General features: G+C 52.8%; 47 protein-coding genes and 1 tRNA gene (2 of these 48 only partly in view). 34 read left to right on the top strand and 14 right to left on the bottom strand.

Annotated elements, in window-relative coordinates; translation table 11 throughout:
* The 3 genes from BQ5383_RS14400 to BQ5383_RS14410 form a co-directional block, all read left to right on the top strand.
* Window positions 1-3,680, top strand: the 3' portion of a protein-coding gene (locus BQ5383_RS14400; protein WP_071433077.1) for a suppressor of fused domain protein. Its footprint begins 751 nt before the window's first position; only the last 3,680 of its 4,431 coding nucleotides appear in the window; its start codon lies beyond the left edge, outside the window; it ends in the stop codon at window positions 3,678-3,680.
* A gap of 882 nt (window positions 3,681-4,562) precedes the next feature.
* A complete protein-coding gene (locus BQ5383_RS14405) occupies window positions 4,563-4,868 on the top strand; it encodes a hypothetical protein (protein WP_071433079.1) in 306 nt (101 codons plus the stop codon).
* A 47-nt stretch (window positions 4,869-4,915) separates the two neighbouring features.
* Window positions 4,916-6,067 (top strand): tyrosine-type recombinase/integrase, encoded by a 1,152-nt coding sequence (locus BQ5383_RS14410; protein WP_071433081.1) that lies wholly within the window; start codon window positions 4,916-4,918, stop codon window positions 6,065-6,067.
* Window positions 6,068-6,177: 110 nt separating this feature from the next.
* On the opposite strand, the gene BQ5383_RS14415 is transcribed toward BQ5383_RS14410, so the two are convergent.
* Window positions 6,178-8,046: a DUF6788 family protein gene (locus BQ5383_RS14415; RefSeq protein ID WP_476726765.1), complete on the bottom strand. Its 1,869-nt coding sequence runs from the start codon at window positions 8,044-8,046 to the stop codon at window positions 6,178-6,180.
* A gap of 339 nt (window positions 8,047-8,385) precedes the next feature.
* Here BQ5383_RS14415 and BQ5383_RS14420 point away from each other — a divergent pair, with 339 nt between their 5' ends.
* Complete coding sequence (locus BQ5383_RS14420) at window positions 8,386-9,138, top strand: IS110 family transposase (RefSeq protein ID WP_235821993.1); 753 nt, start codon at window positions 8,386-8,388, stop codon at window positions 9,136-9,138.
* Window positions 9,139-9,706: 568 nt separating this feature from the next.
* Here the strand turns inward: BQ5383_RS14420 and BQ5383_RS14425 are convergent.
* Entirely contained in the window at window positions 9,707-11,074 is a 1,368-nt protein-coding gene (locus tag BQ5383_RS14425) for a hypothetical protein (RefSeq protein WP_071433082.1), read from the bottom strand.
* Window positions 11,075-11,230: 156 nt separating this feature from the next.
* On the opposite strand from BQ5383_RS14425, the gene BQ5383_RS20220 reads away from it, so the two are divergent.
* The 3 genes from BQ5383_RS20220 (at window position 11,231) to BQ5383_RS14440 (ending at window position 13,582) form a co-directional block, all read left to right on the top strand.
* Entirely contained in the window at window positions 11,231-11,473 is a 243-nt protein-coding gene (locus BQ5383_RS20220; protein ID WP_476726766.1) for a hypothetical protein, read from the top strand.
* 601 nt (window positions 11,474-12,074) lie between these two features.
* Window positions 12,075-12,380, top strand: a complete 306-nt coding sequence (locus tag BQ5383_RS14435) for a hypothetical protein (protein WP_071433086.1) — start codon at window positions 12,075-12,077, stop codon at window positions 12,378-12,380.
* A 47-nt stretch (window positions 12,381-12,427) separates the two neighbouring features.
* On the top strand, window positions 12,428-13,582 hold the full coding sequence (locus tag BQ5383_RS14440; RefSeq protein ID WP_071433089.1) for a tyrosine-type recombinase/integrase: 1,155 nt from the start codon (window positions 12,428-12,430) through the stop codon (window positions 13,580-13,582).
* A gap of 49 nt (window positions 13,583-13,631) precedes the next feature.
* On the opposite strand, the gene BQ5383_RS14445 is transcribed toward BQ5383_RS14440, so the two are convergent.
* Entirely contained in the window at window positions 13,632-13,874 is a 243-nt protein-coding gene (locus BQ5383_RS14445; protein ID WP_071433091.1) for a helix-turn-helix domain-containing protein, read from the bottom strand.
* 93 nt (window positions 13,875-13,967) lie between these two features.
* Here BQ5383_RS14445 and BQ5383_RS14450 point away from each other — a divergent pair, with 93 nt between their 5' ends.
* Complete coding sequence (locus tag BQ5383_RS14450) at window positions 13,968-14,303, top strand: SLOG family protein (protein ID WP_071433093.1); 336 nt, start codon at window positions 13,968-13,970, stop codon at window positions 14,301-14,303.
* Window positions 14,304-14,507: 204 nt separating this feature from the next.
* Here the strand turns inward: BQ5383_RS14450 and BQ5383_RS14455 are convergent.
* A tRNA-Thr gene (locus tag BQ5383_RS14455) sits at window positions 14,508-14,583 on the bottom strand.
* A 504-nt stretch (window positions 14,584-15,087) separates the two neighbouring features.
* On the opposite strand from BQ5383_RS14455, the gene BQ5383_RS14460 reads away from it, so the two are divergent.
* The 10 genes from BQ5383_RS14460 to add all read left to right on the top strand — a co-directional run bounded on the left by BQ5383_RS14460 (window position 15,088) and on the right by add (window position 24,592).
* Window positions 15,088-15,822 (top strand): GntR family transcriptional regulator, encoded by a 735-nt coding sequence (locus BQ5383_RS14460; protein ID WP_071433095.1) that lies wholly within the window; start codon window positions 15,088-15,090, stop codon window positions 15,820-15,822.
* A 24-nt stretch (window positions 15,823-15,846) separates the two neighbouring features.
* Window positions 15,847-16,860, top strand: coding sequence for an ADP-ribosylglycohydrolase family protein (locus tag BQ5383_RS14465; protein WP_139193441.1), 1,014 nt, complete (start codon window positions 15,847-15,849; stop codon window positions 16,858-16,860).
* A gap of 18 nt (window positions 16,861-16,878) precedes the next feature.
* Window positions 16,879-17,742 (top strand): carbohydrate ABC transporter permease, encoded by an 864-nt coding sequence (locus BQ5383_RS14470; protein WP_071433097.1) that lies wholly within the window; start codon window positions 16,879-16,881, stop codon window positions 17,740-17,742.
* Entirely contained in the window at window positions 17,739-18,575 is an 837-nt protein-coding gene (locus BQ5383_RS14475) for a carbohydrate ABC transporter permease (protein ID WP_071433099.1), read from the top strand. Before BQ5383_RS14470 ends, BQ5383_RS14475 begins: the two co-directional genes overlap by 4 nt.
* 62 nt (window positions 18,576-18,637) lie before the next feature.
* Window positions 18,638-20,041 (top strand): extracellular solute-binding protein, encoded by a 1,404-nt coding sequence (locus BQ5383_RS14480; RefSeq protein WP_071433101.1) that lies wholly within the window; start codon window positions 18,638-18,640, stop codon window positions 20,039-20,041.
* Between the two features lie 87 nt (window positions 20,042-20,128).
* Window positions 20,129-20,941: an HAD family hydrolase gene (locus BQ5383_RS14485; protein ID WP_071433103.1), complete on the top strand. Its 813-nt coding sequence runs from the start codon at window positions 20,129-20,131 to the stop codon at window positions 20,939-20,941.
* On the top strand, window positions 20,941-22,056 hold the full coding sequence (locus BQ5383_RS14490) for an SIS domain-containing protein (RefSeq protein ID WP_071433105.1): 1,116 nt from the start codon (window positions 20,941-20,943) through the stop codon (window positions 22,054-22,056). Before BQ5383_RS14485 ends, BQ5383_RS14490 begins: the two co-directional genes overlap by 1 nt.
* Window positions 22,057-22,068: 12 nt before the next feature.
* Complete coding sequence (locus tag BQ5383_RS14495) at window positions 22,069-22,971, top strand: sugar phosphate isomerase/epimerase family protein (protein WP_071433107.1); 903 nt, start codon at window positions 22,069-22,071, stop codon at window positions 22,969-22,971.
* A complete protein-coding gene (locus tag BQ5383_RS14500) occupies window positions 22,961-23,530 on the top strand; it encodes a DUF6198 family protein (RefSeq protein WP_071433109.1) in 570 nt (189 codons plus the stop codon). Before BQ5383_RS14495 ends, BQ5383_RS14500 begins: the two co-directional genes overlap by 11 nt.
* Before the next feature lie 75 nt (window positions 23,531-23,605).
* A complete protein-coding gene (gene add / locus BQ5383_RS14505) occupies window positions 23,606-24,592 on the top strand; it encodes an adenosine deaminase (RefSeq protein WP_083389995.1) in 987 nt (328 codons plus the stop codon).
* 281 nt (window positions 24,593-24,873) lie between these two features.
* Here add and BQ5383_RS14510 read toward each other — a convergent pair whose 3' ends face one another.
* From BQ5383_RS14510 to BQ5383_RS14525, 4 genes are all read right to left on the bottom strand, one after another.
* Window positions 24,874-26,304 carry a Na+/H+ antiporter NhaC family protein gene (locus tag BQ5383_RS14510; RefSeq protein ID WP_071433113.1) on the bottom strand — a complete coding sequence of 477 codons (1,431 nt, stop codon included), beginning with the start codon at window positions 26,302-26,304 and terminating at the stop codon, window positions 24,874-24,876.
* A 28-nt stretch (window positions 26,305-26,332) separates the two neighbouring features.
* On the bottom strand, window positions 26,333-27,316 hold the full coding sequence (locus BQ5383_RS14515) for a 1-aminocyclopropane-1-carboxylate deaminase/D-cysteine desulfhydrase (RefSeq protein WP_071433115.1): 984 nt from the start codon (window positions 27,314-27,316) through the stop codon (window positions 26,333-26,335).
* A 476-nt stretch (window positions 27,317-27,792) separates the two neighbouring features.
* On the bottom strand, window positions 27,793-28,755 hold the full coding sequence (locus BQ5383_RS14520; protein WP_071433116.1) for an AEC family transporter: 963 nt from the start codon (window positions 28,753-28,755) through the stop codon (window positions 27,793-27,795).
* Between the two features lie 568 nt (window positions 28,756-29,323).
* Window positions 29,324-29,533 (bottom strand): helix-turn-helix domain-containing protein, encoded by a 210-nt coding sequence (locus tag BQ5383_RS14525; RefSeq protein ID WP_071431836.1) that lies wholly within the window; start codon window positions 29,531-29,533, stop codon window positions 29,324-29,326.
* Window positions 29,534-29,702: 169 nt separating this feature from the next.
* Here BQ5383_RS14525 and BQ5383_RS14530 point away from each other — a divergent pair, with 169 nt between their 5' ends.
* Window positions 29,703-29,888, top strand: coding sequence for a hypothetical protein (locus BQ5383_RS14530; protein WP_071433118.1), 186 nt, complete (start codon window positions 29,703-29,705; stop codon window positions 29,886-29,888).
* 160 nt (window positions 29,889-30,048) lie between these two features.
* The gene (locus BQ5383_RS14535; RefSeq protein ID WP_235821994.1) at window positions 30,049-31,659 is read left to right on the top strand and encodes a peptide chain release factor 3; all 1,611 of its coding nucleotides are present in this window, start codon (window positions 30,049-30,051) and stop codon (window positions 31,657-31,659) included.
* A gap of 481 nt (window positions 31,660-32,140) precedes the next feature.
* Here the strand turns inward: BQ5383_RS14535 and BQ5383_RS14540 are convergent, their stop codons facing one another.
* A complete protein-coding gene (locus BQ5383_RS14540) occupies window positions 32,141-34,753 on the bottom strand; it encodes a calcium-translocating P-type ATPase, PMCA-type (RefSeq protein ID WP_071433120.1) in 2,613 nt (870 codons plus the stop codon).
* Window positions 34,754-35,419: 666 nt separating this feature from the next.
* Between BQ5383_RS14540 and BQ5383_RS14545 the strand changes: the two genes are divergently transcribed.
* From BQ5383_RS14545 to pepT, 3 genes are all read left to right on the top strand, one after another.
* The gene (locus BQ5383_RS14545; protein WP_071433122.1) at window positions 35,420-36,088 is read left to right on the top strand and encodes a rhomboid family protein; all 669 of its coding nucleotides are present in this window, start codon (window positions 35,420-35,422) and stop codon (window positions 36,086-36,088) included.
* Window positions 36,089-36,100: 12 nt separating this feature from the next.
* Window positions 36,101-37,192: a DUF362 domain-containing protein gene (locus BQ5383_RS14550; RefSeq protein ID WP_071433124.1), complete on the top strand. Its 1,092-nt coding sequence runs from the start codon at window positions 36,101-36,103 to the stop codon at window positions 37,190-37,192.
* A gap of 952 nt (window positions 37,193-38,144) precedes the next feature.
* Window positions 38,145-39,368, top strand: coding sequence for a peptidase T (pepT, locus tag BQ5383_RS14555; protein ID WP_071433126.1), 1,224 nt, complete (start codon window positions 38,145-38,147; stop codon window positions 39,366-39,368).
* Window positions 39,369-39,725: 357 nt separating this feature from the next.
* Here pepT and BQ5383_RS14565 read toward each other — a convergent pair whose 3' ends face one another.
* Complete coding sequence (locus BQ5383_RS14565) at window positions 39,726-40,442, bottom strand: TVP38/TMEM64 family protein (RefSeq protein ID WP_071433130.1); 717 nt, start codon at window positions 40,440-40,442, stop codon at window positions 39,726-39,728.
* 370 nt (window positions 40,443-40,812) lie between these two features.
* Here BQ5383_RS14565 and BQ5383_RS14570 point away from each other — a divergent pair, with 370 nt between their 5' ends.
* From BQ5383_RS14570 to BQ5383_RS14580, 3 genes are read left to right on the top strand one after another with little or no spacing between them, the layout of a single operon-like run.
* On the top strand, window positions 40,813-41,388 hold the full coding sequence (locus tag BQ5383_RS14570) for a DUF4364 family protein (protein WP_071433132.1): 576 nt from the start codon (window positions 40,813-40,815) through the stop codon (window positions 41,386-41,388).
* Window positions 41,389-41,403: 15 nt separating this feature from the next.
* Entirely contained in the window at window positions 41,404-41,853 is a 450-nt protein-coding gene (locus BQ5383_RS14575) for a hypothetical protein (protein ID WP_071433134.1), read from the top strand.
* Between the two features lie 26 nt (window positions 41,854-41,879).
* Window positions 41,880-42,350, top strand: a complete 471-nt coding sequence (locus BQ5383_RS14580; RefSeq protein WP_071433136.1) for an S-ribosylhomocysteine lyase — start codon at window positions 41,880-41,882, stop codon at window positions 42,348-42,350.
* 134 nt (window positions 42,351-42,484) lie between these two features.
* On the opposite strand, the gene BQ5383_RS14585 is transcribed toward BQ5383_RS14580, so the two are convergent.
* Window positions 42,485-43,879, bottom strand: a complete 1,395-nt coding sequence (locus BQ5383_RS14585) for an NAD(P)/FAD-dependent oxidoreductase (protein WP_071433138.1) — start codon at window positions 43,877-43,879, stop codon at window positions 42,485-42,487.
* Window positions 43,880-44,088: 209 nt separating this feature from the next.
* Window positions 44,089-45,309: a glycosyltransferase gene (locus tag BQ5383_RS14590; RefSeq protein WP_071433140.1), complete on the bottom strand. Its 1,221-nt coding sequence runs from the start codon at window positions 45,307-45,309 to the stop codon at window positions 44,089-44,091.
* A gap of 454 nt (window positions 45,310-45,763) precedes the next feature.
* Between BQ5383_RS14590 and hprK the strand changes: the two genes are divergently transcribed.
* From hprK to pfkA, 7 genes are all read left to right on the top strand, one after another.
* The gene (gene hprK / locus BQ5383_RS14595) at window positions 45,764-46,735 is read left to right on the top strand and encodes an HPr(Ser) kinase/phosphatase (RefSeq protein ID WP_420835668.1); all 972 of its coding nucleotides are present in this window, start codon (window positions 45,764-45,766) and stop codon (window positions 46,733-46,735) included.
* 146 nt (window positions 46,736-46,881) lie between these two features.
* Window positions 46,882-47,610, top strand: a complete 729-nt coding sequence (locus BQ5383_RS14600) for a phosphatase (RefSeq protein ID WP_071433144.1) — start codon at window positions 46,882-46,884, stop codon at window positions 47,608-47,610.
* A 60-nt stretch (window positions 47,611-47,670) separates the two neighbouring features.
* A complete protein-coding gene (locus BQ5383_RS14605) occupies window positions 47,671-48,606 on the top strand; it encodes a hydroxymethylglutaryl-CoA lyase (protein ID WP_071433145.1) in 936 nt (311 codons plus the stop codon).
* Window positions 48,607-48,624: 18 nt separating this feature from the next.
* Window positions 48,625-49,539 carry a UDP-N-acetylmuramate dehydrogenase gene (murB, locus tag BQ5383_RS14610; protein WP_076944490.1) on the top strand — a complete coding sequence of 305 codons (915 nt, stop codon included), beginning with the start codon at window positions 48,625-48,627 and terminating at the stop codon, window positions 49,537-49,539.
* 29 nt (window positions 49,540-49,568) lie between these two features.
* A complete protein-coding gene (gene whiA, locus BQ5383_RS14615) occupies window positions 49,569-50,468 on the top strand; it encodes a DNA-binding protein WhiA (RefSeq protein WP_071433147.1) in 900 nt (299 codons plus the stop codon).
* A 36-nt stretch (window positions 50,469-50,504) separates the two neighbouring features.
* On the top strand, window positions 50,505-53,978 hold the full coding sequence (locus BQ5383_RS14620) for a DNA polymerase III subunit alpha (RefSeq protein WP_071433149.1): 3,474 nt from the start codon (window positions 50,505-50,507) through the stop codon (window positions 53,976-53,978).
* A 132-nt stretch (window positions 53,979-54,110) separates the two neighbouring features.
* A complete protein-coding gene (pfkA, locus tag BQ5383_RS14625; RefSeq protein WP_071433151.1) occupies window positions 54,111-55,085 on the top strand; it encodes a 6-phosphofructokinase in 975 nt (324 codons plus the stop codon).
* Between the two features lie 368 nt (window positions 55,086-55,453).
* Here pfkA and BQ5383_RS14635 read toward each other — a convergent pair whose 3' ends face one another.
* Together BQ5383_RS14635 and BQ5383_RS21195 are read right to left on the bottom strand one after the other, a co-directional pair.
* Window positions 55,454-55,654, bottom strand: coding sequence for a hypothetical protein (locus BQ5383_RS14635; RefSeq protein ID WP_071433155.1), 201 nt, complete (start codon window positions 55,652-55,654; stop codon window positions 55,454-55,456).
* Between the two features lie 67 nt (window positions 55,655-55,721).
* A complete protein-coding gene (locus BQ5383_RS21195) occupies window positions 55,722-55,883 on the bottom strand; it encodes a hypothetical protein (protein ID WP_172724641.1) in 162 nt (53 codons plus the stop codon).
* A 496-nt stretch (window positions 55,884-56,379) separates the two neighbouring features.
* On the opposite strand from BQ5383_RS21195, the gene BQ5383_RS14640 reads away from it, so the two are divergent.
* Window positions 56,380-57,671, top strand: the 5' portion of a protein-coding gene (locus BQ5383_RS14640) for an ATP-dependent Clp protease ATP-binding subunit (protein ID WP_071433157.1). It continues 1,015 nt past the right edge of the window; only the first 1,292 of its 2,307 coding nucleotides appear in the window; the start codon lies at window positions 56,380-56,382; its stop codon lies beyond the right edge, outside the window.

Below are 57,671 nucleotides of genomic sequence, written 5' to 3' on the forward strand. Positions count from 1 at the left end.
AGGAAACAGAGGATCAGCGGGTAAACCTGGTTCTCTGTTGTGAAAAGCTGACGCCGATCTTGAAAGAGAACACAGATAAGGTCTGGTGGACCCTCTCTATGCTGGTGGATCAAACCATCGGAGAAGTTTCCTCTATCGTCTATATTGCTGGGTTTGATGTTTATGCCCAGCCGAAAGACGAACCGGCCAAGCCACTTTCCGAACTGCCGGAGCTGCTGCAAAGCATGGGGCTCTCCCTCTGGCGGGATGGCAGCGACTATCTGGAAAAGAGTTTCCTTGCCTATGAGCTGGAACCTGTGGAAGATCCGGAGGCTGACTGGCGGCTGGATGTCTATACCGGCACCTGCCGCCTGCCGGCGCTCATCAACGACTATCTGTCCGCCCGCAGCGACACGGTGGATGAGTACCACAAGGACGGCATCGCGGCGGGGTTCCTCTGCTATCCCCTGGAGAGCTTTACCGGCGAGGAACGGAGCAAAGCGATTCTGGACTTCCGGGATGACCTGCGGGATGCCATCCTGCGGGAGACGGGAGCACAAGCCGTGACCTTCCTAGGTGGAGCTACCGGGCTGTATTGCGGGTATCTGGATTTCCTTGCCTGGGACCTGCCCGCTGTGCTGACAGCGGCGCAGGCGTTCTTTGAAGAAAGCGGCCTGCCTTGGGCGCACTTCCACGCATTCCGGCGGGATGTGGGCGGCGTGCCGCTGCTGGATGAGGAGGAACCGGAGCCTGATATTCATGAGGACACTGGCTCTCTGCTCTCAGCGGAGGACATCGAAACGCTGGAATCCTTTGACGATGGGGTTTCCGGCTACTTCTGGAGAATGCTTCAATGGCTGGAGGATTTTATCAAAAGCGGCGTAGAAGAAGGAAGATTCACCGAAATGCAGGCTCATCAGGATCTGCAGATCGCCCTCTGGTACGCCTTTGCCTGCCTGAATCTGGACGATTACATCCATTACTATCAGGCGGCAGAGTGGATGAAGGATTCCGAAAAGAGTGCCGCAGGCTGCGCTACCTGGTACTACCGCTATTCCCTGGCGCTGATGTACTGCGGCAGGCTGGAAGAAGCGCACAGCTATGCGGAAAAGGGCGCTCAGGAGGAGCCCGACTACCCCTGGATCTGGCTGCAGGTGGGCAAGCTGCGGGCGCACTTTGGCGACAAGGCAGGCGCGCTGGATGCCGTCAGGCAGGGGCTAAAACTGGAACCGGGGGATTATGAGTTCCTGACCCTGGAAAAAGAGATCAAAGCCGGAGCCACTCTGGAACAGATGGAGTACCATTGGATCAACCCCGATGCCGATCAACAGCTCCAGCAGGGGCAGGGCCAAGATGTGGATGATAAACAGCGGGCTCTGGCCTGCATTCGAGTAGATGAAGCGGGACTTGCCGAATTTTATCAACTGTTCCACCCGGAGCGGTATGGCTATGAAAAAAATGCCCCCTGCTGTGAATTCCGATACCCGGTGAAGGAACATCTTGTGGAACTCTCGTTCCGTATGAACGAAGCCGGACTTTCCAAGATGGGAACAGACTGGCTGCGGCAGCTCAAGGAACGGCTGGACAGCGGGGAATGGCTGCTCTACACCCCCGAAGGAGAACCAGAGGGCATTCTAGCAGGTGTGTTTGTGGACCAGACCCGCCATATTGGTCTTGTCTATCAGCAACCGGGAGACGATCGGTACTTCCAGATCTTCCTCAATCCAGACGGCACAAAGGTGGATGCCATCTGGTCCTCGGCGGAAAACAGTGAACCGGAGGTTTATACAGAGGATGAGATGTCCGCAATCGAGCAGCACATCAAAAACACCTTTGGCGAGTTTGAGAATGTGTTCCATGAGCTGGTTTCCCCTGACATCCATGTGGACATCTGCGTTGTTCCTCCCTCTGAAGAGCGGGACTATTACACGTTGGTGACCATGGGTATGGGTGCTCACCGGATGAATGTGCCGGAGGAGCTGGCGGAATACAAGCTGGAGCGGGCGGAGCTGGCCATCGCCCTGCCGAAGGACTGGAAACTGGATGAGCAGTCCCTGAAGGATGAGCGGTGGTACTGGCCTATTGGCCTCTTGAAGGTGCTGGCCCGCCTGCCTATTTCCGGCGATACCTGGCTGGGTTTTGGTCACACGATGGACAAGCAGTCGCCCTTTGCGGAGAACACGACACTCTGCGGTGCCATTTTGACTGGTCCCCAGGACGTGGAGGAAGACGGCGAGGTCTGCACTTTGCCCAGCGGTGAGGAGGTCAACTTCTATCAGGTGATTCCTCTCTATCGGAACGAGTTGAATTATAAACTGGAGCATGACGCGGACGCTCTGCTTGAAAAGATGGCAGGCATCAGTTTTGTGGTCAATCCCACCCGCCAGAATGCCATCACCAGAGGAACGCTTGCAGAGGAGGAGTTCACCGGCGATATGGACGATGCCGCCTGGCACCTGGAATCCATTCAGGAAAAAGGCCTGCCGGTGGATGAGCTGAGTGCCTACAACCACATGGCCATCTACCTGCGCTGGTGCATGGAGCACGACCTGATGAGCGCGGAATTCATGGAGCGGTACTGGGAGCAGGTGCAGCCGTTTATGGCGGATCTGAGCCGCGCCGATCTGCGTGGCTTTATTCGGGACCAGCTGAAAGGACAGCTCTTTGGGGCGCTGTTCAACAAGGAGGGCGCAGCCTTTGCCGGATACTACTATGGTGAGGCGGATAGTCCTTATTTCCCCAGCGATATTGACAACTATGCCTTGGAATATTTCGGTTCAGAGCAATATTATTCCGATAAGTTCCAGGATGAAGCCTACCTGTTTATTCCCTTTGACGAGAACTATTATCAGACTATGGCAAAAGTCATTGAAAAACGATTCGTCAACTGGCGGGGGCAGGATTTCGATGAGGCCACTCTGGAGCCTTCGGAGCTTGCGAAGGCCATGATGGAATATCTGAACTGTGAATGTACCTATTTCCCCGCGATGGCGGACGATGATCCCATCATGTCGGCATATAACTATGCCAAACGGGAAGGTACCAAAGAGAGATTTGTGCCGGTGCTGATAAAAGCGGATGACGATACCCTGTGGGAGTGCCTGATTATGAATTCCGACCCGGACAGCGATGGCGAGGACGATTACGCCTTTGATCCGGACAAGGTAGCGGAATACCGCAAAAAGATGCTTGCCGCTCCTATCAAGGACGGAAAAACAGTTCTGGAGGAACTGATCAGGCAGCGCAAAGAAGAAGCCGAGGATGACGATATGGACTGGGATGAGGAGATCCTGGGCGAGATGGTGGGCGGATACGAGAACCGCCGTTTTGCAAGCTACTGGAATTCCGACAGCAAGATGACCTATCCTCTCATCCTGGCCAAAATCCCGGTGAAGAATCCCTGGGAAATTTTTGCCTGGCTGCCCTTTGGAGGCTGGAATGAATGTCCTGACACGCAGTCGCTAATGGCAGTGGCGAAATACTGGGCCCAGCAGCATGGGGCGGTGCCCGCTGCCATGACACATGATGAGTTAGAGTTCCTGCTCCCGGCCCCTGTTTCCGAGAAAGAGGCCATAGATATGGCGGTGGAGCAGTACGGCTTCTGCCCCGATGTGATTGACCAGGGGCCGGAGGACGCCACTGTGGGCGCTCTGGCAGATGTGCTGCGGCAGTCCACCGTTTGGTACTTCTGGTGGGATTGACAGCTTTACCACAAACTACTACCAAGAGGAGGGATCAGTAAAAGCTGATCCCTCTTCCTTTTGGAGCTAAATCTTTTGAGAATATCTTGGCCTTTTTGATAATTCCAAAATCTCCATGCTGCCATACGGACCAAAATGATTGTTTTTCGTATGGTTGGCCTATTGGACATATATGTCAAACGGAATTGCACACACGCATAGAGTAAGGTGTTGTTGTTGTGTTGGTCAGGGCATGCATGTCTTTTTCCTTTGCAGTCAGAGAGGAGAAATACCCTCTATGACCGGCTGTGTGGGCTTGTGTGAGGCTTTCGCCGCCGGAGTAAGGAAACAACCCCCTGCTCCCATACCAGCCCCTGTTTGGCCGTTTTTGAAGGGCGTTTGAGAAGGTAGGATTTTTTCAGGTCAGTGTGGGTCATCCAGGCAAGCAAGACTAAAATCCCATACACAAATTCGCTGTATTTGATGAGTTCCACAGCCCATCCCAAAGAGTGGCTTTCCCCAGAAAATGGTGGGTGACATATGGGGTCGAAAATGAAGCAGGATAAAGCGGTGACATCACCGCAGCCCACACCGGCCCGCAACGCGGACCGGAAATGGCGGTTTGATGCGGTTTTTGAGACCTAAACTTTGGAAAATGGCGGGGGTCAGATATGGCATCATGGAGTCCATGCGGACATCAGATCTGACATCACAGTCAGCAGTAATGCCGGTTTGAAGCCACTTTTGCGGGGGTCAAGAGTGGCGTCCACAGGTGTTTTGCCGATTTCGGGTAGGTTTCGAAGATGGATACACAAATGATAACAATCTGATAACTCTTCCCCTGTGGTCTGGATATTCAGCGGGAGTGCTGGTATGTTGTGTGGTTGACAGGAGGTGACAATCATGCACGACTATATGCAGGCACTGAAGCAGAGATTTTTCCGGGTACCCCGATGCGAGGATCTCCGTGGGACAGTAGAGGATACCTGTGGAGAGTTTCTCAAAAGAATGAGCGATGAGGACAAACACAAACTTCTCCTGATAGTAGATTCCATGGATGCCATCCGGGACGAAGTTTCTCTGGCAAGTTTTATAGCAGGTTTCAAGTTAGCCTGGGGAATCAGCCGGGAGTTAGAAGCAGACGGCCTCTACTCCTACGATGAAGAAGAGATGACACAGCCCTGGCGGAGATCTCAGGAGGAAAACTAAGCCCTTCAAAACCTGCGCCGCATAAACAAAGAAAGGAGGAAACAAAGATGGCAAAGAAGCGAGCCAACGGAGAAGGCAGTATCCGCAAGCGTTCAGACGGTCGCTGGGAAGGCCGGTACACAGCCGGTTACGATTCGGAGACCGGAAAGCGGATCACTAAAAATGTATTGGGCAAGACCCAGGCAGAGGTGAAGGAGAAGCTGGCCAAGGCCATTGAGGAGAGCAAGAAACTGGACGTTGTCCGGTCAGACGAATATACGGTGGCGGAATGGCTGCGGCTGTGGTATGAACTTTATGCCAAGCCCAATATCCGACCCACAACCGCAGACAGTTATCACCGCGGTATTGAATCACATGTCATTCCTCGGATCGGAGAAATTAAGCTGAAGAAGCTCACCAGCCGGGATATCCAAAAGATGTATAGAGATCTTCAGGAGAATGGGCGTCTGCGCAAATCCAAGAAGCAGCAAAATGGGCTCAGTAATGCCACGGTTCGGGGCATCCATATGATGCTGCACAATGCCCTGGACCGGGCGGTTAAGGAACGGCTGATCCTGCGCAACCCCACCGAGGACTGCATCATTCCCAAGATCCAGAAGCAGGAGATGAAGATCCTCCATCCCGAGGATATGAAAGCCTATCTGGAGGCAGCAGACAAAAGAGGAGTCCTGGCCATGTTCTATCTGGAACTGGTGACGGGGATCCGTAAGGGAGAACTGACAGCCCTGCTCTGGTCCGATCTGGACGAGGAACGGCGCACCATCTCGGTGAGTAAGCAGGCGGTGGGAGACAGGCATCGGAATGTCGCCATCAGCCGACCCAAGACGGAGAACTCGGTGCGGAAGATTTCGATCCCTGAGTCAGCAGTGGAACTGCTTCGGCAGGAGCATGAAAAGCACCCGGACAATCCTTGGATGTTCCCTTCACCCAAGACGGGAGAGATGTACCATCCGGACTCCATTGCCAAACTCCATGAGAAGATCCTGAAGGACACAGGGCTGGAACACATCCGGTTCCACGATCTCCGGCACACCTTCGCTACCATGGCGCTGCAGAATGGTGTGGATGTGAAAACAGTCTCCTCGATGCTGGGGCACTACGACGCAGGGTTCACCCTTCGTACCTACACCCACGCCACCCGGCAGATGCAGGAGCAGGCGGCGGAGAAGATGGGGAACTTCATGGAACGAGTGATGTAAAATCCGAAAAGAATAGCCGTGAAAATCCCCGGAGAGCATTTTCTCCGGGGGTTTTTTCTAAAGGATAGTTGAAATTGATGTTTATGATTTTATGATCAGCGCTTTTTCTCTCATAGTACGGGGCCAAGTGTCTGAGGAGTGAGGTCAGCTGACTGCTGCATTTCAAAGTCCGGAAGTTCTTTCAGGTAGGACTCCACATTACGATACTGCACTCCGTTTTCCATCTGAATATCTTCACCACGATAAAGGACATATCGTCCTCGGATTGTGCCAAACCGCTTTTCTGTTCTTCGGCATTTGTCCTCATCCATGAGATGCCGGTACTGGAGAGGAACCTGTGTGCTGCTGTGTTTGATCTCAAAAATATCACAACAGTTTTCTTTCTGGTCATAGATGACCATATCAAACTCACCGACCTCAAACTGCAGTTTGAAAATACGATGATCTCTGTCAGCTGCCTTCATGGTTTCCAGAAGCACAATATCTTCCATCATGCGGCCGCGGACTTCTTCAAGAATACGATCTGAAACCCGTGTTTTTTCATATTCACTGAGTTCCGAGAACTGTGGATCTTTCAGCAGCACATGTACAAGGGCTTGTGCCTGACAGTATCGCATCCCAGGCTGCGTGAAGAGGATGTGTTCCAGTGGTTTTGTTTCAGGCTCAGTGGTTTCAATGGGACAGTCTACGATCAGCTCCAATGCGGAAAGATACTGTTTGATTTCTGCAATGTGAGCGGGTGTGATACCAATGGACTGCTCTTCTTTGTTGCGGATATCCAGCAGCTCCATCAAGCGCCGCGTGACCGCTTCGGTATCGACGCGATCCAGCACATCTATGCGCTTTTCCGGGTCTCGCTCTTTCCGAAGATTCGCGGCAGTGAGCCGCAGATCATGGGAGCGAAAATCATCTGTGAGAACTGAGATCAGAAACCGATGGTTCATGTCTTCAATGATCCGATTGATGGCGCTGGTCAGTTCTCCGGCTTCATACAGAGAATACAGGTGCCGGAAGTGTCCGCCTGCTTCATAGCAGGCAAGGGAATGCTGAATGTTGCGGCAGATCGCTGTGTCGATGTATCTTCGGGTGGACTCATCATCCCGGAAGGACGCATCCTGTGCATTCACATCCTCATCATCGAAGTCCAGTTCACCTGCACGCAGCGTACCGCCGTAGCGGATATACTCATCAATGCTGTCAATTCCAAGCAGGCGGCTGTACTCCCGGTATGGGATAAAGGTTGTGTGGATAGGTTTTGCCCGATCATACAGTTCCTGGTCCATTGCCAGCCAGAATCCCAGAGAATCGGTTCCTGACAGGACAATCTTCATTCCCATGGCGGCAAATACATCGGAAAAGAGTGCAGCTGAGTCGATAAAATCCTCCATCAGAGTGACCTCATCTATAAACACATACCGGAATCCAGCATCGAACAGTTTCTTGAGATCCCGGTTCATCATTGCCATGTTGTCGTTCCTTCGGGCTTTGATGTAGGCGGTACGGCTCAGATTCTCTTTTGTCATTCTGCCAATGGCCTGGCGGAGCATGGTTGTCTTTCCGGTTCGCCGCAGACCAAAGACCAGGCAGACACGGTCATACTCCTTTCCGTAGAGATATCCTTCCAGTTGGTCAAAGCAGTCACGGAGTTCCCAGTTTTTCACCCCTTGAGACATGGCCTCCAAACCCTTGCCGATGATCACGCTGGTTTCAAAATCCAGCTTGGGCTGACGCACTTTTGGCATTCCGGACCGTAACTCCTTCAGCTGCGCCTGCAGGGATTTGCGCTGTTCGATCTGCTCCCGCAGTGGTTCCATTTCTCCGTCCCGGAGATACTGGCTACGCTTTTTCCCGCCCTCCGTCCACTGGTGATAATATTGAATCTTGCCATTGATTGTCTTCTTTGAGATATACCCAACTGGCAATTCCGCAATCTTTTTCTCCAGTTCCTGAATCATTTTCTGTCTTTGTAGCTCGTCCATACCGCACCTCCTCGTATAATAAGTTTGAAAGTTAATAATTCAGATATCAGCAGGCTTAGAGATGCCCGTGATACAATAGCTGTAGGACAGCAGGGTCAAGTTCTCTACCTCCTGGTTGAGCCGTAGGGCTGCTTCAAAATAAGTCAGTTTCCCTGAGCCGGAAGTTAGCTGCAAACTCATTGGCTGTTTGCCAGAGTGTGGGTCGCCCTTTCAGCAGTGAGGGATATCGCATTGGTCTGCTCTGGAATGATTCTGATACGCGAGGTTGCGGATGCTCCGGTTATCATGGGTATCTCCAAGCCTGCTGGCCTGAAATCTCCATGCGGGGAGGTGAAAATCGTGAACCCATTATTCGTTGGCATTGATGTGAGCAGCAGGAGCAATGTCGCCTACCTGATGAAGCCGGATGGAAGCAAGCACAGTAGCGTTTCTGTGCAGAACAATCTTGGTGGTGCTAAAATGTTGTCAGAGAGAATTGTGTCGGCACTCAGCTCCATGCGGCTCAGTGATGTGGTGATTGGCCTGGAAGCCACCTCTATCTACGGGAACAACCTTGTGTATGCCCTCCGGGAGGATGGCAGCCTGAGCCGGTTCCAGCGGAAGATCCATGTCCTCAATCCCAAGCAAGTCAAAAAATTCAAGGAAGCCTATCCAGATCTGCCCAAAAATGACTTTGTGGATGCCTTTGTGATTGCCGACCATCTCCGTTTTGGCAGAATCGCCAAGGAGGTCTATATGGACGACTATCGCTACCAGGCTCTCAGAACCCTCACCAGAGCCAGATTTGATGTCATTCAGAATCTGACACGGGAGAAGCAGAGGTTTGCCAACTACTTATTCCTAAAATGCTCTGGTATTGCTCAGGAGAAAGACATTCAAAACACCAGCGCCACTACCATTGCTCTCATGGAGCATTTTGAAACTGTGGATGATCTGGCAAATACTGATCTGGATGAACTGACCGACTTTATTGCTCAAGCAGGCCGGGGCAGATTTGTCGATCCAGATGCCACTTATTTTTATTATACCCTCTCGCCTTTGAATATGCAAGGGGTTATAAGGGGTTATGATAGCGAAACAAGAAAACTATGAAGGAAGAAGTAACGGCTTATCGCAAGCAGCAAAAGGAATGGGGATTTCTGATCGTTTCGGGCTATTTCCGCTTGTGGGTCAGGGTGTGAGTCTGAACCCGGAACCGCTTACATTTGGATACAAAGAATCCCCATAAACAAGCCGTTTACGGGGATTTTCTGGAGCTAGTGACGCGACTTGAACGCGCGACCTGCTGATTACGAAAGGTAGTCAGGCCCTTCAAGCACCGCTGAATGGGCGTTTTTAACCCTTTCCCATCTCCTTTCACATACTCTTTGACACCCCTTGCCCCACTGGTTCCACAGGTACATTTCCCCGTATGGGTCAGGATGTGGGTCGGGAAAGGCCTTGATAGACAGGTGCTTTTACACAATATGTTATTGGTTCAAAGAGTAAATGTCAAAGTTTAGATGCGCAAAACTTGAGTCGCATAAAACAAAGAAAAACACAATGAAATCATAGATTATGAAAACAAAAACTGATGGGATTGAAAATGGATGTTAAACAGTTTAAGTCTACAATCCCATCAAACAGAAAGAGAAAGCTTTAATTAGATTGAGCTTCTTGGTTAGAATTCCCAGACGCTGATCCGCAGCCGGGGCTCGGGAGAAGACGAGTCCCATTCAGTCCAGTGGCTTCCGTCTGGATTGAACTGTACCGCGGATAGATCGCCGTCAAAACCGGTGAGTGAAGTGGTGGTGTCTGTCGCTGTGTCATAGACCCAGTTGGTGCGCTCTCCGTCTTTGAATTGGGAGTAGTAGTGCCGCAGGGAACCGTCCCGCTCCAGCGTGAACAGGTCATCCACCTGGACATCTTCGCCAAGATCCCGGGAGGAGAGGGTATCGGAAGCCGGGTCATAGCTGTAGAGGACGGTACTTCCTTCGGATCTTCTCCAGCTGATAAAGGTGATCCGTCCCGTATCGGTAAAGGGAAGGGAAAGGTTGCCGGTCCAGATTTCCCGGAGCTGGGGGCTGCCTGTGCCGAGATACCAGACCTGGCTGTCTGATTCCGGATCGGCGGGATCGACATCGCTTGCCAGCACCAGACCATTCCGACTCTGGAACAGGTGCCAGAACCCCTGCCCATCATACAGCTCCCGGGTGCCGTCGGCATCTGCGGCCCAGAGGGTGTATCCACTGGTGACATCCTCCTGCCGGCGGGTGAGGTAATAGTAGGTGCCGTCCAGGACACCGCCCATCTGGCTTCCGTAGTAGACAGCGTATTTACCTTGCTGCCGGAGCAACTCGCTCATATCATCCAGAATCTGGCCGGAATCTGCCTCAAAGTCATAAAGGACGATCCAGCCCTGGCAGTCCAGGATGGCGGTATGTCCGTCCAGCCAGTGGAAGGTACTAGTCGACAGCTCATAGGTATCGGCGACTGTTTCCCCTTCAGGACAAGGCAGCAGATAGACCATTTGATCGTATTCATCATAGGTATAGACCTCGCTGCGGGGATATTCACGGATCAGATTCCCCTGTCGGTCAAAAAGGGTGAGGTTGGCAAGACAGACCCTGCCGCTGTCGGTGAAATAGAGGGCGGCGTAGGAAGTGTCCGGGCTGGAAGGATTGGCAAGGGCCAGAAAATACGTGTCGCTCCGACTCAGAAAATAGCCGCTGTCCGGGAGAGCGTCCTCCAACAGGGTGACAGTGTCCAGAACCTGGTTGTCCTGACTCAGAGTGGTGAGGGTGTTTTTGTTCTGGAAGGTGAAGGTCCCATCCGGGTTCCAGGCCGACCACCCCCGGACCAAGGAACCATCATAACCAAGATAGGAGGCTTCTGCAGGATAGAAGGCATCGGACCGGGATGCGGTTCCGGCGCTGCTCTCTGACGGGAACGTGGAACTCCCGGACTCCCCGACAGAACGGTCAGAACAGCCCGTAATGATCACTGTCAGCAGAACAGCTATCAGAAGGGAAAAGAATCGCTGCTTCATAGAAATGCTCCTTTCTCTGGATGACTTCATTATAGGGTCCGGTTTAAGCTTCTGTCAAGGAAGGTGTCGGGGATTCTTTTTTCTGTACTGGTCTGCGAGGACAGAAGTACTTATCAGTGCTGGCCAAGTTTCAGAACCATCGGGAAAACGACAAGAATGAGCACCAACACAGTAAGAAAGTATGTGCGGATGCTGGAAGAGCGAGGGCTGATCACTACAGAGCCAACCAGCATCATCATGAAGGACGGTCAAAAGAGAAATGGAAATCTACTCTTCACCATCCGTCCGATTCAGGAAGCAGTGGAGCAATTCTACCGGCAGCAGTTGGAGAAAATACCCCTGGATGTGCAGAGGGAGAAAGCGTCGGGTGCGAGAGCTAAGCAGGAACGCCCTGCGTGACCGGCTGTGTGGGCTTGTGTGAGGCTTTCGCCGCCGGAGTAAGGAAACAACCCCCTGCTCCCATACCAGCCCCTGTTTGGCCGTTTTTGAAGGGCGTTTGAGAAGGTAGGATTTTTTCAGGTCAGTGTGGGTCATCCAGGCAAGCAAGACTAAAATCCCATACACAAATTCGCTGTATTTGATGAGTTCCACAGCCCATCCCAAAGAGTGGCTTTCCCCAGAAAATGGTGGGTGACATATGGGGTCGAAAATGAAGCAGGATAAAGCGGTGACATCACCGCAGCCCACACCGGCCCGCAACGCGGACCGGAAATGGCGGTTTGATGCGGTTTTTGAGACCTAAACTTTGGAAAATGGCGGGGGTCAGATATGGCATCATGGAGTCCATGCGGACATCAGATCTGACATCACAGTCAGCAGTAATGCCGGTTTGAAGCCACTTTTGCGGGGGTCAAGAGTGGCGTCCACAGGTGTTTTGCCGATTTCGGGTAGGTTTCGAAGATGGATACACAAATGATAACAATCTGATAACTCTTCCCCTGTGGTCTGGATATTCAGCGGGAGTGCTGGTATGTTGTGTGGTTGACAGGAGGTGACAATCATGCACGACTATATGCAGGCACTGAAGCAGAGATTTTTCCGGGTACCCCGATGCGAGGATCTCCGTGGGACAGTAGAGGATACCTGTGGAGAGTTCCTCAAAAGAATGAGTAATGAGGATAAACGCAAACTGCTCCTGATCGTAGATTCCATGGATGCCATCCGGGACGAAGTTTCTCTGGCGAGCTTCATGGCAGGCTTCAAGCTGGCCTGGGGAATCAGCCGGGAGTTGGAAACAGATGGCCTCTACTCCTACGATGAAGAAGAGATGACACAGCCCTGGCGGAGATCTCAGGAGGAAAACTAAGCCCTTCAAAACCTGCGCCGCATAAACAAAGAAAGGAGGAAACAAAGATGGCAAAGAAGCGAGCCAACGGAGAAGGCAGTATCCGCAAGCGTTCAGACGGTCGCTGGGAAGGCCGGTACACAGCCGGTTACGATTCGGAGACCGGAAAGCGGATCACTAAAAATGTATTGGGCAAGACCCAGGCAGAGGTGAAGGAGAAGCTGGCCAAGGCCATTGAGGAGAGCAAGAAACTGGACGTTGTCCGGTCAGACGAATATACGGTGGCGGAATGGCTGCGGCTGTGGTATGAACTTTATGCCAAGCCCAATATCCGACCCACAACCGCAGACAGTTATCACCGCGGTATAGAATCACATGTCATTCCCCGGATCGGAGAAATCAAACTAAAGGAACTCACCAGCCGGGACATACAGAAACTCTACAAGGATCTTCAGGAGAATGGCAGGCTACGGAAATCTCAAAAGAGCAAGAAGCCAGGACTGAGCAACAGTACAGTGCGGGGCATCCACATGATGCTTCACAATGCCCTGGACCGGGCGGTCAGGGAGCGGCTGATCCTGCGCAACCCCACTGAGGACTGCATCATTCCCAAGATTCAGAAGCAGGAGATGAAGATTCTGCACCCAGAGGATATGAAAGCCTACCTGGAAGCAGCAGACAAAAGAGGAGTCCTGCCCATGTTCTATCTGGAACTGGTAACCGGCATCCGTAAGGGAGAGCTCACCGCCCTGCTCTGGTCCGACCTGGACGAAGAACGGCGCACCATCTCAGTGAGTAAACAGGCAGTGGGGGACAGGAACCGGAATGTCACCATCAGCCGTCCCAAGACAGAGAACTCGGTGCGGAAAATCTCAATTCCCCAGTCGGCGGTGGAGCTGCTCCGGCAGGAGCATGAAAAGCACCCGGACAATCCCTGGATGTTCCCTTCACCCAGGACGGGAGAGATGTATCACCCGGATTCCATCGCCAAACTCCATGAGAAGATCCTGAAGGACACCAGATTGGAGCACATCCGGTTCCATGATCTCCGGCACACCTTCGCTACCATGGCTCTGCAAAATGGGGTAGATGTGAAGACAGTGTCCAGTATGCTGGGGCACTATGACGCAGGATTCACTCTTCGCACCTACACCCACGCCACTCGGCAGATGCAGGAACAGGCAGCGGAGAAGATGGGAAACTTTATGGCAGAAGTGATGTAAAGAAAAACACTGGAGTACAATGGTTTCGTGCTCCAGTGTTTTTTACAACTCATTCCCGCCCAAACAAAAAGTCCAGGGACACATTCAGAATTTTTGAAATGGCATCGATTTCAATATCGGTTACCGCCCGCTTCCCGTTTTCAATACGGGAAATTGAGCCACGGCAAGTATACACTGCCATCAGCTCCAGTTTTTCAGACAGTTCCTTTTGGCTCATACCAGCACGGGATCTGGCTTCCTTGATCCTCGGGCCGATGATGTTGGTATTCTCTGTATCAATAATTCGTTTCATAGCAAACACCTGAATGTCTTGATTTAGGACATTTTTAGTGTATACTAAGCAGTAAGAAATTATGTCCTATTGATAGGACAACAAGGAGAAGCTATGAAAGTTGCTGTAATAGGGTCAAGAAGCCTGACGGTTCAGAATCTGGAAAAGTATCTGCCCCAGGGTGTGACGGAGATCGTATCCGGTGGAGCAAAGGGGATTGACACCTGTGCCAGAGAGTATGCACACCAGGCAGGACTAAAGCTGACCGAGTTTCTGCCGGACTATCAGCGGTATGGTCGCAGCGCACCATTACGGCGAAACCAGGAGATCATCCGCTATGCGGACGAGGTAATCGCCTTTTGGGATGGGCAGTCCCACGGCACCCGGTTTGTCATCGAGGAGTGTAAAAAGCAGGGGAAGAGGGTAACCGTTTATCGGCAGCAGACATAGAAGCACAAACAAAAATCCCCGGAGAACAGACAAAACCTGTTCTCCGGGGATTTCCTGTACTTTCGGGCTATTTCCGCTTGTGGGTCAGGGTGTGGGTCAACGGATCTTTTGGCGGCGCTGAACGCTTTCCGGCAGTGGGACGCGGGCCGCGATTTTGGACGCAAAAAAAGAGCCGGAGCGCGACTTGGCTCCGGCCCTGGCCGGTGGAGCTAGTGACGTGACTCGAACACGCGACCTGCTGATTACGAATCAGCTGCACTACCGACTGTGCTACACTAGCATTTTAAGTTTGCTTTTAATCATACTCCCCAAGTGATAAAGTACAGATCTGTTCACAAGGTAAGCAAAAGTATTATACCTGCTAAAACTGCTTTCGTCAAGATGCCCGGACTTTATGTTGAGAAAAAGGTTTTGCTCTTTTGAAGAGGGGGAAAAGATAAAATTTCCAATCATTTGATAAAAACGGGGCTGGAGAGCCAACAGCCCCGTAAGAAGTACGGCTGATGGATATCGGAATATAAAATGCAGAAAAATTATGATAAAATATTTTGAGCTCCAGCAATAGCAACAACAAGGAGCGAAAAAGTTTGTTCATATTTAAGCAGCGGCAGAATGTTTTCAACATGGCATTATCAAAAAACAGGAACCGCTAAAAAAGTGAGAAAAAAGCAGAAAAATAGGTATTTTTTTCAAAAAACGGTGGGCGCAATTCTGACATTAAACCTGGTTCGTTTGCGCTCAAATGGGATCGCATTATAATAAAATCCAGAAAGGGATGGAGCGGATGGAGAAGTTTAACACAGAAAGCAAGACCAAACAGATCAAGGAAGAGATTGTAGACGATATTCTCAGCGGAGTATTCCTGCCAGGTGAATCTATTCCCAGCCAGAGCGATTACGCCAAGAAATACGGCGTCAGCCGTTTGACGGTACGCAAGGCGATTGATGATCTGGTAGCCAAGGGCATCCTGTGGACCGAGCAGGGGAAAGGTACCTTTGTGCAGGAGCTGGCCACCAACGCCTACAGCTATCGCCGGCTGTCTGGTTTCAGTTCCAACGTTGTTTCTGGAAAAGCGCACACCCACTCCAAGGTTATTTCCATCCAGCAGATCCCGGCCGATATCCGCTTGTCCCGTCACCTGCAAATCGAGTTGGGCGCTCCGGTGGTGCTGATTGAACGGCTGCGATATATCAATCAGGTATGCGCTTGTTTTCAGCGTTCCTTTCTGGTGCAGCAGCGGGTGGCCCACATTGATTTTCAGAAAGAACATTTGGAGGAACATTCCCTCTATGCGGTGCTGCGGGATAAAGCGGGCATTACTTTGAGCTATGTGGATGAAAAATTCAGGGCAATTCGGGCCAGCAGTCAGTTGGCAGAATATTTCAAGGTAAGCGAAGGCGATCCGGTGCTGTATGTACTCCGGGTAACCTACGACGGAGATAGCCGTCCGATTGAATATTGCGAGGATTATGAGAGCTCCGATGTGAAAGGAGCCTGGGTCAAATCCATCAGCTTTTGATCCGGGAAGAATGGAGGAAAATTTGTGGAAAAACGGATTTTGGGAAGTTTGCTGGCGTCTGCGGTAGGAGATGCCATGGGTGCGGCCACCGAGCTGCGCACCAAGGAAATGATTCGTCAGCGTTTTGGCGGTACAGTGCGGGACATTGTTACTCCTCCTGATGATACCTTTGCCCGGGGTTCGGCGGCAGGAAGCGTCACCGATGATTTCAGCCTGATCTATCATACCGCTACAGCCATTGCGGACAATGGCGGCATCATTGATGACCAGGCAGTGAACCGGGCGCTGCTTAGCTGGTCAGAGGACCATAAGTTTTACGATCAGTATGTGGGGCCTACCACTCGGGCGGCAGTGGATAAGATCAGAGGCGTGGAAAGAGAAAATCCTTATGCCTTTATTTGCTGCGACAATGCCAAGGCTTCCAATGGTTCTGCCATGAAGATCTCTCCCGCCGGTCTGTTTAATCCAGGCAATGTGGATAAGGCGATTATCGATGCCATCACCATCTGCCGTCCCACCCACAACAATAACCTTTCCATCTCCGGCGCCTGCGCCATTGCCGCGGCAGTCAGTCACGCCATGGAAGCCAATGCGGATGTCTACTCCATTGTTCAGGCTGGATTGTATGGAGCGGAAAAGGGACTGGAACTGTCTGAAGGCAGCTGCAATATTCTGGCGGGTCCCAGTGTTTCCAAGCGGATTAAGCTGGCTGTGGATATTGCCATGACGGCGGGAGATATGGATGCTGTTACAACAGAACTGGCGGATGTTGTTGGTTCAGGGTTACATATTTCCGAGGCAGTGCCCTGTGTTTTTGGAATCCTTGTGGCAGCCAAAGGCAACACCATGGACGCCATTATTGGAGCGGTAAATATCGGATCTGATACCGATACCATTGCCTCTATGACTGGTGCTGTTCTGGGGGCCCGCAATGGGACTGCGGGAATTCCGGAGCACTACTTACAACTGATTGATCAGGTCAACGGCTTTGATATTGCCGCTCTGGCCCACCGGATGGCGGACCTGGTGCGGTACTGAGCAGAAAGGTGGAGCATTATGGGAAAGAAATTCGGCAAACTGGAACCCTACTTATATCTGACTCCGGCGCTGATTTATTTTACCATCTTTTCCTTCTATCCCTTTATTAAAACTGTGCTTTCCAGCTTCTTTGTGCTGGACGCCAATGGCGTGGTAAAGGGATTCGCCGGCTTGGATAATTATGTCAAGGTGCTGACGGACCCGCTTTTTATCCAGTCCATTTTCAACACTCTTTTATATGTAGTGCTGGCGTCCCCTGTGGCCATCATCATCGCTTTGATTCTGGCTTTGGTGGCCAACCAAAAAACACGCACCTCTTCTATTTATGAAACGATATTTTCTCTCACCATGGCCATGTCCATGTCTGTTACCGCCATGATTTTCAAAATCATGTACAACCCCAACATCGGCATTATCAATAAGCTGCTTCAAACCAAAATCAACTGGCTCAATGATTCCAAATACGCGATGCTCTCCCTGAGCGCCATTTCCGTCTGGATGAATATCGGTTTTAATTTCCTGTTTTTGCTGGCGGCTATCCGGGGTGTTCCCAACGAGCTGCTGGAAAGCTGCCTGATCGACGGCGCCACCGGATTCCAGCGGGTACGCCGGGTGATTCTGCCGCTGATTTCGCCCACAGTCTTTTTCCTCATCTGCAACTCCCTGGCGAAAAACGTCATCATGTCCGGCCTGCCCATTATCCTGACGCAGGGCGGCCCCAAGGGCTCCACCACTACGATGATCTACTATATGTACAAGAACGCCTTCAACAACATGAACTACAACTACGCTTACGCCTCGGCAATCATCACCTTCCTGCTGACCCTTGTGCTGATGCTCATCAGCTTTTCCTTTGAGAAGAAAGGGGTGCATTACTCATGACGGCCAAAACCAAAAAGAAGCTGCTGTCCTTTTTGTTCCAGCTGCTGGCCATTGCAGTGGGATTGCTGCTGATTTTTCCCATTCTTTATGCCATCTCCCTGTCCTTTATGAAAGCTCCGGAGATCCTTACCCGGGACATCAAGCTTCTGCCCGATTCCATTCAGTGGGAAAACTACCGCAAAGCGCTGCAAATCACCACCTTGGGCAGATATATGATCAACTCTGTGATCCTTGCCGGTGTTTCCAGCTTCATCCGGGTGATTCTGGCCAGTCTTTCCGCTTTTGCCTTTGCGTTCTTCGAGTTTAAGGGCAAAAACTTCCTGTTTATGCTCTGTATGTCCACCATGATGATCCCCGGTGATGTGGTGCTGGTCACCAATTACAAAACCGTCGCCTCTCTGGGGCTGACAGACACTTACCTGGGAATGATGGCGGTATTCCTGCTGTCGGTACTGAACATCTTTATGATGAGACAGTACTACCTCACCTTTTCCAAAGAGATTTATGAAGCGTCCCGGATTGATGGATGCAGCAATCTTCGCTTTTACAGCCGGATCCTGCTGCCTTTGTCCAAACCGGTGATCGCGACAGTCTATATTTCTTCCTTCGTCAGCATCTGGAACACCTACCTCTGGCCCATGCTGGTCACAAATGATGACAAGCTGCGCACCGTTCAGGTGGGAATCACCATGCTCAACTCTGCTGACGGCAGCACGATCTACGGCCCCATTATGGCAGCCGCGGTGATGGTGCTGGTTCCCACGGTCTTTGTATTCGTTATTTTCCAGAAACAGATCGTGGGCGGTATGCTTTCCGGTTCCGTCAAGGGATGATCCCTTGCTGAATAGAAAAAAGAAAGATCCAACAAACAGTCACAACTTGGGAGGTCAAGAAAATGAAAAGATTTCTGAGCGTTCTGACAGCGCTGGCCATGCTCACTGTCAGTATGGCGGGATGCGGCGGTTCCACAGCCTCGTCCTCGTCCAGTGAGGCAGCCGGCTCCAGCTCCGCTGCGGTGGTGGATTCCGGCAAGCGCCTGAGCGATACCGATGTGGCCATTGATTTCTGGCATCACATGGAGGGTACCAGCGCGGTCGCTTTGGAGAACACTGTCAATAACTTCAATGAGACTGTGGGCAAGGAGTACGGCATTGTTGTTACTCCCAGCTTCCAGGGAACCAATACTGCTGAAAAGCTGAAAACACTGGCCCAGGCAGAGGACTGGGGCAACTTCCCTGATGTCTGCCAGGTAGCCAGCGCCGGTATTCCTGTCATCGCCGGTTATGATCTTTTGGTCAAGCCCGAGGATATGTATGCCGCTGGTGAGAACATTATCGTTCCCAGAGAGGATATTCTGGACAACGCAGCCCGCACCTTCACCTATATGGACGAGCTGTGCGCACTGCCCTTCAGCAACTCCGCCATTCTCCTTTATTACAACAAGGATCTGTTCCAGCAGGCCGGTATCGAGACTCCTCCCGCTACCATTGCTGAAATGGTGGATGCCATCAACAAGCTCACCGTCAAAAATGGCGATGAGGTGGAGACCTATGGCCTGGAGGTCCAGGTAAAGCGTTATCAGCTGCTCAACTTCCTGGGCGGTATGGGAGAGTACAATTTCCTGGGCGACAACGAGGGCGGACGTACCGGCCTGATGACCAAGACCACCATTGGTGAGGATGGCAGCCTGATGAAGTTCCTGGACGAGTGGGAAAAGGTGATTGCCACCGGCGGTTACAAGGCCGTTGAGGATAACATCAATGAAGAGTTTGCCATGGGAATGACCGCTATGGCCATCATGTCCTCCGCCCGTATTGCCAAGGTGGATGAGCTGACCGGTGGTGCTCTCAACTACGGCACCGCGGCCCTGCCTACCGTCAGCGCTGATGACAAGGGCGGCGTCGCCGTGGGCGGTTCCGGTGTGGTGATCTTCAACAAAGGCGATGAGCTGCGTCAGACCGCTGCCTGGATCTTCCAGCAGTATCTGGCAGGCGAGGATGCCCAGTATACCTTCTGCACCGGCAGCGGCTATATTCCGATCAACCGCAAGCTGTATGAGAGCGAGCGGATGCAGACCTTCCTGGCGGAAAATGAGCCTATGCAGGCAGCGGCCACATCCATGCAGAACTCCAACCCCAACGTGCAGGAGCCTTTCGATATGGTGACCGGAGAAATCGATACCATCATTGATACCGAGATGCAGAACTTTGCACAGGGTCAGGATAAACAGACTACGCATGACAACATTGTCAATCAGATCAACAGCAAGCTGGCGGAGTATGTAGAAGTCAACAGCTGACAGTTTTGCTGAGGGGGCAGACGCCGGGAGTTCCCGTCGGGCGTCTGCCTTTTTCCAAAGCTATTGTCAGCAGGAAAGGAGCGGCTTATGATTAAACTGGTGGTAACAGATGTAGACGGCACCATCGTCGCGAAAGATGAGATCCTTCATCCCGAAGTTCCGGCGCTGGCAAAACAGCTGCGCCGGCAAGGAATCATATATACCATCGCTACAGGCCGGCTGGAAAGCCAGGTGGAGGAGTATGTCAAGCAGCTGGAGCTGGACGACACCCCTTATATTGCCTGTAACGGCGGGGTGATCGTCCGTGGGGGTCAGGTGGTGTTTCGCCGCACTGTTCCGCTGGCGCCGCTGCGTCAGGCGGTTGCGGTGGCTGAGGCGCTGGAGATGTCGGTGCTCTACAGCAAAAATGGTGTGGAGCGTGCCTGCCGCCTGACAGACTATGTTCGTCAGCAGCAGCGGGATTTTGGCCGCTATCAGGAGGTGATCCCCTTTGATGAGAAGATGTGGGAAAGCCTGGAGATTGATAAGCTGGTTTTCATGGCCAAGGTACGGGATGGCAGTCTGGATGCGGTGGAGGCCCTCTGCCGCCGTCTGCCGGAGGAGTTCGGCTATAAACGGTATGCCAACAAGGCTTTGGAGGTGCTGCACCGGGATTCCACCAAGGAAAAAGGGGTACAATCACTGGCGGAGATGCTGGGTATCCCCATGGAACAGGTGATGGCGGTGGGAGATGATCTCAACGATCTGGGGATGCTCCGGGCCGCCGGGATCGGCGTGGCGGTAGGCAACGCCCAGGAACCGGCCAAAGAAGCGGCGGATTATGTGGCTTCCGCCCCTTGCTATGAAGGTGTAATGGAAGCCTGCCAGCGTTTTTGCTTTGGAAAGGAGCGGACACAGTAATGGAAAATACACCTATGCTCAGACAGATCGGCAGTGTGCCGGCCTTGATGACGGAGCTTTTGCCTGTGCTTCGGCAAAAAGCGGCTGCTCTGGCGGCGGATCCACGGCTGAGAGACGCCCGCAAGCTGGTACTGGTAGGCTGCGGGGACAGCTACTGCGCGGCGGTGGCCGCCCGCCAGGCTTTCGGGGAGCTTACCGATAAGGAAGCGGAGGTAATGTATGCTGTGGATGTGGCCCGCAGCTACAGCCGCCGCGTCCTGATGCGCAACGGTACGGGTACTGTGTATGTGTTTATCAGCAATTCCGGCAATGTCTCCCGCATTGTGGAGGCAGCCCAGAGGATCACCCGCTTTGGCGGCGTTACCCTGGCCATCACCGGCAATGAACGTTCGCCGCTTTATGGTGAGGCAGACATGGGCCTGACCATGGAAATTCCCCGCTTGTGCGGCGGGCCCGGTATGCGCTCCTACGCGGCGTCGGTAATGGCGCTGTATGCCCTGGCGGTGGAGCTTGCCCATGAGGAAGAGGACCGGGCACGGGCGGATGCCCTTTGGGAGGAGCTGACAGCTCTGCCAAAACAGCTGGAAGAACTGATGCCGGTATGGGAGCAGCAGGCCCGGGAGCTGGCCCCCCGCCTGAGCCAGGCCAGAGCCTTTGAGTTTATCGGCATCGCCGCCAATTATGCCAACAGCTTTTTTGCCTATGCCAAGGAGCTGGAAACCATCGGCCTGCCCGCCAGCGCCCACAATACCGAAGACTGGCTCCATATGAACTACTTTATCAGCGATGTGACCGGTACAGTCACCTTTCAGTTTATCCGGCAGCGGGAGGGCGGCTACAGCCGCAGCTGTGAACTGCGGAAGGTTGCCGGGGAGATGGGACGGCCTCTGGTGGTACTCACCGATGAACCGGGGGAGGGTCCCTGGCGGATGACCTTGCCCCAGACCAGGGAACTGCTGCTGGACAGCCTGATCGGTTATCTTCCGGTATCCATGGCGATAGGCTATCTGGCGATCCTGCTGGGCGGAGAGGATTTCCGCGGCACCAGGGGGCACTGGACCGCCTGCATCAATTTTGCCACTGTGGCAGGCAGTGAAAAAATCATTCTGGACTAAGGGAGGAGTACCATGGAGCTGGCGACATCTACAAATCTGCTTTTTATCCGGCCCGATGGCAGAAAGGCTTCTTTGGAAGAAACCTTGACCAGGGTCAGCGCTGCGGGCTTCCGGGTTTTTGACCTGAACTTTTATGACTGGTCCCTTCCCGGTTCTCCTTTTCTGGGGGAAGAATGGGAACGCTGGCTGCATGGAGTGGGGGAAACCGCAGCCCGGCTGGGGGTGCGGTTCGGCCAATGCCATGCCTATTTCTACAATTTTCTGGATCAGCGTCTGACAGAGGAACAGCGGCAGCGTCATCAGCAGCTTCAGCAGCGCTCGCTGGTTTGCTGCCAGCGTTTGGGAGCCCATACCTGCGTCCTTCATCCGGAGACTGTTGCCGGTCGGGTGGACTATTATGCTCCCTCAATAGAGGCAAATTATCATTATTTTGCCCCTTTGCTGGAGCAGATGAAGGGGATGGGACTGCGGCTGGCGCTGGAAAATATGTGCGATTACGGCATCGCCCCCCGTCGGAAGTTCTGTGCCTATCCCCATGAGCTGGTGGAGCTGGTGGAACGCTTCAGCGATTCTTCCATCGGCATCTGCTGGGACTTTGAGCATGGGGATATTATGGAGCAGGACCAGGCACAATGCCTGCGGCTGATGGGGAAGCATCTGCTGGCCACCCATGTATCCGATACCTACAGCAAAACCGACAATACCCTGATGCATGTTCTGCCCCTTACCGGTACCATCCGCTGGCAGGAAGTGATGCCGGTCCTCGGGGAGATCGGCTATACCGGAGACTTTGCCTTTGAGGTGCACAACTATCTCAACCGTCTGCCGGATCAGGTGGCGGACACCGCTCTTCGTCTGGCTTATGAGGTAGGAATGTATCTGTTGTCCCTGGGGGAAACGGCGAATGAGGGCTGAAAAAACAGGATGCACGCCCAGACGCTTTCTGACAAGGCTTCCGCTGGCGCTGCTGGGCAGCCTGCTGATGGGGGTGGGCCTTTCCTTCAATGCCTGCGCCGGGTTGGGCAATGATCCTTATGGTCTGGTTTATGACGGCCTGCGGCAGCTGTTGGGTTTGGACCCCGCCCAGGCGGGAATCTGTGCGGCGGCAGTCAATGGCTTTATGATCCTGCTGCTGCTGATAGTGGGCAGGCGGTATCTGAACATCGGTACGGTGGCGGCGGTAGTGCCCTATCAGCTGTGTGTGCAGATAGGCACAGTGCTGTATGGACTGATTTTCCCCACAGAGCAGCTGCCGGTACGGATCATCGCGCTTATACTGGGCTGTTTGCTGCTGTATACCGGCATCGCTGTCTTTCTTACTGCGGATATCGGCATGGAGCCCATCACCGGGGTCATTATGGTATTAAAGGACCGGTTGGGATGGTCTTTTGCCCGTTCCAAATGGCTGCTGGATTTTCCATGCTGGGATTGGGGCTTTTGCTGGGGGGCAAAGCCGGAGCAGTCACCCTGCTGACAGCAGTGATTGCCGGGCCCTCCATTGATCTGATCCATCACTTTATTCTTGGAAAGCTGAAAGGAGGCCTTGACCGTGAAAGACGATCTGAGGACGCTGCCCAAAATCGAGCTGCACTGTCATCTTGACGGTTCCCTGGATCCGGAATTTGTCCGGTACACCCTGGAGCAGCAGGGAGAATCCGTCCCTCTGCCTAAGCTGCTGGAACTGCTGCAGGCGCCGGAGAGCTGTGCCAGTCTGGCGGAGTATCTTCAGCGCTTTCAGCTGCCCATCCGGTGCATGGATACACCTCAGCAGGTGCGCCGGTCTGCCTATACCTTTCTCCGCTCTCTCAAAGAGGATGGGGTGCGGTATGCAGAGGTGCGTTTTTCCCCGGCGCTGCTGGAAAATTCATCTCTGACAGCAAGACAGGCGGTGGAGGAGGTCCTTTCCGGTCTGGATGCTGCCCGGCGGGAAAGCGGTGTGGAATACGGCGTTATCCTATGCGCCATGCGCCATCACACTCAGGAGAAAAACGAGAAGATGTTCCGTCTGGCCCGGGAGTATCTGGGACAGGGTGTATGTGGTGTGGATCTGGCTGGGGATGAAGCCGCCCGGCCCAACGGGGAATTTTTCCCTTTGTTTGAGCAGGCGTATCGTTTGGGGCTGCCTTATACCATCCATGCCGGGGAATGCGGGAGTGCTCAAAGTGTGGCGGACGCTCTGGAAATGGGAGCCCGGCGCATCGGGCACGGTATCGCTATGGAAAAGGATCCGTTGCTGCAAAAGCGCTGCGCTCAGCTGAGGGTAGGGGTGGAGATGTGCCCCGTCAGCAATCTGCAGACAAAAGCAGTGGCCCGGCTGGAGGATTATCCCATTAGGAAATTCCTTTCCAATGGAGTGCTGGTCACCATCAATACGGATAATCGTACGGTCAGCGGCACCAGCCTCACCCGGGAGTATAGTTTGCTGGCGGAACAGTTCGCTTTTACGATGGAGGAACTGAAACAGCTGTCCAGAAACGCGGTGGAATGTTCTTTTGCTTCTGAGGAGCTGAAGGAACAGCTGTTAAGGGAACTTTGATGCTGAATAGGAAAATAGATTAAACAGGATGGAAAAGCCCCGGAACACCCAATCAAGGATGTTCCGGGGCTTTGAGCGTGTTGAAAAAATTCGACACATATCCGGAGAGTATGGGATACCCTCTGAATACGAAGCTGCTTACTGGCCAAACCAGTTTGGATATCTTTGCTTTTGTGCCGCAGCAGGCGCAGGTTTTCCTATAAAACGTATGTACATATCCCGCGTTTTATGGTTTTAAACGGAATGGTTTCTTAACCAATGGCTTTTATGTTCCGTTGTTTTTATAAAGCAAAACCACATACTACATAAAGAACTGTTGCCAGAGCGGCAGTCACCAGGGCATAGGGCAGCTGTGTTTTAACGTGGGAAAACAGATCAGTTCCCACCGACATGGAAGAAAGGATGGTAGTATCGGAAATGGGTGAGCAGTGGTCGCCGAAAATACCGCCTGAAATGACAGCGCCGATCGTCAGCAGAATATTGGCGTCCATGGCCACAGCCATTGGGATGGCGATAGGCATCATGATGGAAAATGTTCCCCAGCTGGTGCCGGTGGCAAAGGCCATTACCGCGCCCAGCACAAAAATGATGGCGGGGCAGAGAGCGCCGCTGACCTGATCTCCAATGAGACTGGCCATAAAGATACCCGTTTCAAGCTTTTTTACAACAGCTCCGATGGCGAAAGCCAGCACCAGCAGACAGACAAGATTGATCATATTGCTGACACCCTTGAGGAGATAGTCACTGAACTGCTTGGAGGTCATGATCTTCTGACGGGTATATATGATGCCCATGAAAATAAGGGTAATGATGACGGAGTAAAGGATTGCGGTGGTACCGCTGCCGTCAATGATGCTGCCGCCGCCGGTGACGAACAAGCCGATGAAGGTCCCGCCGATGAGTACGATCAAAGGCAGAATCATATTCCATTTATTACCCTTGCCGGCAGGAACCAGCCGTTCAATACCGTCCTGGTCGTTGAGCAGGGGAGTAACACCTTCATCATACAGGGCGCCAGTGTTTTGAACCCGAAGCTCCGCCCGCTTCATGGGACCCCAGTCCTTACCGGTCAGGATGTAGAACAAAACAAAAATCAGGGACAGGATGCTGTAAAACTGGAAGGGCAGGCTTTGAATCAGCAGCGTCATGGGATCACCGGTGATAAAACCCGCTGAGATTTCCGCCGCGATCAGCCCCATGAGCATGGCCCCCCAGGAGTTGAGGGGAATAATGGCGTTTACAGGAGCGGAGGTGGCGTCGCAGATATAAGCCAGCTTTTCTCTGGAAACCTTGTATTTGTCGATAAGAGGGCGTGTGACGACGCCGGTGAACATGATGCTCAGCAGTCCGTCGATGAAGATGATGATGCCGATCACATAAGCGATCAGCATGGCGGCCCGCTTGCTTTTGACCTTCTGGCTTTGTTCTGTAAGATAGGCCACAAAGCCGTCAACACCGCCGGATACCTCCACCATAATAACAAAGGCGCCCATCAAAGCGGTGAACAGAAAGGTTTTCAGGTTTCCCGTATCGGTACATACAGTCAGTATTTCATTGAGAGAAGCGTCAATGGCGGTGAAAGGATTCCACCCGAATAAAATCAGCTCACCTGTAAAGATGCCAATCAGCAGCGCCACCGCTACCTTCCGCAAAGCTACCGCCGCGATAATGGCAATAATGGGGGGCAGCAGTGTTAAAAAACCGTATTCCATTTGATATTCCTCCTTAACAACACACCTCTTAATATTGACTGAATAATGAGCCGAAGCCGCCGGTATGCAGATAACACACAGCGCCGGAAGCTTTGCCTTCCATAATCCAATCACGCATTCCAACCAGAACCTTGCTGTTGTAAATATTTTCGATGAAAATGCCCTCCTGCCGGGCAAACTCCTTGACCATGCGAGCACTGTCGGGGGTGTTCATGCCCCAGCCATCCCCACGGTAACAGTCGGTGATCTCACATAATTGATTCACCGGGGCGGGACAAGGGATACCGGTGATTTCTTCCGCCTCTCTGATCGCAGTGGTGATGTGTGCTTCCAAAACAGCTTCGGTGTCCTCCACACTGACAATCACAATGCGGAAGGGATTGCCCATCAAAGCGTTGCCGTATATCAGTCCCGCGGCTACTCCACCGTTTCCTCCCGGTGCGAAGATGGTCATGGAGGAGATGTTTTGCTGCCGGCATTGCGTGATCATTTCCTGTACAGCGGCGGTATATCCCAGCGCTCCCCGGCCGCTGGTTGCCCCATTGCGGATGATAAAGGGATGTGCCCCTTGCTGAAGATAGGTTTGGTACAGCTGCTCTGTATAAGCGCTGCGTTCTTCGCTGGTAACAGGCCCAAGAAAATGGGATTTTACCTGCAGCAGCTCATTAAGAAGCAGATTGCCCTGGATTTCTTTGGGACGAAAACAGTTATGGATCAGTTCGCATTCAAGCCCCAGTCTGGCACAGGCGGCGGCGGTGAGAGTACAGAGGTTGGATTGCCCCGGCCCAGCTGCCAGAACACGGTCACATCCTTCTGCTATCCCTTGGCCCAACAGAAATTCCAGGCTTCGTATCTTGTTTCCTCCCGGGCCGATCCCGGTCAGATCATCCCGCTTGATATAGGCATCCACTCCCAGTCCTGAGAAAAAGCGGGCCATAGGGTGGAGCGGCGTTGGACCGGTAAGCAAAGGAACACGGGGTGTCCGGGCCAGAAATTCTTCTATGGGATACATTTTACTACCTCCTCCAATCAATCTGCCCGACGCTGCCGGACAGCAGAAAAAACTGTGTAAACAGCGTGCTGCCGAGGAGAACACAGTCTTTTTTCTGAATGGGAACTGATGATAAAAGGAAAAATACGGGATTTCTTTAGTAAGATGATGTGCTAACATTATAGCAAGGAAAATCGATAAAGTCAAAGGTTTATACTCAAACACAAAACTATTTGAAAAAATCTGTTTGCAAAATTTGTCTCAGATACAAAAACGCATCGGGAGGAAAGACGATTCTGTTCCAACGTAAATGTGTTTGTTTCAAAGGGAAAAGCGTATGAAAACGTTTCGCTCTGTTTCCTTGGCAAAATAGCTTTTGCGAAAAAATTGGAAAACAAAAAAGCCTGGCTGCCAATAGGAGCCAGACTTTATGGAAAGAATAAAACGGCGAAAGGAATTTATTTTTCAGAAAAAGAGAAACGCATGATCTTTGCTTTTCACACCGGACCGGAAGCCGAAAGAAGCTGCTGCAGCAAAAAGACATATACCGGTATTGCAGCCAGACTGATGACGGTGGTAACAGTGATAATAACAGAAGCAAAGCCGCTGTCGCTGCCCGCCTCATTGGCCATGATCCCCAACTGGGTCATGGCGGGCATGGTGGCAAGGATAAAAAAGATCTGCAGCGTGTCGGCAGACAAGCCCATAGGCAGACAGATCAGCAGCACCACCATCGGTGTCAGAATAAAGCGGCACGCAATCACCAGCAGCAGTTCTTTACAGGGACGAAAGCTTTGGAGACCGCCCTTGTAGATCATCGAGCCGATAAAGATCATCGCCATAGGGGTTGCCATCTGCTTGATCATGGTGATGGCGGACATGAGAAAGTCAGGAAGGTGAAAATCCGCCAGAACAGTTGCCGCGCCCAGCAGAAAACCCATCAGAGGAGGGGCAAGAATAGAGCGGAGACCGGAGAGGGAAAAGAGGCGCACAGCGGGATCGTGATCCTTGTGGAGCAGAAAGACCCCGACAGTCCAGAAAAGCACTGTGTTGGCCATGTAATAAACCATACCCTGGGGAAGTCCCGCTTCCCCGAACAAAGCTTCCACTACAGGAAAACCGATAATGACCGTATTGGAAAAGGCAACGGCATTGATGAATACGCCTCTTTTCGCCAAGGGAATTCTGCAAACCCGGGCCAAAAGAAACCCCATGGCCAATCCCAACAGAATGATGCAGAAGGGGATGGGCAGCTGGGAAAACATTTCCAGCAGCTTTTCCCGACTGCCGCAGGTGTTCCAAACATTATAGAACATATAGCAGGGAATGGCGATCTGAACAGTGAATTTGGAAAATAAAGCGCTGCCCGTCTCGCCAAACCAGGGGCGGGAGGCGGCAAAGCAGCCGGCCAAAATCAGTGTCAACAGCATCAGGACGCTTTGCAGCGCGGTTATGACCATAAATCATGCTCCTCACGATGTGCCGCGATGAAGTGGTCCGTCTCTGCATCCGCTTCAGCTTCAGATCAGGGATTCTGCCTGAAAAAATGAATAAGGGCTGGGGCCAAAACAAAATTTAACAGCGGCTTTATATTTTTTTCATCCTAACGCCAAAAGGAGATCTTTGTCAAGGGATTAATTTCAGCGGGCCGTTATCATAAAGCGGTGTGAGTTTGGCCAAGGGGCGGACCCGGGTGATGCTCAACCGCTGGAAGAGTCTTTGAAATATGGTTCGTGCTTATGTTCCAACACAGCTAAAAAGAGAATATGGAGGGAGAGAAACGGCTCTGATATCCTGGCTTTGTTCTCCTTGATTTGAGCAGACGCTGTCGGTGGAAGCGGACCTTGTTCTCTCCTTTTCTCCTAATTTATACCTATAAAAAATGAGAAAACAAACCGGTTTATTGATATATGAATTTTCCTAACAGAATATCGTTGGTCAAAAACATATGTAAAAGTGTGTTATTAAGTGTGTGTTTAGTGTACAATAAAAAGGACACTAAATACAAAAATACCATTCAAAGGCCTATCAAATCACCGTTCCATCAGGGAAAGCAAATTCTGCTTTCCACTGTCCGCCCATAGCCTGAGCGATCTTCTCTAGGTCTTCCATAGTTAGAGTGTTTCTTTTAATTTTTTGGTTCAAATTTGACGGGGTAGTGCCGATTCTCCTTGCAAGCTCTGCTTGGCTAATACCACTATATGCCAATGCCATTTTAATCTTCTGCTCTATGGTCATCTTTATCATCTCCTCATACATATCATACAGTAAACACTTTATATTGTCAATTAAAAATTAAAATCATTTACAGGGGTATAAATTATTACATTGACAACATTAAGTATTTGCTGCACAATATACTTGTAAGGCAGAGATACAAAATCTCTTACAGAAGGGAGTAAGGTGAATGGATACAGTGAATGTGACCGAGGCTCTGCTGAAAGCAATCCTCGAACTCATTGAAAAATGCGAAACGTTGGAAGAACTCCGGGATAGCGTTAAACGCATAATGAATGAGCAAATAAAAAGTGGGGCGGCTGAAAATCCACACACGCACCGCCCCGCACACCCAAAAGTGAGCCGAGAGCCTTAAAAGAGGGGATCGGTCCGCATCAAACATAAGAAAAGCAGATTTTTAAATCCGTCCGCAGTCAAGGGCTTCAAAAGCGTTTGACATTCCCCGGCGGCTGTATTATACTTAACATTTGTGAATGAACAGGCTCCCCATGCGGCTTTGCGGGCAGGGGACCATTATGGAAGCAATGGAGGAATCATTTTTGGCCGACTATCAGCAGCTGATCGAAAAACGCAGGACCTTCGCTATCATTTCCCACCCTGACGCGGGTAAAACCACCTTGACCGAAAAATTTCTCCTCTATGGTGGAGCAATCGCCCTGGCCGGTTCCGTCAAAGGCAAAAAAACGGCTCGCCATGCGGTGTCCGACTGGATGGAAATAGAAAAGCAGAGAGGTATTTCCGTTACCTCCTCTGTGCTCCAGTTCAATTATGACGGATATTGCATCAATATCCTGGATACCCCCGGACATCAGGACTTTTCAGAAGACACCTACCGGACCCTGATGGCAGCGGATTCCGCCGTGATGGTCATCGACGCCTCCAAGGGCGTGGAGCGGCAGACCCGGAAGCTCTTCAAGGTTTGCCTGCTGCGGGATATCCCCATTTTTACCTTTATCAATAAAATGGACCGTGATGCCCGTAATCCTTTTGATCTGATGGAGGAAATCGAGAAGGAACTGGGAATCCAGACCTATCCTGTCAACTGGCCCATCGGCTGCGGCAAGGAATTCAAAGGGGTTTACGACCGCCACCGCAGGGAAATCGTCTCCTTTACCGCCAACAACGGTCAGCGGGAGGTGGAGGCCACCGAAGTGGAGCTGAGCGATCCCAATCTGTCTGCTCTTATCGGAGAGGAAAATTACAACACCCTGAAAGATGATGTAGAGCTGCTGGATGGAGCCAGCTATGAGTTTGATCAGGAGCAGGTGCGCCATGGCAAGCTGACCCCTGTGTTTTTCGGCTCCGCGCTGACCAATTTCGGTGTGGAACCCTTTCTGCGGGATTTCCTGAAAATGACCACTTCGCCCCTGCCCCGGAAATCTTCTGAAGGGGAGATCAATCCTTTCAGCGATGTGTTTTCCGCTTTTGTGTTCAAAATCCAGGCCAACATGAACAAGGCCCACCGGGACAGAATCGCCTTTATGCGCATCTGCTCCGGCCGCTTTGAAAAGAACATGGAGGTCTATCATGTTCAGGGGGATAAAAAGCTGAAGCTGTCCCAGCCTCAGCAGATGATGGCTCAGGAGCGGGAAGTGATCGAGGAGGCTTACGCGGGGGACATTATCGGTGTTTTTGATCCCGGCATCTATTCCATCGGCGATACCATCTGCACCCCAGGCCACAAGTTCCAGTTTGAGGGGATTCCCACCTTCGCTCCGGAGCATTTTGCCCGGGTGCGCCAGCTGGATACCCTCAAGCGCAAGCAGTTTGTCAAGGGTACCCAACAGATCGCTCAGGAGGGCGCCATCCAGATTTTCCATGAGCCTTACTCCGGCATGGAGGAAGTCATCGTGGGTGTGGTGGGAACCCTGCAGTTCGATGTGCTCCAGTACCGGCTGAAAAACGAATATAATGTGGAGATCGCTTTGGAATCTCTGCCCTTCCAGTATATCCGCTGGATCGAAAACAAGGAATTGGATGTCAAAACTCTCAATCTCAGTTCCGGTACAAAGGTGGTACAGGATTTCAAAGGAAATCAGCTGCTGCTGTTTGTGGACCGGTGGAATATCGACTGGGCTGTGGAGCGCAATAAAGATTTGGTACTGGCGGAATTCAGCCGCAACTGATCTTTCCAAAAATTCAAAATATGCTTTGAGCAAAAACCCCCGGCTTTTCTGTGAAAAGCCGGGGGTCAGTCTGTAGAAAAAACTGATTCCAAGGAAAAACAAAATTCAAAATCATAAAAATCAGGACATGTGCCTGATTTTTATACCACGACCCGCGCCCACCGGGGGCGCGAAACCGGGGGTATCGCCGCTGGTTTCGCCAGGAACCTGCGGCGTATCCAGGGGGTATGGGATACCCCCTGGAAGCGTGTCGAACTTTTTCGACACGCTCACCCCCCGGCTTTTCTGTGAAAAGCCGGGGGTTCCTTCGTATAAAAGCAGCCTGATGCAACGAATGGGAAGAAGGCTGCGCCCATTTTAAAAAGCAATTGATCAGCAAATGGCGGTCCCGGTTTTTCTCAGACGAGCCGGGACCGTCCCTTTGTTTTTTTGGAAAGATGGGAAATGGAACCTCTCTTAGCGGAGAATCATTTTCACTGGATCATCCATGATGATGGATCAGACCCAAAGCTTTGGATACCTCCATCACCACCAGAGGAACCAGGGAAAGCCCCAATGCCGCCAGGTAGAGGCCGCCGGAGAGGGTAACCAGCTCAAAGAAAACAGACAAAGGAGTAAAGACCACCAGCGCCATCAGCCCCAGGGAAACGGCGGCAGCCAAATTGAGGTTTTTATTGGTGAAGGGACCGATTTTGAACAGCGAGTGATGGGAACGCATATTGTAGGCCTGCACCACCTGAGAGACCGCCAATACGATAAAGGCCATGGTCTGTCCGCCAGCCTCCAGCCCGGTAGAACGAAGCCCCAGCTGGTAAGCGATCAAGGTAAGGAGAGCGAACATACAGCCCTGAAGGAGAATGCGGATGCCCAGACCATGGGCAAACAGCCCTTCGTCCTTAGGCTTGGGGGGACGCTCCATAATGTCCTTTTCCACCGGCTCCATTCCCAAAGCCACGGCAGGCAGACTGTCAGTGACCAGATTGATCCACAGCAGCTGCATGGAAAGCAGGGGCGTATGCCGCCACAGGATCATGGCGAAGAATACCGTCAATACCTCGCCGATATTGGTGCCCAGCAGGAATCCAACCACTTTTTTGATGTTGTCGTAGATGCCGCGGCCTTCCTTGACAGCCTCTACGATGGTGGCGAAGTTATCGTCGGTAAGGGTCATATCCGCGGCGCCCTTGGCCACATCAGTACCGGTGATGCCCATGGCGCAGCCGATATCGGCCGCTTTGAGGGCGGGAGCGTCGTTGACGCCGTCACCGGTCATGGATACCACCTGACCCTGCTGCTGCCAAGCTTTGACGATGCGGATTTTATCCTCAGGAGAAACCCGGGCATAAACAGAGATGTTCCGCACCCGGTCATTGAGCTGTTGGTCGCTCATGGCGCTCAATTCCTGTCCAGTAATGGCCTCATCTCCCGGCTGGAGGATCCCCAGATCCCGGGCAATGGCCGAAGCGGTCACCACATGGTCGCCGGTGATCATCACAGGCTTGATGCCCGCTTTGCGGCAGACGGCCACAGCATCTCTGGCTTCCGGACGGGGCGGGTCGATCATGCCCAGCAGCCCCAGGAAGGTCAGACCGTTTTCCAGCTCCTCCGTGGTGGGATCAGAGGGGACATGGTCCAGCTCTTTATAGGCAAGGGCCAGTACCCGAAGCGCCTGGCGGCTCATGGAATCATTGGTTTCCGAAGCCTTTTTCAGGTCTCCCGCCACACATCTGGGAGCGATGCTGTCAAAAGCGCCCTTGACGATGGCAATGAGTTTGCCGTCCACCTCATTGATGGTGGTCATCCGCTTCCGGTCGGAATCAAAGGGCAGCTCGCCCAGACGGGGGGACTGGCGGTTCAGCTCCTCCTTGGGCATCCCCGCCTTATAAGCCGCCAGTACAATGGCGGTTTCGGTGGGGTCGCCGATGTGCTGTTCCTTGCCATCCTGGAAGGTGACGGAACCATCGCAGCACAGGGTTCCAAGGCGGAGAAGACGCCGTACACGGTCACTTTCGTCCCCGGCATCCACCGGGCCGTCGGAACCGTCTGCATACACCTTGACCAGTGTCATGCGGTTTTGGGTCAGGGTACCGGTTTTATCGGAGCAGATGATGGAGGCGCTGCCCAAAGTTTCCACAGCGGGCAGGCGGCGGATGATGGCATTGCGCTTGACCATCCGCTGAACGCCGATAGACAGTACAATGGTGACGATGGCGGGAAGCCCCTCAGGAATGGCGGACACCGCCAAGGAAACGGAGGTCATAAAGATTTCCATTACCGGGATATCATCCAGTACCCCTACAACAAAGATAACGCCGCAGGCGGCCAGTGCCACAATTCCCAGATACTTTCCCAGCTGAGCCAGTTTCTGCTGGAGAGGAGTTTGGGTGTCGGCCTCATTGTTGAGCAGTCCGGCGATTTTGCCCATTTCCGTGTTCATACCGGTGGCGGTGACCACGGCAGCGGCACGGCCATAGGTGACGCTGCAGCCGGAGTAGACCATATTCAGCCGGTCGCCGATAGGCGCTTCCTCAGGCACCTGTGCGCCGGCGTCTTTTTCCGCCGGTACCGATTCACCAGTAAGGGCGGATTCCTCCACCTTCAGCGAGGAGCTGTGCAGCAGCCGGGCGTCGGCAGGCACAAAATCTCCGGCTTCCAGCAGGATCAGGTCCCCGGGCACCAGCTGGTCGGCGTCTATGATTTTTTCTTCGCCGTCCCGGATCACACGGGCGTGGGGAGCGGATAGCCCCTGGAGGGCTTCCAGCGCTTTCTCTGCTTTGCTTTCCTGAAAAACGCCCATAATGGCGTTGAGGACCACGATGAGCAGAATCAGCACCGGTTCAAAAAATTCGGATGATTCTCCGCTGGTGAAGGCGGTGATAAAGGAAATCACGGCGGCTCCCAGCAGGATCAGGATCATCACATCCTTGAACTGGTCCAGAAAGCGCTGAAAGGTGGTCTTTTTCTTCTTTTCCTGCAAGCGGTTTAATCCATACTGGTTCTGCAGGGATGAAATCTGCTGGAGACGCAGGCCCTTTTGGGAGTCTGTGGAAAGCTCATTTAAAAGCTGTTCCAAAGGTTCGTTGTGTGTTTTCAAGCAATGCTCTCCTTTCGGTCAACGGTAGTTTGCCGGGTCCTTTCCGCTTTATTGTTGCCGGAGCGGCAGCAGGTGATTCTTTGATCTTTGCGGGGGAAGGGAAAGTTTTCCGGCGCTTTGTTTGATGAAACCATATCACGCTCCCCAAAGCTTCACAACAATGGGTCAAGGCGGTTTTGAGAAAATAGCTTTGTATTGCTTTTGTTTTCTCCTGTTTGCTCAGTTATACATTTGCAGACCGGCAGGGCGCTTTCAGTAAGAAAGCCTGTCTTCCGCCAATCACTAAAAAGAGAAAAACAACCCGCTCATCCCTTAAAAAGACAAAAAAAGATGATTCCATCTGGTATCATCGGATTGCCGGAAAAATCAGGAGGAAACAAGACGGAGTGTGTAAAAGCTTTTGTTTTTACGAAGATCAGAGGGATTTTGAGGGGGACGGCTCCGCATTCCTGACGCCAGCCAGCGGATTAGCGGAAAAAGAAAACGTCCCGCTATTGTGACAAAAACATGAGCAGGATGGAAATTTATTGTGGACAGCCTTTCCAATCTCAGGGGTTGATGGTATACTGAAAACGAGAAAAGTGGGCGGAAGGATCAGACTTTTTGTCCCATGACGTACCACTGTGCTATAAAAGCATGGTGAAAAAGAAAAAAGGAGCGATGCTCATGAACAGACTGCTGAACCGATGGCAGCTGCGGTTTGGCCGCTATGCCATCCATAATCTGATGATGTATGTATGCAGCACAATGCTGGCGGTATATTTCCTTCAATACATGCTTTATATCCCTGTAATATCCTGGCTGGATCTGAGCCGGAACGCCCTGCTTCATGGAGGGGTATGGCGTCTGATCACATTTATTTTTATTCCGCCCAACAACAGTCCATTCTGGCTGCTGTTCAGCCTTTATTTCTATTACTTCATCGGCAATTCTCTGGAGGGGGCCTGGGGTTCCTTCCGGTTTAACATCTATTACCTTTTTGGAATGCTTTTTGCCATAGCCGCCGCGCTTATTACAGGATATGGCAGCAATCAGTGGCTTAATTTGTCCCTTTTCCTGGCTTTTGCGCAGCTGTTTCCGGATTCGGAGTTTTTGATCTTTTTCGTCCTGCCTGTAAAAGCAAAATATTTGGCTTATGTAGACTGGGTCCTGTTCGCCCTGGGATTTTTGTTCGGCGGATGGTCCAACCGCATCACCATCCTTTTTGCCGTAGCCAACTTCCTGCTGTTTTTTGGAAAGGACTTTATTGATTCCATCCGCAACTATTTCCGGTATCGTGATACCAGAAGAAACTTCCGGAAGAATATGCGGGGACGGGGAGGAAATCCCTGGTAAGGAGGTCGCGGAATGGACCGCAGCAAAATTTATGAGGTGTACGGCAGCGATCCCGGGGTGATGACCCGGGCGCTGTTGGAGGCTGTCCGACCGGAGCAGGAAATTCCGCCTGGAGGACTGGTGGTTCTCAAGCCCAATTTGGCGGTTTCCAAGCCGGCTGAATCCGGTGCCACAACACATCCCGGCATTGTGGGGGAAACCATCCGTTATCTGAGGGAAAAGGGCGTCGACCGCATGGTGATTCTGGAGAGCTCCTGGATCGGAGATCAAACCAGGGAAGCGTTCCGGGTGTGCGGTTATGAAACAGTGGCACAATTTTATGGGGTGCCGCTGGTGGATGTAAAAAAGGATGCCTATGAAACAAAAACGGTAAACGGCATTTCGATACAAATTTCCAGAACAGCTCTGGAGGCGGATTATCTGATCAATTTTCCCGTTCTCAAGGGGCATTGCCAAACGAAGATAACCTGTGCCCTTAAGAATATGAAGGGCTGCATTTCCGACCGTTCCAAACGGGAGTTTCATTCCCTGGGACTTCACCGGCCCATTGCCGCTCTCAATAAGGCTCTTCCCTGCCATCTGACGGTGGTGGACGGCCTGTGCGGAGATTTGGATTTTGAGGAGGGAGGAACGCCGGTGGCCGCAAACCGGATGTACTGCGGTTGGGATCCGGTTTTGCTGGATGCTTACGGCGCCAGTCTGCTGGGCTATCAGCCCCAGGAGATTCCTTACATATCCATGGCGGCGGAGTTGGGATGCGGCTGCTGCGATCTTGAGCAAATGTCGCTGATGGAGCTTAACCACAGTGAACAGGGAAGTGCCGCTGTTTCCAGCCGTCGGGTTCGCCGTTTGGAGCGTCTTGTCCATGCATCTTCCGCCTGTTCCGCTTGTTATGCGGCGCTGATTCATGCGCTGGCCCGTCTGGAGGATAAGGAACTGCTGGGACGCTTGGGGGAGCAGCTGTATATTGGGCAGGACTACCGGGGAAAAGCATTGGATCAGGTAGGCATTGGCAGCTGCTGCGGAAATTTTACCCGCTGTGTAGCAGGTTGTCCTCCCAAGGCGTCAGATATTGTGGAGGCTTTGGAGGAGGAGCTGGAATAGCCCTGGTCCATTGTTAAGACGGGGGATTTTCCCGCAAACTATTTTGGTAAACGGATAAAACATCAGATCATGGTGCTGAAAACCGGATGTTTTGCTTTTAATGAGGCAAAATGTCCGGCTTTTTGTTTATGCGGAAAAAAGGAAGGTGATATTGGTCGTGATTGCATCATAGAGAAGGAAATTTGCTGTGCTGTTTTACAGCAGGTTCCTTAGATAAAAAGCGTGGACACTTTTGAGACAGAGAAATTTGGTGTTTCATAAAAGGCAGAAGAATGTGACAAAAAGATGGAATATGGATGATGACAGCTATCTTTTAATCGGTAGATCTGATATAATATAAGCTAAGTTCAGGCATTTTCCAAGCGGCACCAACAGCGGATGAAAGGCGATCCTGTACATCTTTGCGGGAAACTTTCATCTGTTTTCATTTGCCAATAGGTCACAGCAGACGATTTTTTCAGACCATCCATGGAAGCAAATTTTTTCGGAAATAAAGAGAGGAAATACCTCTCAAAAAGTTTGCAGCCTTAGGAGTGGGGAAAAGCGGAAGATACGAATATATTTTTGTTGTTTCGTCGCTTCCGGAAACGTACTGAAAACCCTTTGGCGAAAAAGTTGGGCTATACAGCCGCAGGGTGTTGCTGACGCTGACAATGGCTGTACAGGTGTTTTTTACGGGTTATGTGCAGGTGCTTTTCAGTGCCCGAGAAGCCTTCATCGGGCTCGCCCATAGGATATTCTCTGTCTCCAGACCAGCACAATGGCAGAAATGAAAAATATCTGGATACTGGGGCAGCTGTTATAACGGCGGGCCATTATACTGTCGATAGTCCAGTAGATTGGATGTGGTGCTGGTGACCAGACAGGCAGTATTTCTCTGAAAATGATAGTCAGGAGACTGAACCTTACCTCATAAAGCAGTCAAAACCAGAAAAAAGAAAGGATGAATATCATGATCAATAATGTAGTGGAAAAATTCCTCCGGTATGCAGCAGTGGATACCCAATCGGTATCGGATATGGAAACAAATCCCAGCAGTGAAAAGCAATTTGACCTGGCAAATCAGCTTGCGGAGGAACTGCGGCAGATGGGCGCCAAAGATGTCCGGGTGGACAAACATTGTTATGTTTATGCGTCCATTCCCGCCAATACACAGGGACGTGCAGTACTGGGCTTTATCGCCCATATGGATACAGTTCCCGGGGTCAGCGGCGCACATGTGACCCCGCGGATCGTCCGGAATTATGACGGCGGAGACATCCTGCTCAATGAAGAGAGACAGATTTTTCTTTCTCCCAAAGATTTTGACAGCCTGGAACAGTATGTGGGGCAGGACCTGATTGTAACTGACGGTACCACTCTGTTGGGGGCTGATGACAAGGCCGGCGTGGCGGAGATCATGACCATGGCGGAAACGCTGCTGACCCACCCGGAGATCCCTCATGGAGAGATCCGCATTGCCTTTACTCCTGATGAGGAAGTGGGCTGTGGCGTGAATAACTTTGATATAGCTGGTTTTGGGGCGGATTATGCTTATACAGTGGATGGAGGCCGCTTGGGCGAACTGGAGTATGAAAACTTCAATGCCGCCGGCGCTAAGATCCGGGTGCACGGCAAAAGCGTCCATACCGGTTCCGCCAAGGGCAAAATGAAAAACGCCCTTCTCATCGCCATGGAATTTCATCAGATGCTGCCGGTGTTTGAAAATCCCATCTGCACCTCCGGCTACGAGGGATTCTTCCATCTGGACGGGATGTCGGGAGATGTCGAGCTGGCACGGATGGAGTATATTATCCGGGATCATGACCAGGAGAAATTCCAGCAGAAGAAGGAGCGGATGACCGCCATCTGCGATTATCTCAACCAAAAATATGGTCCTGGTACGGTGGAGCTGGAACTTCGGGACAGCTACTATAATATGAAAGAGAAAGTTTTGCCTCACTTCCATCTGATTGATAACGCGAAAGCCGCCATGGAGGCAGTAGGCGTGACACCCATTGTTTCCCCCATCCGGGGAGGCACGGACGGCTGCCGGTTGTCCTATATGGGGCTGCCCTGTCCCAATCTGTGCACCGGCGGAGAAAACTTCCATGGGCGGTATGAGTATATTTCCATTCAGTCCATGGAGAAGGTAGTAGAGCTTCTGGTGGAACTGGTGAAACGGTATGCCTGCTGATGACAGGCAAAAAATGCAGCGGCTATAAAAGGGAAACAGAAAAACAGCGGGTATCCTCACAGGGAGAGGATACCCGCTGTTTTTCAGAAAGAAATTTGCGGTACAGTCATTGGACAAAAAAGCTTCAGCTATACCAGGCTGGGAACAGCGAGGGGATGAAACGGGGATACAGGAAAAAGGAAAATGGAGTGCTTTGGGGATATGAAAACGATTTATAAAACCGAAATCACAGGCTTGTAGATGACGCTGCTGAAAATGAACCGCCCCAAGAACTGGTAAGACTGCCGATGCGGGCGGAACAGATGATACAAGGGCTGATGACGGGAGGACTCGCCAATCCAACAGGGGAGATGGACTTCAGGAAGCGGGATGATTCTGATCAGCGGATTGAGGAGGCTGATTTTGTCGTCCCTTTTGCTCCACCAGGCGATTGTGAAGGGCGATTCCAGCCAGACCAATCACGCCTGTAACGATGAAAACGCCGATCATTAACGGAATATTGCCGGAAGCAAGAGAAGCGCCGGCCAGGGTAGAGCTGACCACAGAAGGAATCCGCGCCAGTGTGGAGAGCAGCAGAAATTCCCATAAAGAAATGCGGGTCAGGGCACAGACGTAAACCAGAGCATCCTTAGGGGTGCCGGGGATGAAGTATAACAGAAAAATCAGGGTCCGCAATTTCTGCTCATTGTGGAGAAAGTCGTATTTAGCCAATTTGGGTCCGATGCTGCTGCGCAGTACCCGCTCCCTGCCGTGGCGCCGCACAGTGAGAAAGATGGCGGTAGTACCGGTTACCACTCCCGCCAGACACAGCAGCAGACCACCTGCGGTGCCGTAGAGAGCACCTGCCGCCAGTTCCATGGGTTCCCCAGGAAGAAAGGCCACGATCACCTGGAGTACCTGAAGGCAGAAAAGCCCCACAACGCCCCATGGACCTGCCCGCTCCACCCAGTCGGCCAAGCGCAGGCGAAATTCCGGCTGGAGCAGGAGGCGGGTCAGCGGGATGGCGCCGATGGTCATTACCACTGTCGCCAAGACCAGCAGCGGCAGATAAATTTTTTTGTGTTTCCATTTCATGTGATCAGATCCTTTTGATAACGGCGTGCCATTGGGCTGAGAGTTTGAACAGACTTCCATAAGTCCGATAAAGAGGACCTGCAAGGGGAGGTTTTTTGTCAAATCGGGTCCGTCAGGCAGGAGAGAAGAACCATCTCAGTCAGCAAAATGGCGGAGAAGGGATTTTTATGAGAAAGGGCTGTATTTTTCCCCGAATTTCGTGTAAAATGGGATTCAGTAAGGCGTCCGCCAGGGTGGATCAGAGAATTTTGCTGTGGGATTTCAGGTTGACAGATGCTCGCAGACGTTTACGGGATAATTTCCCGGTTCTTTTATGAAGTGATACCCCCAAACGGCCGATGCCGCAGTTATGACAGGAGGGTTCGGGAGGATGGAATATCGGGCTTTTACGGAAGGGGTCCGTCCCGGAAGCGTTACCACCAGCCATGAGATCATTATTCTGCTTTGCTATATCATTGGAAAAGCAGGGCAGCCTGTAACGGTGGATGAATTGAACCTGGCCCTTCAACAGGAGGCTTTGGTCAATTATTTTGAGCTGATGAGCGCTTGGGAATACCTGCTTCGTTCCGATCATCTCCGCCAGGAGGGGAGCGGCTATGTCCTTTCGCCTCTGGGCGAACAGACAGCCGCCGCTTTTGAAGGCCAGCTGCCGGTTTCCGTCAAGGAGCGGGCTACACGAGCCCTGACCCAGGTGATCCAGCAGCTGCGCCGGCAGCGGGAAAATCAGGTTCAGATCGAGAAAACCTCCGATGGTTATCAAATCACCATGACCATCACCGATATCGGTACAGATCTGCTTTCGCTGCGGATGTTTATGCCGGGACGGGAGGAATGTGAAGCCATTCGCCGCCGCTTTTTGGAAGACCCGGCCGCTGTCTATCGGGGGGTATTCACCCTTTTGACCGGGGATAAGCTGGAAAATGGAGAAACCAAAGACAAAGAATAAAGAGGACCTTTTGCTATGACCAAAACCATTATGATTCTGATGCTCACTGTTTACTCCCAGGCAAAGCTTGCTATCATCGTTTTGTCTTATTATTATGGAACCATGCGCTTGCCCACAGCAACAGTGATATTATCAGCGCTGTGTTCCCTGTTTTGCCTGGCCATTGCCTGGTTCTGCTATAACCGGAAGGTGGGAGGGGCGACACTGCGGCTGGCGTTCCTCACCTGTGCTGTGACAGCGGCAATCAATATGCTTGTGGTTCTGTTTGCCCAGGTAGGTAGTCTGAGCAATTGGGAGCTGGTAGTGACAGGGACGTTGTTTGATCCCATCTTTTTCCTGGGTTCCTGTACCATTCCCATCCGGGACAGCGCCGGCCGCAAGGGTTTGACGCCATTCGCCAGAGCGGCCGATCACACAAACGCCCCTGAAAAGTTTCCCACAGATAAAACGACAACAAAAGACTGAATCTTTCATCAAAAGGAGATTTTGGAATGAAACAAATCGCAAGCTTCTGTATTGATCACGATATCCTCATGCCGGGGATGTATGTCTCCCGGGTGGATGGAGATGTCATTACCTATGACATCCGCATGGTGCGCCCCAATTGCGGTGTTTACCTGGAGAATGGGGCAATGCATACGGTGGAGCATCTGTTTGCCACCTATGTCCGCAATTCCCCTGAAACAGACGCCATTGTTTATGTGGGACCTATGGGCTGCCGTACCGGTTTTTATTTTCTCACCCGGGACAGCATCAGCCGTCAGCGGGCGCTGGATCTGGTGCGGGAAACCATGGATTTCATTGCCGGTTATGAGGGAGCGATTCCAGGGGCACAGTGTTCCGCCGAATGCGGCAATTATCTGGAGCATGATCTGCCCGGGGCCCGCAAGATCGCTGAGAATATGAAGCAGGTGCTCAAAAACTGGCGGGTGGAGGATATGATTTATCCTGTCAAAAAATAAAATGTTTGAAAAGGACTTTCGGCTTGGTTATGCAGGGCCGAAGGTCTTTTTTTAAACTTTTGCCGCCAGGCTCTTCTTCAAAAAGGTAAAAAAGGGACAGACCCTGACACTCAGACGGGCCTGTCCCGAAAATTTTATCCGTTTTGCTTTTGGCAGATGCGGTCCGCGACATACAGGCCGTTGGCGGATGCCTGGGAGAGGGAACGGGTGAATCCGGCTCCGTCCCCAATGGCATAGAAGCCGGGATGCCCCCGAAGCTCAAAGTCATCACAGTCGGGGCGGGCGGAATAATATTTACATTCGATACCGTAAAGCAGTGTATCATAGTTGGCGGTACCAGGCGCGATCTTATCCAGCTGATAAAGGGTCTCCACGATATTGTCCAGCTGCCGCTTGGGAATGCAGAGGCTCAGGTCGCCGGGAACGGCGTTGAGCGTGGGGCGGGTGTTGGACTGGCGCAGGCGCTTTTCATCGGTGCGCCGCCCGTTCATCAGGTCTCCCAGCCGCTGTACCATGACGCCGCCGCCGCTGATGAGGTTGGCCAGGCTGGCCACATGGCGGGCGTATTCGATGGGCTCCCGGAAGGGCTGCGTAAAGCGGATGGTGGAGAGCAGGGCGAAGTTGGAGTTCTGGGTTTTGCGGGCGGGATCGCGGTAAGAATGTCCGTTGACAGTGAGAACGCCGTCGGTATTTTCGGTCACCACGCTGCCCCGCTCATTGAAGCAGAACATCCGGGTGGTATCGCCGTAGCCCTTGCTGCGGTAAATGATCTTGGGCTCATAGATTTTTTTGGAAAAATCCTCCCACACCATGGCGGGCAGCTCCACCCGAACGCCAATATCCACCTGATTGTTGCTCATGGGGATATGGTTGCGGTGGCACCAGGAGGTGAACAGATTGCTTCCGGCCCGGCCCACAGCAAAAATGATCTGTCCCGCTGTGGTATGGAGCAGTTCACCGCCGGAGATCATGGTCACTTCCCGGGTGTTGATGTCTACATCCGTCACCTGTGTGCGGGGAACGATATGGCAGCGGGTGGAAAGATCCTGCACCATCTTGACCATAGTGGCAAAGTTGGAATCGGTACCCAGATGCTTCAGCTGAGCCTGGAGCATATGCAGGTCATATTGCAGGCACAGTTTTTTCAGGTCGTTGTTGGGCATATACCGCTCGGTGGTAGCACCGTAGGAGACCAGGATCCTGTCCGCCTGCTCGATATAATCCAAAACCACTTCCGGCTCCAGGAAGCTGGTCAGCCAGCCGCCGTATTCGGTTGAGATGACATATTTTCCGTCGGAGAATGCTCCGGCGCCGCCCAGTCCTTCCATAATGGCGCAGGACTTGCAGCGGATGCAGTGATCGGTCTGTTTGGTAACAATGGGGCACTTCCGGTTTTCCAGGGAATTTCCCTGTTCCACCAGACAAACCTTCAGCTGAGGCGCTTTTTCGGTCAAGCGGTGCGCAGCCATCAAACCGCCGATACCGCCGCCTACGATGAGCACATCATAATACTTTTTGAGCTGTTCCATCTATTCAACACATCCTCTGGGGTATTACAAAACCCCCTTGTATTTTTCGTTTTTAATGAGACAGGCCACAATTCCGGCAATCTTCCTGCTGCAAGAAGCCCGGAAGCCGGGAAGCTCCCCACCCCGCTGCGTCATTGCCGTCAATGATCCTTAATGATCCTTTCAGATCAGGCAAATAAGGAGAATAAGGGGAGGTGGCACAATATATTTTACATCCGTCCGATGTTCCGTCCCATCAGCCGCTCCACGCCCCAAACTTTCTCCCGATATTCCGCCAGGGCCTTTTCATAAACGCTCAGGGTGTGCTGCGCCAGATCCCGCGCGCCGCTGTTGCGGATGGAAGCAATGACAGATTCCTTGAACTGCCGCAGAATCTCCGGGTCCATGGTTTTGATCTGCCGCAGCTTATCGGCCATTTCTTCGGCATTGTTGAAGTTATAGCCGTTGCGGCCATCCTGTACCTGATCGGCGTTGAGAGGATCGGTCCGCTGCAATACCGGAAGGCCGGCACACATTCCTTCCAGCATGGAAATGGAATTGGTGTCGGAGAGAGATGCGGTGACGTACACATCACAAAGAGCATAGTAGGGAGGGAGCTGCTCATGGGGAACTTTTCCGGCGAATGTGACCAGCTCTGTCAGCCCCAGGCGCTGAGCCTGTTGCTCCAGTTCCTCCCGAACAGGACCGTCACCGATAATCAGCAGATGGATGTTGTCCTCCGGCCGGACAGCCTGAGCCCAATAGTCAAGCAGCACATCCACGCTTTTTTCCCGGCCCAGCCGCCCTACAAAGCAGGCTACCATGGCATCGGAACGGATGTGATGCTGCTGACGAAGGAGCAGCTTTTGTTCCTCTGTAATATCCTTCACCGAAAATTGGTCCACTTCCACGGCGTTGGGGATGACATTGACCCCCTTGCGCAGCCCGGTTTTGCGGAAATATTCCTCACACTTCTGAGAGGGACCGGTTACTTCCTCCGCCTGCTTGGCGAAAAAGCGCATATACCGGTGGGAGAGACGAGTGGTGGGTTTGGCCAAAACCTTTGGGGCAACATAATAGATGTAATCATCATACATGGTGTGCAGGGTGTAAATCAGCGGTACCCCCAGCAGTTTGGCACACAGCACCCCGGAAAAACCGATGCCGAATTCATTGTGGATATGAATGATATCAGGGTCAAACTTCTGAACCATTTTCAGACGGGTGCGGCTGATGGGCAGCGCCACACTGTAGCCGTAAAATTTACGGGAGGTGTGGGCGGGACAATGGAGAACACCATCCGCTACATAGTGGTGGGAAGTATTGGCGTCAGCAGTAACTACCAGCACTTCATGGCCCAGCTGTTCCAGACCTTCCTTGAGGATTTTTACATGGGTCACCACGCCGTTGATATGGGGCAGGTAGGTTTCGGTAAAAAGAGCGATTCGCATGATACACCTCGTCTAACTAACGCGCCGTGTGGACGGCAGCCGCCGAGTGCGGCGCCATTCCGGAAAATAAAAACGCAAACTGTAATAGATGGGATGACACAGTTATTATACCATAGCTTTTGGCCTCTCACAACCGCTGGGGGAAAAAGACTGAGGAAAACGGTAAAATTTTGCTCCTGTTTGGTCAAAGCGGGAAAAAGATTTGAAACCATGGTAAAACTACGGTATAATGGTTGCAAGATCATTGATGGGGATGATGGCGGATGCCGTCCCACTTTCCCGGCGGGGTTTTGCAATGGGGCAAAAGCTGATGGCGTCAGGAAGAAAAGGCAGCTTTTACCGGGTAAAGCCCTGGGAAAATATCCCCGTCTTACTGTAAAAACGATGGTATGAGCATCTATTCTCCAAAAAACTGGGATTTATCAAGAAAAAGGCAGGGATCAGGACCATGAGTATGCAGCAGTTTACAGTCCCTCTGAGCAAGCTGATCGGCAAGCTGAACATCGGTGTGGTATATATGCCTGAGGAAAGCGGTGAAATCCTTATTTCCAGCGCCGATATCAACCGGCCGGGTCTTCAGCTGGTAGGCTTTTTTGAGTATTTTGACAATAAACGCATTCAGCTGATGGGCAAGAGCGAAATGACCTTCCTCAGCCAGCAGAGCCCGGAGGTACAGGAGCAGGCGCTGGAGAAGTTTTTCGCGGCTACACCGGTGGCGGTCATCATCAGCCGGAACTTTTCGCCTACCGAGCTGATGCTGGAGAAGGCCAAAAAGTATAAGGTACCGGTGCTGGTGACCCCGGAGGCTACCTCCAACTTCGCTTCCGCCCTCAATGCCATGCTGAATATTGAGCTGGCCCCCAGAGTTACCCGCCATGGCGTTTTGGTGGAGGTATACGGCGAAGGTGTGCTGCTGCTGGGTGACAGCGGCGTTGGCAAGAGCGAGACCGCCATTGAGCTGGTCAAGCGTGGACACCGCCTCATCGCTGACGACGCGGTGGAGATCCGCCGGGTATCCAGCAAAACCCTGGTAGGTTCTTCCCCGGAGAATATCCGCCATTTTCTGGAGCTTCGCGGCATCGGCATCATCAATGTCCGCCGCATCTTCGGTATCGGTTCGGTCAAGGTGACGGAAAATATTGATATGCTGATCAATCTGGAGATCTGGAATCAGTCCAAAGTATATGACCGGATGGGGATGGAAAATGAGTTCACCGATATTTTGGGTATTTCGGTGCCTTCTCTGACCATTCCGGTCAAGCCCGGCCGGAACCTGGCCATCATCATCGAGGTGGCGGCTATGAACAACCGTCAGAAAAAGATGGGCTATAACGCGGCCCATGAGCTGCTGGAGCGCCTTGGAATGGGGGACGATATCCCTGCCGGCAGTCCTCAGAAGAAGGCGGATCAGTTCGATTTCTTTTAACAGAGAAACAGACGGCGGACGCAGAGGGAAGCCGTTATGCCTTTTCCCGCGGTTTTGCGCTGCAAGGCGGAAAGCCGCGGGAACTTCTCGCATAGGATAGAACGGCGCTGTTTCGGCGGCGCGACTTGGAAAGGAAACGGAATTTTATGAATATTTGCGGCGATACCCATACACATACGCTGATTTGTCAGCACGCCTTCAGCACCCTGCTGGAAAACGTGGCCCAGGCAAAGCGCCTGGGACATCGCTTTTTGGCGGCAACAGAACATGGCCCGGCTATGGATGCCGCGCCGATCATTTGGTACCATATGAATCTTCCCCGCTTTGTGCCGCAGGTGCTGGATGGCGTTGTGGTGCTCAGGGGATGCGAGGCCAATGTGCTGCCGGATGGAACACTGGACCTTCCGGAAAGTGTTCTGGAACATCTGGATTGGGTCATTGCCTCCATGCATGGGGGAATTGTGCCGGAAGGGCTGACACAGGAGGAGTATACCAACATTTGGCTGAAGGTGGTGGAGAATCCCTATGTGGACTGTATCGGCCATCTGGGGCAGGAAAAGTTCAAACCTGATTACCCCACTGTGATCCGGGCCTTCCGGGATCACAACAAAGTGGTGGAAATCAATGCTTCTTCCCATATTGTGCGCCAGGGCTGCGAGGAAAACTGCCGCCAGATCGTCCGCTTGTGCAAGGAATACAAGGTGCCGCTGGTGCTTTCCTCTGACGCTCATTTTGCTGCCGCTATCGGGCAGGTGGATTGGTGTATCCGCCTGGTTGAGGAGGAAGGTTATCCGGAAGATTTGGTCCTCAACGGAGATTATGAGCGGTTCCGTCAGGGAGTGAAAAAACTCCGGGGTGTGGAGCTGCCGGAGTGATTGTTCCGGCTATGTAAGGCCGAAAAAGGAAGATCAAAATTACATAAGGAGGAATGAGCGATGCTGTGTTATCCAAAGTCCATTACCGTGTGTGAAGTCTCTACCAGGGACGGCTTTCAGAGCCTGCCTTTTGAGATCGAAACTGAGGACAAACTGGAGCTGCTGGAGCAGATTGCGGATGCGGGAATCCGGGAAATTGAAGTAGGCTCCTTTGTGCCCGGCGCGTCTGAGGATCAGTGGAAGATGAGCAAAACGCCGGAGGTGTTCCGCCGGATGGCACGGCGTCAGGGCGTGGTATATCGCGCGTTGCTCCAGACCCCCGAGGGTGCCCGACAGGCCATTGACAGCGGCTGCCGCAAGTTCAAGATCAACATTTCCGGCAGCGAAAAGCATTATCAGCTGATGACCGGCAAGAGTATCGCCGAAGGGGTCAAAGGCTTTGAGGAAATCGGCAGGCTGGCGGCGGATAACGGTGTGGCGCTGCTGGGGTCCATCTCTCTGGCCTTCCTCTCCCCCTATGACGGACAGGTGCCTCTGGAACGACTGAGCATGATTATTGAAAGCTTCCTCAACTGCGGCGCGGAGGAAATCTCCCTCAACGATACGGCGGGGATGGCCACCCCTGCCATGGTTTATGAATACTTTGAACAGATGCAGCAGCGGTTCCCGCAGGTGAAGGCATGGGCATTCCATCCCCACAACACCAGAGGAATGGGTCTTGCCAATACTTTGGCGGCCCTGCAGGCGGGGATTCAGAAGGTGGACGCTTCCCTGGCGGGAATCGGCGGATGCAGCGTATTCAAGAATGCCAGCGGCAACATTTCCACCGAGGATCTGGTATATTTGTTGGACGGCATGGGAATTGAAACCGGCGTCCGGATGGAGCCCCTGCTTCGGGCGGGGCAAACGGTGGAAAAACTGGTAGGCGGACGCAACTGTGACAGCTATCTGCAGCGGCTGGAGAAGCTGAAAAAGTCCGGCCAGGAGATTGAATGAGAGAAAGGCGGAGACGGCTTGAAGAATAAAGGTTTTTCCTGTTTGGCAGAGGCGTTGAAAACGGCGGAGATTCCTTTTATGGAGGATGAGCCCATGGCCCTTCACACCACTTTCCGCGTGGGAGGGGAAGCACCGGTTTTTATTGAGCCCCGGAGTGAAGAGGAAGCAGTGGCTGCCGCGAAATACTGCCGACAGTATGAAAAGCCGGTCTTTTACCTGGGCAGAGGTTCCAACCTTTTGGTGTCGGATGATCCGCTGCCCCTGGCTGTACTCCATTTGGGTAAATCCTATAACCGCCTGTGCCTCACCGCACCAGGGGAGATCACAGCCCAAAGCGGCGCGCTGCTGACAGACCTGTGCCGGATGGCCCGGGATGAAGGGCTGTCAGGGCTGGAGTTTGCTTATGGCATCCCTGGTTCGGTGGGGGGCGGTGTATATATGAACGCCGGCGCCTACGGGGGAGAGCTGAAAGATGTAGTGACCACCGTCCGGTATCTGGACGAGGAAGGAAACCTCCGGCAAGCGTCTGGAGAAGAGCTGGCTTTTTCTTACCGGCACAGTATGTTTTCCGGCCGCCAATGCTTGATTCTCTCGGCGGTTTTCCGCCTCCATCCCGGGAAAAAGGAGGAAATCTCCGCCCGGATGGAGGATTATATGGAGCGCCGCCGGTCCAAGCAGCCACTGGAATACGGCAGCGCCGGCAGCACCTTCAAGCGGCCTGAGGGGGCCTATGCCTCCGCCCTTATCGACCAGTGCGGATTAAAGGGATATACTGTCGGCTGTGCTCGGGTCAGTGAGAAGCATGCCGGTTTTGTCATCAACCGGGGCGGGGCTACCTGCGCTCAGATCAAGGCCGTTATGGCCCATGTGACCAAAACAGTGAAGGAGCAGACCGGATTCCAGCTGGAGCCGGAAGTGCGATTTTTACCCTGATCCAGAACCTATGACAGGAGCGCGAGGCTATGTCTTATACATCCCAAGCCAAAAATGAAATTCTTTCGGACCGCCACCTCCGCAGCCGCTTCCGCAATCAGCTGGCTTTCGGCCTGATTTGCTTTGGGCAGCAGTACAGTCAGGAAGGAGTACAGCTGAGCACCATGGAGAGCGGAGCCGCCCGGCTGTATGCCTCCATGATTCCCAAGCTGATCCCCCTGGAGGGGACCATCACCACAGTGGAAACGGATAATGCTGGCCATATCGCCTATAATGTGCGGCTGGATCAGGTGGGGGACCGGCGAAATCTGCTGAATTATTTTGCCATGCTTTACCCGGAGGGGGTCACCTACGATTTGCTGGGAGGCGATGAAGGAACAGCGGCCTTTGTTTGCGGCGCTTTTTTGGCCTGCGGCGGTTTATCGGACCTTAACCGGGATTACCACCTGGAATTTGCCCTTCCCCGGGAGGAGCTGGAACCTGTACTGACAGGGATTCTCAGCGAGGTGGGATTTATTCCCCGCCAAACCAAACGGCGGGGACTGCCGGTAGTATATTTTCACGACAGTGAGCAGATGGAGGACCTGCTTACTTTTATGCACTGCTCCAAGATGTCTCTGGAACTGATGGGTATCAAGGTACTCAAGGAGCGGCGCAATGCCGCTAACCGGGCGTTTAACTGCGACAGTGCCAACATTGACAAGGTGGTGGGAGCGGCTTCGGCGCAGATTGCGGATATCCGCCGCCTCACAAAGGAGCAAGGGCTGGAAGCGCTGCCGGACGAGCTGCGGGAGACGGCACGGCTGCGTCTGGAAATGCCGGAGGCATCTCTTCGGGAGCTGGCGGAAGCGCTGGGACTGTCCAGGTCCGGGGTCAACCATCGTCTCAAACGTCTCAGCCAGTTGGCTGGGAAAGAACAGGATCAATAATGCCGACAGTAGAAACAAGGAAAGGGACCCATCATCATGCCGGATTTTGTACATCTTCATGTCCACTCTGAATACAGCTTGCTGGATGGAGCCTGCCGCATCAAGGGATTGGCGGCCAGGGCCAAGGAGCTGGGACAGAATGCCGTAGCCATCACCGATCATGGGGTGATGTACGGCGTTATTGATTTTTATAAGGAAGCGAAAAAGCAGGGCATCAAGCCCATTATCGGCTGTGAGGTCTATGTGGCGCCCCGTTCCCGTTTTGATAAGGAAGCCCGGCTGGATGGTAAGCCGTACCACCTGGTGCTGCTGTGCGAAAACAACACCGGTTACCGCAACCTGACCCATCTGGTTTCCCAGGGCTTTATTGAGGGCTTTTACTCCAAACCCCGAATCGACCGGCAGCTGCTTGAAGGCCACACCGAGGGCCTCATCTGCCTGTCCGCCTGTCTGGCGGGAGAAATTCCCCGGGCGCTGATGAACGGGGATTATGAGGGGGCAAAGGAGACAGCCCTTTGGTACTTGGAGCAGTTTGGACCGGATCATTATTATATTGAGATTCAGAACCACGGCATTGAGGAGCAGCAGCGGATTTTGCCGGACCTCATCCGCCTTTCTCAGGAAACCGGCATAGGTCTGGTGGCAACCAATGACGCTCATTACCTCACCCGGGACGACGCCCGGATGCAGAACCTTCTGATCTGTATCCAGACGGGAAAAACGGTAGGGGAAGGCTCTGCGCTGGAGTTTCCCACCCAGGAGTTTTATCTCAAAAGCGGTGAGGAGATGGCCCAGCTGTTTTCGGCGGTGCCTTCCGCTATTTCCAACACCCAGAAGATCGCCGATATGTGCCAGGTGGAGTTTGAGTTCGGCAAGACCAAGCTGCCCTATTTCCAGGCGCCCAATGGGGAGGACAATGTCCATTATTTCCGTCGGCTGTGCTATGAGGGCCTGGAGCGGCATTATGGTCCCAATCCACCGGAGGAAGTGCGCCAGCGTCTGGAATATGAGCTGGGTGTGGTGGAACGGATGGGATATGTAGATTATTATCTCATCGTCTTCGACTTCATCAACTATGCCCGTTCCAAGGGGATTCCGGTGGGACCGGGGCGTGGCTCCGGCGCCGGCAGTCTGGCGGCCTATTGTATCGGCATTACCGGCATCGACCCCATGAAATTCCAGCTGCTCTTTGAGCGTTTCCTCAACCCGGAACGGGTAAGTATGCCGGATTTTGACATTGACTTCTGCTATGTCCGCCGTCCTGAGGTGATCGACTATGTGGTGCGTAAGTATGGGGCGGATCATGTGGCCCAGATCGTCACCTTTGGTACCATGGCCGCCCGGGGAGCGATCCGGGATGTGGGCCGGGCTTTGGGGATGAGCTATCCTCAGGTGGATCAGGTGGCCAAGCTGGTGCCCATGGAGCTGCATATCACCCTGGATAAGGCGGTCAGCGCCAGCAAGGAGCTTCAGGCCCTGATGGAACAGGACCCCCGTGTGGCGGAACTGATCGACCTGGCCCGGAAGGTGGAAGGAATGCCCCGGCACGCCTCCACTCACGCCGCCGGTGTGGTCATCACCCGGGATACTGTGGAAAGCTATGTGCCGCTGGCAAAGAATGATGAATCCATTGTCACCCAGTTTACCATGACTACCCTGGAGGAGCTGGGGCTGCTGAAGATGGATTTTCTGGGTCTGCGGAACCTGACGGTCATTGCCGATGCGGAGAAAATGATCCGGACTTCCCACGATCCAGATTTTCATATCGACAGTATATCTCTGGAGGATCCGGCAGTGTTTGAGATGCTTTCTCAGGGCAACACCGGCGGAGTATTCCAGTTTGAATCCGGCGGGATGCGCAAAATGCTCATGCAGCTGCGCCCTGAATCGGTGGAAGATCTCATCGCGGCGATTTCCCTTTATCGTCCCGGCCCCATGGAATCTATTCCAAAATATATTGAGAACCGGCATCATCCCGAGAAGGTCACCTATCGCACACCGCAGCTGAAGCCCATTCTGGATGTTACTTACGGATGCATCGTTTATCAGGAGCAGGTGATGCAGATTTGCCGGGAGCTGGCAGGCTACAGTTATGGACAGGCGGATCTGGTGCGCCGCGCCATGGCCAAAAAGAAAGCCGACGTCATGGAAAAGGAGCGGGGGAACTTTATTGCCGGATGCGGAAAAAACGGCATTTCCCCGGAAATTGCCAATCAGATTTTCGATGAAATGAGCAGTTTCGCGGCCTACGCATTCAATAAATCCCACGCTGCGGCCTATGCGGTGGTGGCTTATCAGACCGCCTGGCTGCGGTGTCATTATCCACGGGAGTATATGGCAGCGCTGCTGACCAGCATTCTGGACAACACGGATAAGGTCATTGAATATATTGACGAGTGCGGCAAGCTGAGTATTCCCACGCTGCCGCCGGACATCAACCGCAGCGGCGAGGGCTTCACTGTTACGGAGGAAGGGATCCGTTTCGGTCTGCTGGCAGTGAAGAATTTGGGTGCCGGTATCATCCGGCAGATTCTGGAGGAGAGAAAGAAGGGAGCTTTCACCAGCTTTACCGATTTCTACCAGCGCCTGTACGGCTCAGAGCTGAACAAGCGGTCCATTGAGAGCCTCATTAAGAGCGGTGCCCTGGACGGGCTGGGGGCGACCCGCCGTCAGATGCTTCAGGGATATCCCAGGGTGGGAGATATTCTGGCGGAGCAGTATCAGTGGAAGAGTGTGGGACAGACCAGCTTGTTTGGCGATGTCCAGTCCGCGGAGGAGATCCAGCTGCCCCCTGCTGATGAATTTGATCACAGTGAATTGCTGGCGATGGAGAAGGAGGTAACGGGACTGTATCTGTCCGGCCATCCCATGAACCAGTATGCTCATCTTTATGAGCAGTATGGTGCAGTCCGCCTCAATCGCCTCCATGATCCGGAGGTAAACCAACGATATGATAACCAAACGGTGGATGTTCTGGGCATTGTGGCGGCCAAACGGCTGAAGCTGACCCGCAATAATGAAAATATGGCCTTTCTGACCATAGAAGACAGCAGCGGCTCCATTGAGGTGCTGGTATTTGCCCGGGTTTATGAGCAGTTTGCCGCCTCCATGAATGTGGGGGAGGCGGTATTTGCCACAGGCCGGGTATCGGTGCGGGAGGAAGAAGCGCCCAAGCTGATTCTGGAGCGGATTCAGACAGTGGCACAGCGTCTGGCTTCGGGCGGGGCGGGAAAAACTCCGGCTGCCAAAACCGAAAGTGCGCCTGCCGCCCGGACTAAAACCGGAAAGGAAGGATTGTATTTGCGGGTTCCCTCCATGGAAGCGCCTGTGATGAAAAAGGTGCGGCTGCTGCTGCAAATCTTTGATGGCTCCACACCGGTATATTTTCGGGCGGTAGACAGCGGCAAGATGCTGCGGGCTCCCCAAAATCTTTGGACAACAGCGGAACCCTTTGTGGTGGCGGAGCTGGAACGGGTGCTTGGTAGTGAAAATGTTAAAAATTTAGTGTGAATGCTTTTGATCTTAGGTAAAAGTTTCAATATACGTCCCATAGATTTGCGGCTATAATAAGGGTTGGAATAAAGAAAAATAAAAGTAAAGATGCGGAAATGATCTGAAATCAAATCACAGGAGGTCATCGAGATGCAATACGAGAAGAAAACCATTGGCGTCCTCACCAGCGGCGGCGACGCACCGGGCATGAACGCGGCTGTCCGCGCGGTAGTGCGTGCCGGTAATGTCAAGGGCCATCGTGTGGTTGGTATCCGGCGGGGTTACCAGGGGCTGATCAACGGCGACATTGAGGAAATGAACCTCCGCAGTGTCTGTGATATTATCCAAAGGGGCGGCACAGTTCTGTATACAGCCCGCTGTCCGGAATTTGTCAAGGAAGAAGGCCAGATCAAGGGCGTGGAGATGTGCCATAAAATGGGCATCGACGGCCTGGTGGTCATCGGCGGTGACGGTTCCTATCGCGGTGCCAGAGCCTTGTCCAATCGGGGCATCCCCTGTATCGGTATCCCCGGTACCATTGATAATGATATTGCTTCCACTGAATATACCATCGGCTTCGATACCGCGGTGAACACTGTGGTGGAGAGTGTGGACCGTCTGCGGGATACTTCCCAATCTCATGACCGCTGCTCCGTGGTGGAAGTGATGGGACGCCGGGCGGGTCACATTGCCCTGCATGCGGGCATTGCCTGCGGCGCTATCGCGGTGCTGATTCCTGAGCGGGAATTCAATGTGGATGTAGACGTTATCGACCGTATGAAGGAGACCCTCAAAACCGGCAAGCATCATTTCATTGTCATTGTTGCCGAGGGTGTGGGAGACAGCAAGCGCATCTGCGAATACATTGAGGAAAAGACCGGTATTGAATCCCGCCTGACTGTATTGGGTCATGTTCAGCGTGGCGGTACTCCTACAGCCAAGGAAAGAGTGTACGCCAGCGTGATGGGCTACCGGGCGGTAGAACTGCTGGAGCAGGGTAAGGGCAACCGTGTGGTGGGTGTCCAGAATAACCGTGTGGTGGACTTTGATATTAATGATGCTTTGGAAATGACCAAGGATATCGACCAGTACCTTTATAAGGTGGCTTACGAAATTTCCATTTGATCTCTTTTTAACCGTTTATTTCAGGCCCTCCGGTCTCGCTGTTTTCAGCGGTCTGGGGGGCCTGTTTGCAGTTGCTTTGGGCTGCCCCCAGTCCTTTGCTGATGGGAAGAAGCTTGTCCCTTTATGGGATCTTCCCTCCCGCAGGCTGTTTGGGGAAAATGAAATCAGCCGCGGCACAGAATTTGGAAATGCATTTGACCAGTGGTTGTGAGGATGAGAAACAGGAAAATTGTGGGTACCCTCTGGAAATGCTCACCGACATTCTGGCCCTCCCTGGAAGCGTGCTGAACTCTTTCGGTATGCTCAGGCCCCTGGGACTTTAGTCCCAGGGGCCTTTTCCTGCTTAACAGCAGGACCTGGTCAGGACATCAGCAGCTGCAGCCGCATCCGCAGCCATTGCCGCAACCGTTGTCGCAGCCATTGTCATTCCAGTTGCCGCCGCATCCGCAGCCGTTGCCGTAGCTATTGCCGCAGCCGCCGTTGCAGAACAGGAGCAGAAGAATGATGATGATCAGCAGGGTGGAATCATCCAAACCGAACAGTCCCTTGTTGCATCCACAATTGCACATTACAGTGTACCTCCATATCGATGTTTTTTTATGGACAGGCGGCATCCGCCGCCGGGCCGGCTTTACATTACTGGCAGCAGCATCCGCCGCAGCGATTGCAGGGGCAGGAGCTGCCATTGTTGTTGCCGTAATAGAGCCACAGAATCACCATCAGCACCAGGATTTCCTGGCCGTTGAGGGAAAAGAGAGGGTTTCTGCAATTTCCACAGTTTCCGCAGTTTCCACACATTTGACATGACCTCCGTCTCGTGTATTTCATGACCATCCTATGCGGCAAATCCCGAAAAGGTTCGCCGGGACAGGTCATTTTTCGGGGAAAATCTGATTTTGGTTTGAACCGGCTTCTTTCCGGGCAGAATATCCTATGCAAAGAGGGGGCTGCAGGTTCCAGAGCGTCAAGGGAGAAGGAAAGCTTGCTGCTTTGGAGAGCATAAGTGAGGAGGTCCGCTCAATAGGATGGATAGAGACGGCTTCCGGCGATCTTTCATGATGTTGAGAACCAAGGCGGCGGGACAGGACGATGCTTTCAGATGGCGCAAGGAATGTGCTCAATCTGATGGCGTCAGATCCCCTTGCCGGTGTAAGTTCTTAAGGGAGAGACAGGAAAAACGGCAGGCAGCAAAAGAAAAATGCACTCATCTGACTGCAGCTTGTTTTTCTTCTGCCGGGGGTGCTGCCCCTTGTTTCATGAGGATACCATTACGATGGGAACAGGAGCTTGAATCATGTATCACTTCAGCGGTTATACAGTAAAAGCCAACAACGCGGTCAATCATTCAATTTTTATTGCGCAGCAGTTGGGGCATACCTATGTAGGCAGTGAACATCTGCTTTTGGGGCTGCTGCGGGAAAGCAGCGGTGTGGCAGCCGGCATTCTGGCAAGAAAACACATAACCTATGACCAGGTAAACCGGGCGGTGGTGCGCACCATGGGCAGAGGAGTAGCTTCCGTGCTGTCTCCGGATGATTTCTCGGCCCATTGCCGGAAAATCATGGAACGAGCCTCAGTGGAATCCAAAGGGATGGGATTGCTGCTGGCAGGGACGGAACACCTGCTGTTGGCGATGGTGCGGGAACCGGGCAGCTTTGCGCTTCGCTATCTTCTGGACAGCGGGCTGGACAGCGGAGAAGTGACCCGGCTCATTGAGGAAGCCATGACGGCGGACCCGGGGGATATCGGCACACAGGAAAAAAGCCGTCGTACCCCCTCCCGTCCTGTCAAAACCGGTGGAGGCGGCAGAACACCGGTGCTGGACAAATATGGCCGGGATCTGACCGAGCTTGCCCGAAACGGTGTATTGGACCCGGTAATCGGCAGGGAGAGGGAAATTCAGCGGGTAGTGCAGATCCTTACCCGGAGGACAAAAAATAATCCCTGCCTCATTGGAGAGACAGGGGTTGGAAAAACGGCTATCGTGGAGGGGCTGGCCCAGCGGATGGTATCAGGCGCGGTGCCGGAGGAACTGGCTGCCAAACGTCTGGTAACAGTGGATTTGACGGCGGTGGTGGCAGGAACCAAGTACCGGGGAGATTTTGAGGAGCGTATCCGGGCCATTATGGAAGAAGTAGTGGCGGCGGGCAACATCATCCTTTTCGTCGATGAACTCCATACCATTATGGGAGTGGGTGCGGCGGAAGGAGCTGTGGATGCGGCCAATATTATGAAACCTCAGCTGGCCCGGGGAGAATTTCAGGTGGTGGGGGCCACCACAACGGCGGAGTACCGCAAAACCATTGAACGTGACGGCGCGTTAGAGCGGCGCTTCCAAAGCGTTTTGGTAGAGGAGCCTTCCCAGGAGGACGCAATCGCTATTATCCGGGGACTGCGGGAGCGGTATGAGCGCCATCATGGGGTGCGCATTACCAATGAGGCCATCGAGGCGGCGGTGACCCTTTCCTCCCGGTACGACAGCGGCCGTTTTCTGCCGGATAAGGCCATTGACCTGATTGACGAAGCGGCTTCCCGCCAGCGCCTTACGGCAGGCCGGCGCAGAGGTCCTCTTTCCATCAGCCGGGA

The sequence above is a fragment of the Angelakisella massiliensis genome (genome assembly GCF_900104675.1).
Taxonomy (GTDB): Bacteria; Bacillota; Clostridia; order Oscillospirales; family Ruminococcaceae; genus Angelakisella; species Angelakisella massiliensis.

Bases quoted from the DNA above. Each gene is read 5' to 3' on its own strand.
- whiA (WP_071433147.1), top strand. From the start codon at position 49,569: ATGTCTTATACATCCCAAGCCAAAAATGAAATTCTTTCGGACCGCCAC.
- BQ5383_RS14450 (WP_071433093.1), top strand. From the start codon at position 13,968: ATGAAAGTTGCTGTAATAGGGTCAAGAAGCCTGACGGTTCAGAATCTG.
- BQ5383_RS14535 (WP_235821994.1), top strand. From the start codon at position 30,049: ATGGAAGCAATGGAGGAATCATTTTTGGCCGACTATCAGCAGCTGATC.
- BQ5383_RS14445 (WP_071433091.1), bottom strand. From the start codon at position 13,874: ATGAAACGAATTATTGATACAGAGAATACCAACATCATCGGCCCGAGG.
- BQ5383_RS14405 (WP_071433079.1), top strand. From the start codon at position 4,563: ATGCACGACTATATGCAGGCACTGAAGCAGAGATTTTTCCGGGTACCC.
- BQ5383_RS14580 (WP_071433136.1), top strand. From the start codon at position 41,880: ATGAAACAAATCGCAAGCTTCTGTATTGATCACGATATCCTCATGCCG.
- hprK (WP_420835668.1), top strand. From the start codon at position 45,764: ATGCAGCAGTTTACAGTCCCTCTGAGCAAGCTGATCGGCAAGCTGAAC.
- BQ5383_RS14545 (WP_071433122.1), top strand. From the start codon at position 35,420: ATGAACAGACTGCTGAACCGATGGCAGCTGCGGTTTGGCCGCTATGCC.
- BQ5383_RS14635 (WP_071433155.1), bottom strand. From the start codon at position 55,654: ATGTGCAATTGTGGATGCAACAAGGGACTGTTCGGTTTGGATGATTCC.
- BQ5383_RS20220 (WP_476726766.1), top strand. From the start codon at position 11,231: ATGAGCACCAACACAGTAAGAAAGTATGTGCGGATGCTGGAAGAGCGA.
- BQ5383_RS14440 (WP_071433089.1), top strand. From the start codon at position 12,428: ATGGCAAAGAAGCGAGCCAACGGAGAAGGCAGTATCCGCAAGCGTTCA.
- BQ5383_RS14470 (WP_071433097.1), top strand. From the start codon at position 16,879: ATGGGAAAGAAATTCGGCAAACTGGAACCCTACTTATATCTGACTCCG.
- BQ5383_RS21195 (WP_172724641.1), bottom strand. From the start codon at position 55,883: ATGTGTGGAAACTGCGGAAACTGTGGAAATTGCAGAAACCCTCTCTTT.
- BQ5383_RS14620 (WP_071433149.1), top strand. From the start codon at position 50,505: ATGCCGGATTTTGTACATCTTCATGTCCACTCTGAATACAGCTTGCTG.
- BQ5383_RS14565 (WP_071433130.1), bottom strand. From the start codon at position 40,442: ATGAAATGGAAACACAAAAAAATTTATCTGCCGCTGCTGGTCTTGGCG.
- BQ5383_RS14570 (WP_071433132.1), top strand. From the start codon at position 40,813: ATGGAATATCGGGCTTTTACGGAAGGGGTCCGTCCCGGAAGCGTTACC.
- BQ5383_RS14460 (WP_071433095.1), top strand. From the start codon at position 15,088: ATGGAGAAGTTTAACACAGAAAGCAAGACCAAACAGATCAAGGAAGAG.
- BQ5383_RS14475 (WP_071433099.1), top strand. From the start codon at position 17,739: ATGACGGCCAAAACCAAAAAGAAGCTGCTGTCCTTTTTGTTCCAGCTG.
- pfkA (WP_071433151.1), top strand. From the start codon at position 54,111: ATGCAATACGAGAAGAAAACCATTGGCGTCCTCACCAGCGGCGGCGAC.
- BQ5383_RS14480 (WP_071433101.1), top strand. From the start codon at position 18,638: ATGAAAAGATTTCTGAGCGTTCTGACAGCGCTGGCCATGCTCACTGTC.
- BQ5383_RS14590 (WP_071433140.1), bottom strand. From the start codon at position 45,309: ATGCGAATCGCTCTTTTTACCGAAACCTACCTGCCCCATATCAACGGC.
- BQ5383_RS14435 (WP_071433086.1), top strand. From the start codon at position 12,075: ATGCACGACTATATGCAGGCACTGAAGCAGAGATTTTTCCGGGTACCC.
- BQ5383_RS14525 (WP_071431836.1), bottom strand. From the start codon at position 29,533: ATGACCATAGAGCAGAAGATTAAAATGGCATTGGCATATAGTGGTATT.
- BQ5383_RS14410 (WP_071433081.1), top strand. From the start codon at position 4,916: ATGGCAAAGAAGCGAGCCAACGGAGAAGGCAGTATCCGCAAGCGTTCA.
- BQ5383_RS14510 (WP_071433113.1), bottom strand. From the start codon at position 26,304: ATGGAATACGGTTTTTTAACACTGCTGCCCCCCATTATTGCCATTATC.
- BQ5383_RS14585 (WP_071433138.1), bottom strand. From the start codon at position 43,879: ATGGAACAGCTCAAAAAGTATTATGATGTGCTCATCGTAGGCGGCGGT.
- BQ5383_RS14575 (WP_071433134.1), top strand. From the start codon at position 41,404: ATGACCAAAACCATTATGATTCTGATGCTCACTGTTTACTCCCAGGCA.
- BQ5383_RS14485 (WP_071433103.1), top strand. From the start codon at position 20,129: ATGATTAAACTGGTGGTAACAGATGTAGACGGCACCATCGTCGCGAAA.
- BQ5383_RS14495 (WP_071433107.1), top strand. From the start codon at position 22,069: ATGGAGCTGGCGACATCTACAAATCTGCTTTTTATCCGGCCCGATGGC.
- BQ5383_RS14500 (WP_071433109.1), top strand. From the start codon at position 22,961: ATGAGGGCTGAAAAAACAGGATGCACGCCCAGACGCTTTCTGACAAGG.
- BQ5383_RS14415 (WP_476726765.1), bottom strand. From the start codon at position 8,046: ATGGACGAGCTACAAAGACAGAAAATGATTCAGGAACTGGAGAAAAAG.
- BQ5383_RS14490 (WP_071433105.1), top strand. From the start codon at position 20,941: ATGGAAAATACACCTATGCTCAGACAGATCGGCAGTGTGCCGGCCTTG.
- BQ5383_RS14520 (WP_071433116.1), bottom strand. From the start codon at position 28,755: ATGGTCATAACCGCGCTGCAAAGCGTCCTGATGCTGTTGACACTGATT.
- BQ5383_RS14425 (WP_071433082.1), bottom strand. From the start codon at position 11,074: ATGAAGCAGCGATTCTTTTCCCTTCTGATAGCTGTTCTGCTGACAGTG.
- BQ5383_RS14550 (WP_071433124.1), top strand. From the start codon at position 36,101: ATGGACCGCAGCAAAATTTATGAGGTGTACGGCAGCGATCCCGGGGTG.
- BQ5383_RS14600 (WP_071433144.1), top strand. From the start codon at position 46,882: ATGAATATTTGCGGCGATACCCATACACATACGCTGATTTGTCAGCAC.
- BQ5383_RS14530 (WP_071433118.1), top strand. From the start codon at position 29,703: ATGGATACAGTGAATGTGACCGAGGCTCTGCTGAAAGCAATCCTCGAA.
- BQ5383_RS14515 (WP_071433115.1), bottom strand. From the start codon at position 27,316: ATGTATCCCATAGAAGAATTTCTGGCCCGGACACCCCGTGTTCCTTTG.
- BQ5383_RS14605 (WP_071433145.1), top strand. From the start codon at position 47,671: ATGCTGTGTTATCCAAAGTCCATTACCGTGTGTGAAGTCTCTACCAGG.
- pepT (WP_071433126.1), top strand. From the start codon at position 38,145: ATGATCAATAATGTAGTGGAAAAATTCCTCCGGTATGCAGCAGTGGAT.